General features: G+C 65.9%; 49 protein-coding genes and 1 pseudogene (2 of these 50 running past the window's edge). 34 read left to right on the plus strand and 16 right to left on the minus strand.

Features of this window, described 5'->3' with window-relative positions; all coding sequences use genetic code 11:
- Nucleotides 1–105, plus strand: the 3' portion of a protein-coding gene (locus tag AC1RQC_RS23400) for a CoA-acylating methylmalonate-semialdehyde dehydrogenase (protein ID WP_492375593.1). Its footprint begins 1,413 nt before the window's first position; the window shows 105 of its 1,518 coding nt (coding positions 1,414–1,518); the start codon falls outside the window, past its left edge; it ends in the stop codon at nt 103–105.
- 832 nt (nt 106–937) lie between these two features.
- Nucleotides 938–2,332: a branched-chain amino acid transporter BcaP gene (gene bcaP, locus AC1RQC_RS23405; RefSeq protein ID WP_492375594.1), complete on the plus strand. Its 1,395-nt coding sequence runs from the start codon at nt 938–940 to the stop codon at nt 2,330–2,332.
- Nucleotides 2,333–2,344: 12 nt separating this feature from the next.
- Here bcaP and AC1RQC_RS23410 read toward each other — a convergent pair whose 3' ends face one another.
- Complete coding sequence (locus AC1RQC_RS23410; protein WP_309405371.1) at nt 2,345–3,751, minus strand: aminotransferase-like domain-containing protein; 1,407 nt, start codon at nt 3,749–3,751, stop codon at nt 2,345–2,347.
- A 183-nt stretch (nt 3,752–3,934) separates the two neighbouring features.
- On the opposite strand from AC1RQC_RS23410, the gene AC1RQC_RS23415 reads away from it, so the two are divergent.
- From AC1RQC_RS23415 to AC1RQC_RS23435, 5 genes are all read left to right on the plus strand, one after another.
- Entirely contained in the window at nt 3,935–4,273 is a 339-nt protein-coding gene (locus AC1RQC_RS23415; protein WP_441632199.1) for a DUF2917 domain-containing protein, read from the plus strand.
- Between the two features lie 367 nt (nt 4,274–4,640).
- Complete coding sequence (gene icmF / locus AC1RQC_RS23420; protein ID WP_492884788.1) at nt 4,641–7,961, plus strand: fused isobutyryl-CoA mutase/GTPase IcmF; 3,321 nt, start codon at nt 4,641–4,643, stop codon at nt 7,959–7,961.
- 111 nt (nt 7,962–8,072) lie between these two features.
- Nucleotides 8,073–8,507, plus strand: a complete 435-nt coding sequence (locus AC1RQC_RS23425; RefSeq protein WP_492884831.1) for an HIT family protein — start codon at nt 8,073–8,075, stop codon at nt 8,505–8,507.
- Between the two features lie 72 nt (nt 8,508–8,579).
- A complete protein-coding gene (locus AC1RQC_RS23430; protein WP_492810422.1) occupies nt 8,580–9,434 on the plus strand; it encodes a 3-hydroxybutyryl-CoA dehydrogenase in 855 nt (284 codons plus the stop codon).
- Between the two features lie 456 nt (nt 9,435–9,890).
- Nucleotides 9,891–11,435, plus strand: coding sequence for a methyl-accepting chemotaxis protein (locus AC1RQC_RS23435; protein WP_492810424.1), 1,545 nt, complete (start codon nt 9,891–9,893; stop codon nt 11,433–11,435).
- Between the two features lie 58 nt (nt 11,436–11,493).
- Here the strand turns inward: AC1RQC_RS23435 and AC1RQC_RS23440 are convergent, their stop codons facing one another.
- Nucleotides 11,494–12,162 carry a Crp/Fnr family transcriptional regulator gene (locus tag AC1RQC_RS23440; protein WP_492375597.1) on the minus strand — a complete coding sequence of 223 codons (669 nt, stop codon included), beginning with the start codon at nt 12,160–12,162 and terminating at the stop codon, nt 11,494–11,496.
- A gap of 236 nt (nt 12,163–12,398) precedes the next feature.
- Between AC1RQC_RS23440 and AC1RQC_RS23445 the strand changes: the two genes are divergently transcribed.
- The 7 genes from AC1RQC_RS23445 (at nt 12,399) to AC1RQC_RS23475 (ending at nt 21,081) form a co-directional block, all read left to right on the plus strand.
- Entirely contained in the window at nt 12,399–14,369 is a 1,971-nt protein-coding gene (locus AC1RQC_RS23445) for an AMP-dependent synthetase/ligase (protein WP_492884790.1), read from the plus strand.
- Between the two features lie 14 nt (nt 14,370–14,383).
- The gene (locus AC1RQC_RS23450) at nt 14,384–15,295 is read left to right on the plus strand and encodes an ABC transporter ATP-binding protein (protein ID WP_150989595.1); all 912 of its coding nucleotides are present in this window, start codon (nt 14,384–14,386) and stop codon (nt 15,293–15,295) included.
- 24 nt (nt 15,296–15,319) lie between these two features.
- On the plus strand, nt 15,320–16,234 hold the full coding sequence (locus tag AC1RQC_RS23455) for a branched-chain amino acid ABC transporter permease (protein WP_150989598.1): 915 nt from the start codon (nt 15,320–15,322) through the stop codon (nt 16,232–16,234).
- A gap of 26 nt (nt 16,235–16,260) precedes the next feature.
- Entirely contained in the window at nt 16,261–17,337 is a 1,077-nt protein-coding gene (locus AC1RQC_RS23460; RefSeq protein WP_492810430.1) for a branched-chain amino acid ABC transporter permease, read from the plus strand.
- A gap of 87 nt (nt 17,338–17,424) precedes the next feature.
- A complete protein-coding gene (locus AC1RQC_RS23465; protein WP_253929709.1) occupies nt 17,425–18,759 on the plus strand; it encodes an ABC transporter substrate-binding protein in 1,335 nt (444 codons plus the stop codon).
- 102 nt (nt 18,760–18,861) lie between these two features.
- The gene (locus AC1RQC_RS23470; RefSeq protein ID WP_492375605.1) at nt 18,862–19,677 is read left to right on the plus strand and encodes an ABC transporter ATP-binding protein; all 816 of its coding nucleotides are present in this window, start codon (nt 18,862–18,864) and stop codon (nt 19,675–19,677) included.
- A 153-nt stretch (nt 19,678–19,830) separates the two neighbouring features.
- A complete protein-coding gene (locus tag AC1RQC_RS23475; protein WP_492810435.1) occupies nt 19,831–21,081 on the plus strand; it encodes a phenylacetate--CoA ligase family protein in 1,251 nt (416 codons plus the stop codon).
- On the opposite strand, the gene AC1RQC_RS23480 is transcribed toward AC1RQC_RS23475, so the two are convergent.
- Complete coding sequence (locus AC1RQC_RS23480) at nt 21,072–21,524, minus strand: YbaN family protein (RefSeq protein ID WP_492884792.1); 453 nt, start codon at nt 21,522–21,524, stop codon at nt 21,072–21,074. The two genes, AC1RQC_RS23475 and AC1RQC_RS23480, sit on opposite strands and share 10 nt — an antisense overlap.
- Before the next feature lie 5 nt (nt 21,525–21,529).
- The gene (locus tag AC1RQC_RS23485; protein ID WP_183032018.1) at nt 21,530–22,507 is read right to left on the minus strand and encodes an NAD(P)H-dependent flavin oxidoreductase; all 978 of its coding nucleotides are present in this window, start codon (nt 22,505–22,507) and stop codon (nt 21,530–21,532) included.
- Between the two features lie 290 nt (nt 22,508–22,797).
- Here AC1RQC_RS23485 and AC1RQC_RS23490 point away from each other — a divergent pair, with 290 nt between their 5' ends.
- A complete protein-coding gene (locus AC1RQC_RS23490) occupies nt 22,798–23,685 on the plus strand; it encodes an RNA polymerase sigma-70 factor (RefSeq protein WP_492375602.1) in 888 nt (295 codons plus the stop codon).
- A gap of 140 nt (nt 23,686–23,825) precedes the next feature.
- Complete coding sequence (locus tag AC1RQC_RS23495; protein ID WP_416050346.1) at nt 23,826–24,278, plus strand: carboxymuconolactone decarboxylase family protein; 453 nt, start codon at nt 23,826–23,828, stop codon at nt 24,276–24,278.
- A 325-nt stretch (nt 24,279–24,603) separates the two neighbouring features.
- Here the strand turns inward: AC1RQC_RS23495 and AC1RQC_RS23500 are convergent, their stop codons facing one another.
- From AC1RQC_RS23500 to AC1RQC_RS23520, 5 genes are all read right to left on the minus strand, one after another.
- Complete coding sequence (locus tag AC1RQC_RS23500) at nt 24,604–25,797, minus strand: class I SAM-dependent rRNA methyltransferase (protein ID WP_492375603.1); 1,194 nt, start codon at nt 25,795–25,797, stop codon at nt 24,604–24,606.
- A 257-nt stretch (nt 25,798–26,054) separates the two neighbouring features.
- Nucleotides 26,055–26,360 carry a YbeD family protein gene (locus AC1RQC_RS23505; RefSeq protein ID WP_183032022.1) on the minus strand — a complete coding sequence of 102 codons (306 nt, stop codon included), beginning with the start codon at nt 26,358–26,360 and terminating at the stop codon, nt 26,055–26,057.
- A gap of 13 nt (nt 26,361–26,373) precedes the next feature.
- Nucleotides 26,374–27,582 carry a D-alanyl-D-alanine carboxypeptidase family protein gene (locus AC1RQC_RS23510; RefSeq protein ID WP_492374386.1) on the minus strand — a complete coding sequence of 403 codons (1,209 nt, stop codon included), beginning with the start codon at nt 27,580–27,582 and terminating at the stop codon, nt 26,374–26,376.
- Between the two features lie 72 nt (nt 27,583–27,654).
- Complete coding sequence (locus AC1RQC_RS23515; RefSeq protein ID WP_441632226.1) at nt 27,655–28,299, minus strand: alpha/beta hydrolase; 645 nt, start codon at nt 28,297–28,299, stop codon at nt 27,655–27,657.
- A 98-nt stretch (nt 28,300–28,397) separates the two neighbouring features.
- Nucleotides 28,398–28,718 (minus strand): (2Fe-2S) ferredoxin domain-containing protein, encoded by a 321-nt coding sequence (locus AC1RQC_RS23520; RefSeq protein ID WP_267605322.1) that lies wholly within the window; start codon nt 28,716–28,718, stop codon nt 28,398–28,400.
- A gap of 420 nt (nt 28,719–29,138) precedes the next feature.
- On the opposite strand from AC1RQC_RS23520, the gene AC1RQC_RS23525 reads away from it, so the two are divergent.
- The 4 genes from AC1RQC_RS23525 to cmdF all read left to right on the plus strand — a co-directional run bounded on the left by AC1RQC_RS23525 (nt 29,139) and on the right by cmdF (nt 35,573).
- Nucleotides 29,139–30,440, plus strand: a complete 1,302-nt coding sequence (locus tag AC1RQC_RS23525) for a dicarboxylate/amino acid:cation symporter (RefSeq protein WP_492810542.1) — start codon at nt 29,139–29,141, stop codon at nt 30,438–30,440.
- A gap of 82 nt (nt 30,441–30,522) precedes the next feature.
- A complete protein-coding gene (locus AC1RQC_RS23530; RefSeq protein WP_492884794.1) occupies nt 30,523–32,508 on the plus strand; it encodes a sensor histidine kinase in 1,986 nt (661 codons plus the stop codon).
- A gap of 8 nt (nt 32,509–32,516) precedes the next feature.
- Nucleotides 32,517–33,833, plus strand: coding sequence for a sigma-54-dependent transcriptional regulator (locus AC1RQC_RS23535; RefSeq protein ID WP_043343292.1), 1,317 nt, complete (start codon nt 32,517–32,519; stop codon nt 33,831–33,833).
- Nucleotides 33,834–33,938: 105 nt separating this feature from the next.
- Complete coding sequence (cmdF, locus tag AC1RQC_RS23540) at nt 33,939–35,573, plus strand: tyrosine 2,3-aminomutase (protein WP_492884796.1); 1,635 nt, start codon at nt 33,939–33,941, stop codon at nt 35,571–35,573.
- Nucleotides 35,574–35,595: 22 nt separating this feature from the next.
- Here the strand turns inward: cmdF and AC1RQC_RS23545 are convergent, their stop codons facing one another.
- From AC1RQC_RS23545 to AC1RQC_RS23555, 3 genes are all read right to left on the minus strand, one after another.
- Complete coding sequence (locus tag AC1RQC_RS23545) at nt 35,596–37,665, minus strand: ATP-dependent helicase (RefSeq protein ID WP_193692154.1); 2,070 nt, start codon at nt 37,663–37,665, stop codon at nt 35,596–35,598.
- Nucleotides 37,666–37,930: 265 nt separating this feature from the next.
- The gene (locus AC1RQC_RS23550) at nt 37,931–38,485 is read right to left on the minus strand and encodes a TlpA disulfide reductase family protein (RefSeq protein ID WP_477132629.1); all 555 of its coding nucleotides are present in this window, start codon (nt 38,483–38,485) and stop codon (nt 37,931–37,933) included.
- A 123-nt stretch (nt 38,486–38,608) separates the two neighbouring features.
- A complete protein-coding gene (locus tag AC1RQC_RS23555) occupies nt 38,609–39,112 on the minus strand; it encodes a thioredoxin fold domain-containing protein (RefSeq protein ID WP_492374383.1) in 504 nt (167 codons plus the stop codon).
- Between the two features lie 102 nt (nt 39,113–39,214).
- Between AC1RQC_RS23555 and AC1RQC_RS23560 the strand changes: the two genes are divergently transcribed.
- Both AC1RQC_RS23560 and AC1RQC_RS23565 read left to right on the plus strand, forming a co-directional pair.
- Nucleotides 39,215–39,823, plus strand: coding sequence for a hypothetical protein (locus tag AC1RQC_RS23560; RefSeq protein ID WP_183032030.1), 609 nt, complete (start codon nt 39,215–39,217; stop codon nt 39,821–39,823).
- A gap of 67 nt (nt 39,824–39,890) precedes the next feature.
- The gene (locus AC1RQC_RS23565) at nt 39,891–40,541 is read left to right on the plus strand and encodes a LysE family transporter (RefSeq protein ID WP_492828774.1); all 651 of its coding nucleotides are present in this window, start codon (nt 39,891–39,893) and stop codon (nt 40,539–40,541) included.
- Between the two features lie 291 nt (nt 40,542–40,832).
- Here AC1RQC_RS23565 and AC1RQC_RS23570 read toward each other — a convergent pair whose 3' ends face one another.
- A complete protein-coding gene (locus tag AC1RQC_RS23570; protein ID WP_492374381.1) occupies nt 40,833–42,377 on the minus strand; it encodes a YifB family Mg chelatase-like AAA ATPase in 1,545 nt (514 codons plus the stop codon).
- 129 nt (nt 42,378–42,506) lie between these two features.
- Entirely contained in the window at nt 42,507–42,770 is a 264-nt protein-coding gene (locus AC1RQC_RS23575; protein WP_492374380.1) for an accessory factor UbiK family protein, read from the minus strand.
- Nucleotides 42,771–43,148: 378 nt separating this feature from the next.
- Between AC1RQC_RS23575 and AC1RQC_RS23580 the strand changes: the two genes are divergently transcribed.
- From AC1RQC_RS23580 to mnmH, 12 genes and pseudogenes are all read left to right on the plus strand, one after another.
- A complete protein-coding gene (locus AC1RQC_RS23580) occupies nt 43,149–43,958 on the plus strand; it encodes a TorF family putative porin (RefSeq protein WP_492810447.1) in 810 nt (269 codons plus the stop codon).
- Nucleotides 43,959–44,023: 65 nt separating this feature from the next.
- On the plus strand, nt 44,024–44,362 hold the full coding sequence (locus AC1RQC_RS23585) for a P-II family nitrogen regulator (RefSeq protein ID WP_006159494.1): 339 nt from the start codon (nt 44,024–44,026) through the stop codon (nt 44,360–44,362).
- A 31-nt stretch (nt 44,363–44,393) separates the two neighbouring features.
- Nucleotides 44,394–45,935, plus strand: a complete 1,542-nt coding sequence (locus tag AC1RQC_RS23590) for an ammonium transporter (RefSeq protein WP_492828770.1) — start codon at nt 44,394–44,396, stop codon at nt 45,933–45,935.
- 496 nt (nt 45,936–46,431) lie between these two features.
- A complete protein-coding gene (gene gshA / locus AC1RQC_RS23595) occupies nt 46,432–47,727 on the plus strand; it encodes a glutamate--cysteine ligase (RefSeq protein ID WP_492374377.1) in 1,296 nt (431 codons plus the stop codon).
- A 29-nt stretch (nt 47,728–47,756) separates the two neighbouring features.
- On the plus strand, nt 47,757–48,710 hold the full coding sequence (gene gshB / locus AC1RQC_RS23600; protein WP_492374376.1) for a glutathione synthase: 954 nt from the start codon (nt 47,757–47,759) through the stop codon (nt 48,708–48,710).
- 52 nt (nt 48,711–48,762) lie between these two features.
- On the plus strand, nt 48,763–49,218 hold the full coding sequence (locus tag AC1RQC_RS23605; protein ID WP_150989660.1) for a PTS sugar transporter subunit IIA: 456 nt from the start codon (nt 48,763–48,765) through the stop codon (nt 49,216–49,218).
- Nucleotides 49,187–49,456, plus strand: coding sequence for an HPr family phosphocarrier protein (locus tag AC1RQC_RS23610; protein ID WP_035861002.1), 270 nt, complete (start codon nt 49,187–49,189; stop codon nt 49,454–49,456). The genes AC1RQC_RS23605 and AC1RQC_RS23610 overlap by 32 nt, the downstream gene beginning before the upstream one ends.
- 139 nt (nt 49,457–49,595) lie before the next feature.
- Nucleotides 49,596–51,370, plus strand: a pseudogene (ptsP, locus tag AC1RQC_RS23615) (phosphoenolpyruvate--protein phosphotransferase).
- A gap of 234 nt (nt 51,371–51,604) precedes the next feature.
- Nucleotides 51,605–51,901: a (2Fe-2S)-binding protein gene (locus AC1RQC_RS23620; protein ID WP_492374374.1), complete on the plus strand. Its 297-nt coding sequence runs from the start codon at nt 51,605–51,607 to the stop codon at nt 51,899–51,901.
- Nucleotides 51,902–52,012: 111 nt separating this feature from the next.
- Nucleotides 52,013–52,492, plus strand: coding sequence for a bacterioferritin (gene bfr, locus AC1RQC_RS23625; protein WP_006159487.1), 480 nt, complete (start codon nt 52,013–52,015; stop codon nt 52,490–52,492).
- 260 nt (nt 52,493–52,752) lie between these two features.
- Complete coding sequence (selD, locus tag AC1RQC_RS23630; protein ID WP_492374373.1) at nt 52,753–53,820, plus strand: selenide, water dikinase SelD; 1,068 nt, start codon at nt 52,753–52,755, stop codon at nt 53,818–53,820.
- Nucleotides 53,820–54,944 (plus strand): tRNA 2-selenouridine(34) synthase MnmH, encoded by a 1,125-nt coding sequence (gene mnmH / locus AC1RQC_RS23635; protein WP_492884799.1) that lies wholly within the window; start codon nt 53,820–53,822, stop codon nt 54,942–54,944. The genes selD and mnmH overlap by 1 nt, the downstream gene beginning before the upstream one ends.
- A 15-nt stretch (nt 54,945–54,959) precedes the next feature.
- Here the strand turns inward: mnmH and AC1RQC_RS23640 are convergent, their stop codons facing one another.
- Together AC1RQC_RS23640 and AC1RQC_RS23645 are read right to left on the minus strand one after the other, a co-directional pair.
- On the minus strand, nt 54,960–55,727 hold the full coding sequence (locus tag AC1RQC_RS23640) for a HesA/MoeB/ThiF family protein (RefSeq protein ID WP_174426586.1): 768 nt from the start codon (nt 55,725–55,727) through the stop codon (nt 54,960–54,962).
- A gap of 62 nt (nt 55,728–55,789) precedes the next feature.
- On the minus strand, nt 55,790–56,806 hold the 3' portion of the coding sequence (locus AC1RQC_RS23645) for a S41 family peptidase (RefSeq protein WP_492374370.1). 573 nt of this gene lie beyond the right edge of the window; only the last 1,017 of its 1,590 coding nucleotides appear in the window; its start codon lies beyond the right edge, outside the window; the stop codon is at nt 55,790–55,792.

Raw genomic sequence — 56,806 nt, forward strand, 5'->3', positions numbered from 1 at the left:
GGCGAGGAAGGTATCCGCTTCTATACGCGCTACAAGAGCATCATGCAGCGTTGGCCGGACAGTATTGGGAAGGGGGCGGAGTTTACGATGCCGGTGGCTAAGTGAGGGGGGCGGTGTTTCTTTGAGCGGCGTTGGCCTTTGCACCCAACAGCCATACGACATCCCCCTGCGGGGGCTGCCGGTCACTCTTCTTTGCGTCGGTGGCAAAGAAGACTAACGAGAAAAAAGCCGACCCTGCCGGGCGCAGAGCAATCAGGCTTATGTGGGGCTGTGGTTGCGTCGTATGGCCCGGAGTGCCGGCGGGCATCTGCCGGTACCGGCTTGACCGGCCACGAACCTGCCAGTCTCCGGGATTCGTGGTGAGGCCCCCGGTAGCAGACATCACTTGCTTCAAGCCGTCTGTCGCTCGCGGCGTGCCCGGCCACGAAGTTGCAGGCGCACCGGTTCCGTCGTGGGCGCGGTGGCACCGGGTTGATATGCCCGAGACCTTGACCACCGCGCCCGCCCCACCACGAAACCACTGACGGGCGATGTGTCGTGGTGCTTCGCGCCGGTAACGGCAGATGTGGGAATGGTCACCGCACACGAGGTCAGGGGCCCCACAACGAAACCCATGTGCCATGCCATTGCGATGCCCTACAAACCGGTGCCGGCAGATGCCAGCAGAACTGTGGCCGCACGACGAAACCACAGCCCCACATAAGCCTGATTGCTCTGCGCCCGGCAGGGTCGGCTTTCTTCTCGTTAGTCTTCTTTGCCGACGCAAAGAAGAGTGACCGGCAGCCCCCGCAGGGGGATGTCGTATGGCTCTTGGGTGCAAGATGCCAACGCCGATCAAAGAAACACCGACCAACCCAAAAGTGACGAATCCGCCCACCCCATCACGCTAAAATACGCCGCTTTTCAAAGCCGCCCAGCGCGCCAGGAGTACCCACCGATGAGTCTGTTCCGCACCAAGAACATCGAGGCCATGCTGGCCGCCGCCCGCGATGATGGACTGAAAAAGGTGCTCGGTCCCGTCGACCTGATCCTGATGGGCATCGGCGCCATCATCGGCACCGGCATCTTCGTGCTGACGGGCACCGGCGCGCTCACGGCCGGCCCGGCGCTGACCGTCTCCTTCGTGATCGCCGCGCTCGCCTGCGGGTTTGCCGCGCTCTGCTACGCCGAGTTCGCGTCCGCTATCCCCGTCTCCGGCTCTATCTACACCTATAGCTACGCCACGCTCGGCGAGATCGTGGCGTGGATGATCGGCTGGGATCTGCTGCTTGAGTATGGTCTTGCGACCTCGGCGGTGTCGGTGGGCTGGTCGGGCTATTTCCAGTCGCTGATGGCGGGCTTCGGTATTCACCTGCCGGTCATGCTCACCGCCGCACCCGGTGCCGTGCCGGGCGTGCAGACACTGTTCAACCTGCCGGCTGCCGTGATCATGCTGCTGATCACCTGGGTCGTGTCCTACGGCGTGCGCGAGTCGGCGCGCTTGAACAACGTGATGGTGGCCATCAAGATTGCGGTGGTGCTGCTCTTTATCGGGGTGGGTGTGTGGCACGTCAAGCCGGCCAACTGGCATCCGTTCGCGCCGTTTGGGCTGGAAGGCGTCTTCAATGCGGCCGCGCTGGTGTTCTTCGCTTTTATCGGCTTCGACGCGGTGACATCGGCCGCCGAGGAAGTGCGCAACCCGCGCCGCGACCTGCCGATCGGCATCATCGGCTCGCTGGCGGTCTGCACCGTGCTGTACGTGACGGTGGCGGCCATCATGACCGGCATCGTGCCCTTCGCCAAGTTCGCGGGCATCGATCATCCGGTATCGCTGGCGCTGCAGTACGCGGGCGAGAACTGGGTGGCGGGATTCGTCGATCTCGGCGCCATCCTGGGCATGACCACGGTGATCCTGGTGATGACCTTCGGCCAGACCCGCATCATCTTTGCCATGTCGCGCGACGGGCTGCTGCCGGAGCGGCTGTCGAAGGTGCACCCGGTGCATGCCACGCCGTTCTTCGCCACGTGGACGGTGGGCATCGTGTTTGCCTTCATTGCGGCTTTCGTGCCGCTCAATGTGCTGGCGGAGCTGATCAATATCGGCACGCTGTCCGCCTTCACGCTGATCTCGGTGGCGGTGCTGGTGCTGCGCAAGACGCGGCCGGATCTGCCGCGCGCTTTCCGCTGCCCTGGTGTGCCAGTGGTGCCGCTGCTGTCGGTGGGCTTTTGCCTGTTCCTGATGGCCCACCTGCAGGCGCTGACTTGGGTGGCATTCCTGGCGTGGCTGGCGCTTGGCCTAGCGATCTACTTCCTCTACGCGCGCCGCAACGCGGTGCTGCACGGCGGCGCTTGACGCCGCCTGCGCTTACCGTTCGCGCGCTCCGGCTTCCTGCAGGAAGGCCAGCGCGCGCGGCTCCTCGACAAAGGCGGAGTTGATGCGGATCCAGGCCGAGCCCTCGCCGCCCGGCCGGAAGTAATTGCCGGGCGCCAGTGTCACCCCATGCTGCTCGGCCAAGGTCACCAGCTCGCGCGAATCCTCGATCCCACGCGTACGAGCCCACAGGAAGTTGCCGCCCGCCGGTTCGCAATACACTTCCCAGCCGGCGTCGCCCAGGTGCTGCACCGCGCGCGCGGTGGCCTGGCGCACCCGCAGCCGCAGCCGCTCCATGTATTTGCGGTAGGCGCCGCGCTCCAGCAGCGCCGCCGTCACGCTCTCCGCGAAATGCGAGCCCGCTACGCTGGTTAGCACCTTCACATCCACCAGGTCCTTCACCAGCGCCTTGTCGGCCACCAGGTAGCCGACGCGCAGCGAGGCCGACACCGTCTTGGAAAAGCCGCCGATGTAGATCACGTGCTCAAGCTGGTCCAGCGTGGCCAGCCGGTCGGTGTAGTTGGTCTGGAAGTCCGAGAAGATATCGTCCTCGACAAAACGGAAGCCGTGCCGGCGCGCCAGCTCCAGCAGGCGGAACGCCACCGGCGGCGAGAGGGTCGAGCCGGTCGGGTTCTGCAGCACGCTGTTGGTGAAGAACAGCTTGGGCTTGTGCTCGCGCAGCAGCGCTTCGGCGGCGTCCGGGTCCGGGCCGTTGCGGGTTTGCGGCACCCCCACCAGCCGCACCCCGTGCAGGCGCAGCAGGCCGAACAGGTTGTAGTAGCCAGGATCCTCCACGAACACCGTATCGCCTGGCTTGAGCAGGCGGCGCACCACCAGGTCCAGCGCCTGGCTGGCGCCCGTGGTGATCAGCACCTGCGGCAGCTCCGCCGCGATGCCGAGCTGCCGCACGCGGGTCAGCACGTGCTGGCGCAGCTCCGGGCTGCCCATCGGCGTGGCGTAGTGGATCACGCTGTTGATGTCGTTGCGCGAGACCTGGCGGATGGCCTGGGTCAGCCCTTCCACGTCGCGCCAGCTCTCGGGCACGAAGCCGCCCGCCAGCTTGAGCGTGGCGCTGGGATGGTTGAACTGCTCCAGGATATGGCCTGACAAATCCTCTGCCAGACGCGGGTCCGACCAGCCATTGGCGCCGCGCGCCAGCAGCGGGCTGTCGGCGACGAAGAAGCCCGACCCGTGGCGGGAATCGAGCAGGCCCTGCGATACCAGCCGGTCATAAGCCTCGATCACCGGGAAACGGCTGATGCCATGCTCCGCCGCGAGCTGCCGGATCGACGGCAGGCGCGCGCCCGGGCGCACCTCGCGCGCGCTGATCCAGGTCTTGACCTCGTTGACGATCTGGTCGGTCAGGGGCACGCCGGTGGCGGGAACGAGGGTCAGCTTCATCGGCAGGGTGCAGGGGAAAGTGTCAGGAAAAACTACTGAACAGTTCATGTCAAACTGTTCGCAACTGTTCATGGGATTGTAGTTTGCGCTGTGAATAATGGAAGGCATGCGGCGGAAGTGCCGGCACTGGCTGGGCCGGTGGGCACGAGAGACATGGCCGCCATGCAGAACAGGAGTGATGAAATGCGCGAACTAAGGATCTTCGAATTCGATGAACTGGGCCAGCCGGTGAGCTGGCGCGCCCGCGAAGGCCAGCGCGTGAAGGCGGTCGAAGGCCGCCTTTGGCTCACGGTGGAAGGCCACCACGCGGACATCTGGCTGCTGCCGGGAGCCGTCTTTGCGCTGCCTGCCGGCGCCCGGGTATGGTTGTCGGGCGAAAGCGAGGGCGCGCGCTTCACGCTGGCCGAGACGCCGGCCCCGTCGTCGTGGCGCTGGCTGGGCGGGCTGGCGAGTGCGCTGAAGCGCCGCTTTGGCGAGCGCCGTGGCTCCGGTGCCGGCCAGTGCCCGGAACCGGGCCTCTGAGAGGATCTCGGCCGGACCGCGCGCAGCGCGTGTCCGGTCATCCCGCTCCCATCCGTATTGGTGGAAGCCTGGCCAAGTGTCTGGTCGTGCGCTCTCCAAAATGCCGTTTGCCGGCGTCGAACTCCCCCGATGCCTCGCTCCCTCCCTCCACATCGTCGCGCCAACTATGCGAGGATGTTCATATGGCTGGCCGCGCCGCGCGGTATTCGGCGCTCCCGTGGATTGATTGCCGTTAACGTAAACGTCATATAATCAAGCCGTTGCGCCGGCACCAGCCAGACCGCTCGCGTGTCAGATCCGAGCCGCCTCCAGAGCGGCAGCCATGGACGTCATGCGATCAGCCAGAACACCGAACATGGTGGAGACAATGACCGATCTTTCCGATGTGCAGAAGGGCGCTCAACCCGGCGCTCAACCCGGCGCTCAACCGGGTGCTCCCCATCACGCGCAGGGACCGAAAGGGCCCGTCAACAAGGTGCGCTTCGTCACCGCGGCCTCGCTGTTCGACGGCCACGACGCTTCCATCAACATCATGCGGCGCATCCTGCAGTCCTCGGGCTGCGAGGTGATCCATCTGGGGCACAACCGCTCAGTGGAAGAGGTGGTCAGCGCGGCCTTGCAGGAAGACGTGCAGGGTATCGCCATCTCCAGTTACCAGGGCGGCCACGTCGAGTATTTCAAGTACATGGTGGACCTGCTGCGCCAGCGTGGCGGCGAGCACATCCAGTTGTTCGGCGGCGGCGGCGGCGTGATCGTGGCGGACGAGATCCGCGAGTTGCAAGCCTACGGCGTGGCACGGATCTTCAGCCCGGAGGACGGCCAGCGCCTGGGCCTGGCGGGCATGATCGCCGACATGGTGCAGCGCTGCGATATCGACCTGGCGCGCTATGCCCCCACCACGCTCGATGCGATGAAAGGCGGCGACCGCCGCGCGCTCGCGCAGCTGATCACGGCACTGGAAAACGGCAAGGCGGATCCCGCGCTGGCCGACGCCCTGCGCGCCGAGGCGGCCAAGGTGAAGACACCCGTGCTCGGCATCACCGGCACGGGCGGCGCGGGCAAATCCTCGCTGACCGATGAGCTGATCCGCCGCATCCGGCTGGACCAGCGCGATGCGCTATCCATCGCGGTGATCTCGATCGACCCGTCGCGCCGCAAGTCCGGCGGCGCGCTGCTGGGCGACCGCATCCGCATGAACGCGATCAACCATCCGCACATCTTCATGCGCTCGATGGCCACGCGCGAGGCCGGCTCGGAGATCTCGCGGGCGCTGCCCGATGTGCTGGCGGCCTGCAAGGTGGCCGGCTTCGACCTGATCATCGTCGAGACCTCGGGCATCGGGCAGGGAGACGCGGCCATCGTTGCGCACGTGGACCTGTCGCTCTACGTGATGACCCCGGAGTTTGGCGCGGCCAGCCAGCTCGAGAAGATCGACATGCTGGACTTCGCGGATTTTGTCGCCATCAACAAGTTCGACCGCAAGGGCGCGCAGGACGCGTGGCGCGACGTGGCCAAGCAGGTGCAGCGCAACCGCGAGCAGTGGCATGCCAAGCCCGAGGAGATGCCGGTGTACGGCACCCAGGCGTCGCGCTTTAACGACGACGGCGTGACCATGCTCTACCAGGGCCTGCGCGAAGCGCTGTGCGCGCGCGGCATGCGTGCGCCGGCCGGTGTGCTGCCGCAGTTGAGCGGACGTGTCTCCACCGGCCAGAACGTGATCGTCCCGCCGGCGCGCAGCCGCTATCTGGCCGAGATCGCCGACACGGTGCGCGCTTATCATCGCCGCGTGGACGCGCAGAGCCGGCTGGCGCGCGAGCGCCAGCAACTGCGCGAGGCGCGCCGCATGCTGCTGGCGGCCTCCGGTCAAGAGGGCCAGGGCGAAGCGCTGCAGGCTCTCGCCACCGAGCGCGACGCCGCGCTCGGCGCGCAGGAGCGCAAGCTGCTGGCGATGTGGCCGGAGATGCGCAAGGCCTACAGCGGCGACGAATACGTGGTGAAGATCCGCGACAAGGAAATCCGTACCGCGCTCACCACCACGACCCTGTCCGGCACCACGGTGCGCAAGGTGGTGCTGCCGCGCTTCGAGGACGATGGCGAAGTGCTCAAGTGGCTGCTGCGCGAGAACGTGCCGGGCAGCTTCCCCTACACCGCCGGTGTGTTCGCCTTCAAGCGCGAGAACGAAGACCCCACCCGCATGTTTGCCGGCGAGGGCGATGCCTTTCGCACCAACCGCCGCTTCAAGCTGGTCTCCGAGGGCCTGGATGCCAAGCGCCTGTCCACCGCCTTCGATTCGGTCACGCTGTACGGCGAGGATCCGCACACCCGCCCGGACATCTACGGCAAGGTCGGCAACTCGGGCGTGTCGATCGCCACGCTCGACGACATGAAGGTGCTGTACGACGGCTTCGACCTCACCAGCCCGTCGACCTCGGTGTCGATGACCATCAACGGGCCCGCGCCCACCATCCTGGCGATGTTCATGAACACCGCCATCGACCAGCAGCTCGACAAATTCCGCGCCGACAACAACCGCGAGCCCACCGCCGACGAGGAAGCCAAGATCCGCGCGTGGGTGCTGCAGAACGTGCGCGGCACGGTGCAGGCCGACATCCTCAAGGAAGACCAGGGCCAGAACACCTGCATCTTCTCGACCGAGTTCTCGCTCAAGGTGATGGGCGATATCCAGGCGTACTTCGTCCATCACCAGGTGCGCAATTTCTACTCGGTGTCGATTTCCGGCTATCACATTGCCGAGGCGGGAGCGAACCCGATCTCGCAACTGGCGTTCACGCTGTCCAACGGCTTCACCTATGTGGAGGCGTACCTGGCGCGCGGCATGCATATCGATGACTTCGCGCCCAACCTGTCGTTCTTCTTCTCCAACGGCATGGACCCGGAATACAGCGTGCTGGGCCGCGTGGCGCGCCGCATCTGGGCGGTGACGCTGCGCGACAAGTACGGCGCCAATGAACGCAGCCAGAAGCTCAAGTACCACATCCAGACTTCCGGGCGCTCGCTGCACGCGCAGGAGATCGACTTCAACGACATCCGCACCACGCTGCAGGCGCTGATCGCCATCTACGACAACTGCAATTCGCTGCACACCAACGCGTACGACGAAGCCATCACCACGCCCACCGGCGAGTCGGTGCGCCGCGCGCTGGCGATCCAGCTCATCATCAACCGCGAGTGGGGCGTGGCCAAATGCGAGAACCCCAACCAGGGCAGCTTCCTGATCGATGAGCTGACCGACCTGGTGGAAGACGCGGTGATGCAGGAGTTCGAGCGCATCGCCGAGCGCGGCGGTGTGCTCGGCGCGATGGAGACGGGCTACCAGCGAGGCAAGATCCAGGACGAGTCGCTGTACTACGAGCAACGCAAGCACGACGGCACGCTGCCCATCATCGGCGTCAATACGTTCCGCAATCCCAATGGCGACGCTACGCCGCAATCGCTCGAACTGGCGCGTTCCAGCGAAGAGGAGAAGCAGGGACAACTTGCGCGGCTGGCGGACTTCCACGCCCGTCATGCGGATGCGGCGCCGGCCATGCTGCAGCGGCTGCGCCAGGCTGTGATCGACAACGACAATGTGTTTGCGGTGCTGATGGATGCGGTGCGCGTGTGCTCGCTCGGGCAGGTCACGCATGCATTGTTTGAGGTAGGAGGCCAGTACCGCCGCAATATGTGATCCGTCCGCCAGGGGCTGTCTGGTGCGAGGCCCCTGCGTTAAACTTGACGTTTGCGCCAGCCGCGTCGCCTTGCGGGCAGCGAGCGCCAGCGAAGATCAAGACCAAGACCAATCAGGAGTACCGTGTACGATCCCAACAATATCTTCGCCCGCATCCTGCGTGGCGAATTGCCTTGCAACAGGGTGTATGAAGACGCCGACACCATGGCCTTCATGGACATCATGCCGCAGTCGGATGGCCACGTGCTGGTCGTGACCAAGGAACCCGCCGCCGAGTTGTTCGACCTTTCCGACGCCGGCGCCGAAGCCGCCATCCGCACCACCAAGCGCGTCGCCCGCGCGGTGCGCGCCGCCTTCTCGCCGGACGGCATCTCGATCGGCCAGTTCAACGGCGCCGCCGCGGGCCAGACCGTGCCGCACGTGCATTTCCACATCGTGCCGCGCTACGCCGAGCGCACCCTGCGCGGCCACGGCAGCGACATGCAGGATCCGGAAATCCTCAGCCAGCACGCCGAGCGCATCATTGCCGCGCTGCGCGAAGCCTGACCAGATACATCGGTGCGCCGTGACCGCAGCGCGCCACGCCAGAATCAAGCAACCAGCAACAAGGAAGACAAGATGGGAATCAGGACAGTGGGCATCGTAGGCGCCGGCACCATGGGCAACGGCATCGCGCAAGCGTGCGCCGTGGTGGGCCTGGACGTAGTGATGGTGGACATCAGCGACGCAGCGGTGAACAAGGGCATCGCCACCGTGGGCAGCAGCCTGGATCGCCTGATCAAGAAAGACAAGATCAGCGAAGCCGACAAGGACGCCGCACTCGCGCGCATCAAGGGCTCCACGTCCTATGACGCGCTCAAGGCCGCCGATATCGTGATCGAAGCCGCTACCGAGAACTTCGACCTCAAGGTCAAGATCCTCAAGCAGATCGACAGCATCGTCGGCGACAACGTGATCATCGCGTCCAACACCTCATCGATCTCGATCACCAAGCTGGCCGCCGTCACCAGCCGCCCGGGCAATTTCATCGGCATGCACTTCTTCAACCCCGTGCCGATGATGGCCCTGGTGGAGTTGATCCGCGGCCTGCAGACCAGCGATGCCACGCACGCGCTGGTGGAAGAACTGTCGAAGAACCTCGGCAAGTACCCGATCACCGTGAAGAACAATCCGGGTTTCGTGGTCAACCGGATTCTCTGCCCGATGATCAATGAGGCGTTCTGCGTACTGGGCGAAGGCCTGGCGTCGCCGGAAGAAATCGACGAAGGCATGAAGCTGGGTTGCAACCACCCGATCGGCCCGCTGGCGCTGGCTGACATGATCGGCCTGGATACGATGCTGGCGGTGATGGAGGTGCTGTACACCGAATTTGCCGACCCGAAATACCGTCCGGCCATGCTGATGCGCGAAATGGTGGCGGCGGGCTATCTCGGCCGCAAGACGGGCCGCGGTGTGTACGTCTACAGCAAGTGACATTGAAGCAGTAAAAGGCTGAAAGTCCCCCTTCCTCACAGGCGGGGGGAGCCAAGAAAGCTGGCAACGGAGCGATCCGTCGCCAGCTTTTTTTCGTTCGCGCAACGCCCCGGCCTGCGGGGTTCTCCAGCCTGTCGCGATCAATGAAAACTGCCTCTTGCAGCTCCTGGCTATTTGCTGTCTGCCTGGGTTTTTAAATAAGAATCGATATCAATTTATTCTTAATAGCACGATCGTATTAAAAAATATTGTCAAGCTTGTGGTGACGAAAAATCCGACAAATGCTAGGTGAAATCAATCTCGATCAAGGTAAAGCCAGATGAATGGCTTATTCATCCCTGATCGCTAAAGCTTTGTATAGACATATCCGTAAACGCTGAGATGCACTACGCGCCGCCGCAGTCGTGGCACAGCCTGTGCGCCGCGCGTGCTTTGGAAAACCGATGGGGAATCTTTATGCGCAACAACCAACCCGTCTCGCAGCGCGAATACGAACTGCCTGAGAATGCGACGCTGATGTCGACCACCGACACCGAGAGCCGTATTGCCTATGCCAACGCGGCCTTCGTCGATGTCAGTGGATTCACACGCGAGGAAATCCAGGGCCAGCCCCACAATATCGTGCGGCACCCGGATATGCCGGCCGAGGCCTTCGCCGATATGTGGGCCACGCTCAAGAGCGGCGAGCCCTGGACGGCGCTGGTGAAGAACCGGCGCAAGGACGGCGACCATTACTGGGTACGCGCCAACGCCATGCCGCTAGTGCGCAATGGCAAGCCGGTGGGGTACATGTCGGTGCGCACCAAGCCCTCGCGCGAGGAGATTGACGCCGCCGGGCGGCTCTACCAGGACTTTCGCGAGGGTAGTGCGGGCCAACGGCGTTTTCACAAGGGTCTGATCATTCAGGGCGGCTGGAAGCGGTGGGCGTCGGCCTTCAAGACCATGCCGGTGCGCTGGCGCATCCGCGGCGCCCTGGCAACCTTGCTGCCGGCCTCGGTCATTGGTGCCGCGGCGCTTGGCATGAGCGGGATGCCGCTGGCCGGCCTGGGCGGCATCGTCGCCGCCATGTTGCTGCTGGTCTCCGGCTGGCTGGAGGCGCAGATCTCGCGGCCATTGGAGCGGGTCATGGCACAGGCCCTGCGCGTGGCGTCCGGCGAAAGCCAGCAGGTCGAGCATCTGGACCGCGTGGACGAGATCGGCATGACGCTGCGCACGATCAGCCAGCTTGGCCTGATGTTTCGCTGGCTGATCGACGATGTGAGCGAGCAGGTGCTGAACGTGCAAGGCGCAAGCAGCGAGATCGCGCAGGGCAATGGCGACCTGAGCGTGCGTACCGAGCAGGCGGCATCCAACGTACAGGATACGGCGTCGTCGATGACGCAGATGACGGCCACGGTCAAGAGCAATGCCGAGACCGCGGCGCAGGCAAACGAGTTGTCCGGCTCCGCCAGTACCGAGGCGGCCAAGGGCGGCAAGGCGATGTCGCAGGTGGTGGCGACCATGGAGGAAATCAGCAGCAGCTCGAAGCGGATCGGCGACATCATCAGCGTGATCGACGGCATCGCCTTCCAGACCAATATCCTTGCGCTGAATGCCGCGGTGGAAGCCGCGCGGGCCGGGGAACAGGGCAGGGGCTTCGCGGTGGTGGCCGGCGAGGTGCGCGGGCTCGCGCAGCGCAGCGCCAGCGCGGCCAAGGAGATCAAGGCGCTGATCGGCGCCAGCGTGGAAAAGGTCGACTCGGGGGCGCAACTGGTCAACGACGCCGGCCAGACCATGGATAACATCGTGGCCCAGGTCCGGCGCGTCTCCGACCTGATCGCCGAGATCAGCCTGGCTACGTCCGAGCAGAGCGCGGGCATCAGCCAGGTTGGCGATGCCATCGGCGACCTCGACCGCATCACCCAGCAAAACGCGGCGCTGGTGGAGCAGAGCGCGGCCGCCGCACAGAGCCTGAAACAACAGGCCAACCGGCTGGTGGAAGCGGTCAGCGTATTCCGTTGACTGCGCGCCACGCCGCATCGGGCTATGCCGCAAGATAGCTGCGAGGGGCGTGGCGGCCCTACTCGCCGTACTGCCGCAGCCCTTCCAGGTCCAATACCTCGATCACGCCATAGTCGACCTTCACCAGTCCCTGCTGCTCCAGCACCTTCAGCGCCTGGTTGGCCCGCTGCCGCGATATGCCCGCCAGCAGTCCGATTTCTTCCTGCGAAATCTCCAGCGTGGTCCCCAGGCCAGGGTACAGGTGCTCATTGAACAGCGACGACACGGCGCGCGCCACACGCGAATCGATATCGAGCAGCCGCTCGTATTCCACGGCGGCAATGAACTGTCCCAGCCGCTCATTGAACTGCGTCAGCAGGAACCGCGTGAACGGCAAGCTGGTATCCAGCAACCACTGAAAAGTCTCGCGCGGCAGGAACGCAATGCGCGAGCGCCGCAGCGCCATCACGTCATACTTGCGGATTTCGCCCTTGAGCACGGCACCTTCGCCAAACCAGCCTCCCGTAGGCACGCCGGTGAATGTGACCGACTTGCCGGAAGGCGATACGGTAGTGATCTTGACGATCCCTTCCAGCACACCCAGCCAGTGTTCCGCCATATCGCCTTTATGGCAGACATAGTCGCCCTGGCTATATTCGCGCACGCACATGGCGCGGCGGACGATGTCGCGTTGTTCTTCGCTGAGGTCGGCTGCCCACACGCAGCGGTCGACGAAATCGTTGAGCATGGCCTGGGAACCTTCCCGTAGGGATTAACCCGGAATTGTCATCGGCGTGACAACCGGGGGAAATGGCATGGACTATCTTACGATCACCACGAACCGCGAATGCGCGCCAGGACAGGCGCGGCGGGCTTGTTGCGTCGCGGCACAAACACCGCCGGGCAAAACAGGCCAAGTATAACCAGCGGCAGCAGGCTTGGCACCGGTGGCGGACCCCCGCGCCGGAGGGACAGGAGATATCCATGCAGGAACCGTCGGCGACGACCTTCCCGCGCTTGTTGCTTGCGCATGCGCAGCAGCGGCCGGAAAGCCCGGCTTACCGTGAGAAGGATCTCGGGATCTGGCAAACCTATAGCTGGGCGCAGACCGCGCAGGAGGTGCGCGCGCTCGCGTGCGGCCTGGCTGCGCTGGGCTTTGCCCGCGGCATGAACGTGGCGGTGGTCGGCGACAACCGGCCGCGCCTGTACTGGGCCATGAGCGCGGCGCAGTCCATGGGCGGCGTGCCGGTGCCGCTTTACCAGGATGCCATTGCCGGCGAGATGATCTATGTGCTGAACGATGCCGAGATCGACTTCGCCATCGTGGAGGACCAGGAGCAGGTGGACAAGCTGCTGGAGGTGGAGGAGCAGCTTGCCGCGCAGGGCCGCAAGGTGCGCCACATCATCTATGAAGACCCACGCGGGCTGCGCGACTACGATCATCCGGCGTTGATGTCTTACCAGCGCCTGCAGGAGATCGGCCGCGAGTTCGATCGCGCCAATCCCGGCTACTTCGATGCGGCCGTTGCCGCGGGCGAGCCTGACGATACCGCCATCATCCTCTACACCTCCGGCACCACCGGCAAGCCCAAGGGTGTGTGCCACTCGCATCGCGGCCTGATCGGCGCGGCGCGCAACGGCTGCGCGTTCGATGGCCTGACCGCGAAGGACGATGTGCTGTCCTACCTGCCGATGGCATGGGTGGGCGACAACCTGTTCTCGTACGCGCAGGCCATGGTGGCGGGCTTTACCGTGAACTGCCCGGAGTCGCGCGAGACGGTGATGACCGACCTGCGCGAGATCGGTCCCACCTATTACTTCGCGCCACCGCGCATCTATGAAAACCTGCTCACGCAGGTGATGATCCGCATGGAAGATGCGGGCTGGATCAAGCGCAAGCTCTTTCACTGGGCCATGGGCGTGGCGCGCCGCTGCGGCACCGACATCCTCGACGGCAATCCGGTGCCGTTGGCCGACCGCCTGCGCTACGCGGCCGGCGAGGCGCTGATCTTCGGGCCGCTGCGCAATGTGCTCGGCATGAGCCGCATCCGCGTGGGCTACACGGCGGGCGAGGCGATTGGCCCGGACCTGTTCCGCTTCTATCGCTCCATCGGCGTCAACCTCAAGCAGTTCTACGGCCAGACTGAAACCTGCGCCTATGTCTGCCTGCAGCCGGACGGCAAGGTCAAGTTCGATTCGGTCGGGCCCGCCGCGCCGGGCATGGAGATCCGCATTGCCGAGAACGGCGAAGTGCTGGTGCGTGGCGTGGGCTTGTTGAAGGCCTACTACAAGCGCGAGGATGCCACCCGCGAGGCGATCAACGACCAAGGCTATTTCATGACCGGCGATGCTGGCGTGATCGACGCCGATGGCCACCTCAAGATCATCGATCGCGCGAAGGACGTGGGCAAGCTGTCCGACGGCGCCATGTTCGCGCCCAAGTACATCGAGAACAAGCTCAAGTTCTTTCCCTATATCAAGGAAGCGGTGGCGTTCGGCACCGGCCGCGACAGCGTCTGCGCGTTCATCAACATCGATTTCGATGCCGTGGGCAACTGGGCCGAGCGGCGCCACCTGGCCTATGCGGGCTACATCGACCTGGCGGCGCAGCCAGAGGTGATCGCCATGATCGGCGAGTGCGTCGAGCAGGTGAATGCCGACCTTGCCGCCGATGCCATGCTGGCTGGCTCGCAGGTTTCGCGCTTCCTGATCCTGCACAAGGAACTCGATCCGGACGACGATGAGCTCACCCGCACGCGCAAGGTGCGTCGTGGCTATATCGCCGAGAAATACGCGTCGCTGATCGAAGCGCTGTACGCCGGCAAGCCGGAGCAGTTCATCGAGACGCGCGTGAAGTTCGAGGACGGGCGTGAAGGCAGCGTCTCGGCCACGTTGAAGCTGGTCGATGTAAAGCGCTTCCCCCCGGCCACCGCCGGCGCGAAGCGCGCAGCATGAGCAGGGGCGAGAGGATGACGCAAATGGCATGGCAAGGCGTGGGGCGCGGCGGCGATGGCCAGCCGGCGTGGAGCGGCGCGTCCGCGGGGGCTGGGGCAACAGCAACGGCACAAGCGCTCGGCGGGGTTCAGATGGAGCATGCGCAGGTGCGCAAGGCCGGCGACGTGATACTCGACCTGCAGAATATTTCGTTGGCCTTCGGCGGTGTGAAGGCGTTGACCGATATCTCGTTTGACGTGCGCGAGCATGAGATCCGCGCCATCATCGGCCCCAACGGCGCGGGCAAGAGCTCGATGCTCAACGTGATCAACGGGGTCTACCACCCGCAGCAAGGGCGCATCGTGTTTCGTGGCGAGGAACGGCGCAAGATGCATCCCACCGCCGCGGCGCGCCAGGGCATCGCGCGCACTTTCCAGAATATCGCGCTGTTCAAGGGCATGACCGTGCTCGACAACATCATGACCGGGCGCAACACCAGGTTCCGCAGCGGCCTGCTGGCCAATGCGCTGTGGTGGGGCCCGGCGCGCAACGAGGAAATGCAGCACCGGCGCAAGGTCGAGGAGGTGATCGATTTCCTCGAGATCCAGGCGATTCGCAAGACGCCGGTGGGGCGCCTGCCCTACGGCTTGCAAAAGCGCGTGGAGCTGGCACGTGCGCTGGCGGCTGAGCCTTCGATGCTGCTGCTCGACGAGCCGATGGCCGGCATGAACGTGGAAGAGAAGCAGGACATGTGCCGCTTCATCCTGGACGTGAACCATCAGTTCGGTACCACCATCGTGCTGATCGAGCACGACATGGGCGTGGTGATGGACATCTCCGACCGTGTGGTGGTGCTGGACTACGGCAAGAAGATCGGCGACGGCACGCCGGAAGCGGTGAAGGCCAACCCGGATGTGATTCGCGCCTATCTGGGCGCTGGTCACTGATGCAGTTGCAAGACAAGGACAACCATGACGTTCTTCTTTGAAATCCTGATCGGCGGCTTATTGTCGGGGTTGATGTACTCGCTGGTGGCGCTCGGGTTCGTGCTGATCTACAAGGCATCGGGCGTGTTCAACTTCGCGCAGGGCGCGATGGTGTACTTTGCCGCGCTGGCGGTGGTGGGGCTGATGGACAAGGGCCTGCCAATGTGGGCGGCCGTGATCGGCGCGTTTGGCGTGATGGTGGTGGTCGGCATCAGCACCGAACGGCTTGTGCTGCGCAAGCTGGTGAACCAGCCACCCATCACGCTGTTCATGGCCACCATCGGGCTGTCCTTCTTTCTCGAGGGGTTGGGGCCGCTGTTGTTCGGCAATGAAGTGCGCCCGATCAACCTCGGCATCGTCGACGAGCCCATCGAAGCCATCCTGACGCGCTTCAATATCGTGGTATCCAAGTTCGACCTGGCGGCGGCGGGTATCGCCGCCGTCCTGGTGGGCACGCTGGCGCTGTTCTTCCAGTACACCAAGGTGGGCCGTGCATTGCGCGCGGTGGCGGACGATCACCAGGCCGCGCTGTCGCTGGGGATTCCGCTGCAGCATATCTGGGCCATTGTCTGGGGCGTGGCAGGCTTCGTGGCGCTGGTGGCGGGCATGCTGTGGGGCTCGCGCAATGGCGTGCAGTTTGCGCTGACGCTGACCGCGTTGAAGGCGTTGCCGGTGCTGATCCTGGGTGGCTTTACCTCGGTGCCTGGCGCCATCGTCGGCGGGCTGATCATCGGGGCATCGGAGAAGCTGGCCGAGATCTATATCCCGCCCGTGTTCCAGTCCGCGTTCGGCGGCAACTTCGGCGGCATCGAAGGCTGGTTCCCCTATGTGTTTGCGCTGTTGTTCCTGCTGGTGCGGCCCGAGGGGCTGTTCGGTGAGAAACACATCGATCGTGTCTGACCGGCCCGCGCCTCAGGAGAGAAAACATGTTCTACCGTGAATCCGGCCAGTTCAAGACCACCTACGTTGCCGACAGCCAGATCTTCCCCATCCGCCAGGACCGCATCGGCTTTGCGGTGCTGATGGCGGTGGCCTTCGTGGCGATCCCGCTGCTGGGTTCGGAGTACTGGTTCTCGGCCATCCTGATCCCGTTCCTGATCTTCGCGCTAGCCGCGCTCGGGCTCAATATCCTCACGGGCTACGCGGGGCAGCTCTCGCTTGGCACCGCGGCCTTCATGGCGGTGGGCGCTTACGCGGCCTACAACTTCCAGCTGCGCATCGAGGGCCTGCCGGTGCTGCTGACCTTTATCCTCGCCGGCTTATCGGCGGCGATGGTAGGCGTGGCGTTCGGCTTGCCGTCGCTGCGCATCAAGGGCTTCTACCTTGCGGTGGCGACGCTGGCGGCGCAGTTCTTCGTGGTGTGGGCGCTGACCAAGTTTCCCTGGTTCTCCAACAACAGCTCATCGGGCGTGATCACCGCGCAGCAGTTGAGCCTGTTCGGCATCGCCATCGATACACCGGTGAAGAAGTACCTCTTCGTGCTGATGCTGGTGACGGTGCTGGCCATCGTGGCCAAGAACCTGGTGCGCTCCTCCACCGGGCGTGCCTGGATGTCGGTGCGCGACATGGACGTGGCGGCGGAGGTGATCGGCATTCCGCTGATGCGCACCAAGCTGCTGGCCTTTGCCGTCAGCTCGTTCTACTGCGGCGTGGCGGGCGCGCTCTATGCGTTCTGCTACCTGGGCTCGGTCGAGCCGGACGGTTTCTCGCTCGACCTTTCCTTCCGCGTGCTGTTCATGATCATCATCGGCGGCGTGGGCAGCATCCTTGGCTCGTTCCTGGGCGCGGCCTTCATCCTGCTGCTGCCGATCTTCCTGGACATCGCGCTGCCGCCGCTGGCCGCGCTGCTGCACCTGCCCTTTACCAACGCCGCCGTGTCGCATATCCAGTTGATGGTGTTCGGCGGGCTGATCATCTTCTTCCTGGTGGTGGAGCCGCATGGCCTGGCACGGCTGTGGCAGATCGCGAAGGAGAAGCTGCGGCTCTGGCCATTCCCCCATTGAGTTTCATCGCATTGACGTTTTTTGGTTCGGAACAAGACAAACGGGTATTCCATAACAAACACACCTGCCAAGGTGAAGGAGACTGTCATGACCATCCTGATTCGCAATCTGCAGCGCATAGCCCTGGCGGTGGGGGCGTCGGCCGCGCTGCTGGCGCCGCTGGCGGTGCAGGCGCAAAGCGGCGAGCAGTTCGTCGCGCTGCCAAGCTATCGCGTCGGCCCGTATGGCGCCAACGGACAGTCCTTTTATGGCGGCTTCGTCGACTACCTGAACTACGTCAACCTCAAGGACGGGGGCGTGAACGGCGTCAAGCTGTCGTGGGAAGAGTGCGAGACGGAGTACAACAACGCCAAGGGCGTGGAGTGCTATGAGCGGCTCAAGGGCAAGAGCCCCGTCAGCAAGGGCACCGCGTACCACACCATGTCGACCGGCATCTCCTACGCGCTGGTGGACAAGACCGCGGCCGACAAGGTGCCGCTGGTGATGATGGGCTATGGCCGCACCGATGCGGTCGACGGTTCGGTCTTCCCCTACGCCTTCCCGCTGGTCACCACCTACCAGATGCAAGTCTCGGCCATCGTCAAGTTCCTGGCGGGCAAGAACGGCGGCTCGCTGGCCGGCAAGAAGATCGTCTACCTGTATCACGACTCCGCCTATGGCAAGGAGCCGATCGTGGCGCTGGAAGCCGAAGCCAAGCTCGGCAAGTTCAACCTGGTCGAGATCCCGGTGGCGCACCCCGGCAACGAGCAGGGCGCGCAGTGGCTGAAGATCCGCCAGGAGAATCCTGACTACGTGATCTTCTGGGGCTGGGGCGTGATGAACCAGACCGCGCTCAAGGCGGCGCAAAAGGTGGGCTTCGCACGCGACAAGATGATTGGCTCGTGGTGGGCAGGTTCGGAAGAAGACACCGTGCCCGCCGGCGATGCCGCCAAGGGCTATATGAGCGCAACCTGGAACGTGGCGGGCAAGGGCGTGCCGCTGATCGCCGATATCGACAAGGTGGTCTACGGCGCCGGCAAGGGCAATATGCAGGACCGCAACAAGGTTGGCTCGGTGCTCTACAACCGTGGCGTATCCGCGGCCGTGGTGACAGTGGAAGCGATCCGCGTGGCGCAGGCCAAGTATGGCAAGGGCAAGGTCATGAGCGGCGAAGACATGCGCTGGGCATTCGAGAACCTGAACGTGAACAATGCGCGCCTGCAGCAGCTGGGCGCCACGGGCTTGCTGCCGGAGATCAAGACCAGCTGCGACAACCACGAAGGCTCGGGCAAGGTGAAGATCCAGCAGTGGGATGGCACCAAGTGGGTGGTGGTGTCGGACTGGATCGAAGGCAACAAGAACCTGATCCATCCGCTGTTCAAGGCGAGTGCCGCGCAGTTCGCGAAAGAGAAGGGCATCTCGCCTGCGTGCATGAAGTCTTGATCCGGGCGCTGCAAGGCGTTTGTTGATTGTTGTCGACTCCGCTCGCCCGCATGCGGGCGAGCGCAGATGAAGCCAGCCAGGAACCACCAACCGAGCCGCACCATGAGCCTGTTGTCCGTCAACAATATCGAAGTCATCTACGACCACGTCATCCTGGTGCTCAAGGGCGTTTCCCTCGACGTGCCCGAGGGGCGGATCGTGGCGCTGCTGGGCGCAAACGGCGCGGGCAAGACCACCACGCTCAAGGCCATCTCCAACCTGCTGCATGCCGAGCGCGGCGATGTCACCAAGGGCTCGATCGAGTACCGCGGCAACCGGGTCGACCGGCTTACGCCCAACGAGCTGGTCAAGCGCGGGGTGATCCAGGTGATGGAGGGGCGGCATTGCTTCGCGCACCTGACGCTGGAGGAAAACCTGCTGACCGGCGCCTATACGCGCGGCTTGTCGCGCAGCGAAACACGCGATGCGCTGGAGCGCATCTACGATTACTTCCCACGCCTGAAGACGCGCCGCAAGTCGCAGGCGGGCTACACCTCGGGCGGCGAGCAGCAGATGTGCGCGATCGGCCGGGCCATGATGGCCAAGCCCAGCATGATCCTGCTCGATGAGCCATCGATGGGGCTGGCGCCACAGATCGTGGAGGAGATCTTCGAGATCGTGCGCGACCTGAACCAGCGCGAGAGGGTCAGCTTCCTGCTGGCCGAGCAGAACACCATGGTGGCGCTGCGCTATGCGGACTACGGCTACATCCTGGAGAACGGCCGCGTGGTGATGGATGGCGCGGCCGAGGCGCTGCGCACGAATGAGGATGTGAAGGAGTTCTACCTGGGCGTCGCCGCGAATGATGGAGAGGGCGGCGGGAGAAGCTCCTTCCGTGACGTAAAGAGCTATCGCCGGCGCAAGCGCTGGCTCGCCTGAGCAGCGCGAACAAGCCTGCTGCGCGACCCGTGCGCGCCAGCGCTCCGCCAATCCGCCACGGGCCGCTCGCCACGGCTTGTTCGCCCTTCTCGATGCGCATCCGGCTTTAAACAGTACGGTTCATCACGCGACTACCTACGCGAACTACGCACCATGCCTGAATACTTCGATTCGCTTGAAACGCGCGCCCCGGCCGTCCGCACGCTGGCCTTGCTGGACGCATTGTCGCGCCAGGTTGCACATGCCAAGGCGCATGCGCCTTATTTTGCGGAGGTGCTGCGCGACGTGGATCCGCGCGCGCTGGACTCGCGCGCCGCGCTGGCGGCGCTGCCAGTGACGCGCAAGTCCGAGCTGACGGCTCGGCAGAGGATCATGCCGCCGCTGGGCGGGCTGAATGCGACGCCGCTCGGCGGCCTGCGCCACATCTTCCAGTCGCCCGGCCCGATCCACGAACCCGACGGGCATGGCCCCGACTGGTGGCGGATCGCGCGTGCCATGTTCGCGGCGGGCTTCCGCTCGGGCGATCTCGTCTACAACACCTTCTCCTACCACTTCACGCCGGCCGGCATGATGATGGAAACCGGCGCCCATCGGCTGGGTTGCTGTGTGTTCCCGGCGGGCGTGGGACAGACCGAATCGCAGGTGCAGGCGATGGCGAGCCTGCAGCCGGCGGCCTACGCGGGCACGCCATCCTTTCTCAAGCTGCTGCTGGAGAAGGGCGACGAGCTCGGCTTGCCCTGCCAGGGCCTGACGAAGGCGCTGGTGTCTGGCGAGGCATTGCCGCCATCGCTGCGCGCCTGGTTCACCGAGCGCGGCATCCGCGTGCAGCAGATGTACGGCAGCGCCGACGTGGGCCTGATCGCCTACGAGACCCAGGGCGGCGACGGCTGGGTGGTGGACGAGAACGTGCTGGTGGAGATCGTCGAGCCGGGCGGCACGCAGCCCATGCCTGACGGCGAGACCGGCGAGGTGGTGGTCACGGTGCTGGGCAATGGCGACTATCCGCTGATTCGCTTCGGCACGGGGGACCTGTCGGCGTTCGTGGCCGGTTCGAACGAGCGCGCCAGCCCGTGCGGGCGCACCAACCAGCGGCTCAAGGGCTGGCTGGGACGCGCCGACCAGACCACCAAGGTCAAGGGCATGTTCGTGCATCCCGGACAGGTGGGCGAGGTGGTGCGGCGCCATCCCGAGGTGCGTGCCGCGCGCCTGGTGGTGACGGGCAGCGTGGGTGCCGACGTGATGACGCTGCATTGCGACGCCGCGCGCGACGATGCGGCACTGGCGCAGGCCATTGGCGAATCGCTGCGCGAGGTGATGCGCCTGCGCGGCGAGGTGCGCTTCGTGGCAGCGGGCTCGCTGCCGCAGGATGGCAAGGTGATCGAGGACGCGCGGCGTTACGACTGAGCGCGGTTGCGGCCCGGGGACGGTGCCGCATGGCCGCCGGTGGGGCGCGTCGGCAGCCACAGCAGCCACGCGCTGACGGCCGCGGCGATGGTGACCAGCGTCAGCGAAGCCAGCGCTCGCTCGCGCATCAGCCATGCGGTGGTGCCCATCGACAGCCACATCATGCTGATGGCCAACTGCTTGGCGCGCAAGGGAATGCTGCGGTGGGCCCGCCAGTCACGCACCAGCGGGCCGAAGCGCGGATGCGCAAGCAGCCGCGCATGGAAACGCTCCGAGCCACGCGCGAAACACGCGGCGGCCAGCAAGACGAAGGGCGTGGTCGGCAGCACTGGCAGGAAGATGCCGACGATGCCCAGCAGCAGGCTGAGCACGCCAAGCGCCACCCACAGCCCGCGCAGCGCGCGTTGCCTGCGGCTGCGCACGGCGGGTGGGGCGGCTGGCAACGCGCTCAGACCGCGAGCCCCAGGCGGGCGCGCGCGTCGTTGTACTCGGCCTTCATGCGCGCCACGATTTCGCCAGCGGTGGGGATGTCGTGGATCTGGCCCACGCCCTGGCCGGCGCCCCAGACGTCCTTCCATGCCTTGGCCTTGGAGGCGCCGCTGGAAAAATCCATCTTGGTCTTGTCCGCCTGCGGCAGGTTGGCGGGATCCAGCCCCGAGGCCTCGATGCTCTCGCGGATGTAGTTGCCGTGCACGCCGGTAAACAGGTTGGTGTAGATGATGTCGGCCGCGGCGGAAGTGGTGATCGACTGCTTGTAGGACTCGCTGGCATGGGCTTCCTGCGAGGCAATGAAGCGGGTGCCGACGTAAGCGAAGTCCGCGCCCATGGCCTGCGCGGCCAGCACGGATTCGCCGGTGGCAATCGAGCCCGACAGTGCGATCACGCCGTCGAAGATCTTGCGCACTTCGCCCACCAGCGCGAACGGCGACAGCGTGCCGGCATGGCCGCCGGCGCCAGCCGCCACCAGGATCAGCCCGTCCACGCCGGCCTCGATAGCCTTCTCGGCGTGGCGGATGCTGATCACATCGTGCAGCACGATGCCGCCATAGCTGTGCACGGCGTCGATCATCTCCTTGGGCGGCGCGCGCAGCGAGGTGATGAAGATGGGCACCTTGTGGTCCACGCACACCTTGATGTCGTGCTCCAGGCGCACATTGGAGGTGTGCACGATCTGGTTGACGGCGATCGGCCCGACCGGCTTGCCCGGGTTGGCGGCGCGGAAGGCGGCGAGATCGTCTTCCATCTGGGTGAGCCAGTCGCCCAGCATCTCGGCAGGGCGCGCGTTCAGCGCGGGGAAGGAGCCGACGATGCCGGCCTTGCACTGCGCCAGCACCAGCTCGGGGTAGCTGACGATGAACATCGGCGAGGAAATCACGGGCAGCGCCAGGTTTTGCAGGACCTGGGGCAATTGTTTGGCGGCGGGCATGGCGTCTCCTGGACCACGAACGGGCGCCGGTGGCGCCCTGGATATGAACGATCGTTCGATTATAGGGAGTTTCGGCTGGCGGGCGTTAGACGGGCGTTAGAAGGGGCTGTCTACCGGGGGCCATCCACCGAGGCAAGCTGCGGGGACAGTCCTTGGGCCGAGTCTGCGCCGGAACCCGCACCGGCAGCAAGTAACATGGCGGCATGCATTTCGTGGCCGGCGCTGTCACAAAACGGCTGGCCGCCGCGTCTTGTATCCATATCAACCACCGGACCATTATTGCCCCGATCATGCGTTCCAGCGCCTTGCCCGCCGACCCTGAGGTGTTCGCCACATTGCGTCCGCGCCTGTTTTCCATCGCTTACCGCATGCTCGGCACCCGGGCGGACGCGGAGGACGTGCTCCAGGATGCCTGGCTGCGCTGGGACCGAGCGGACCACGCCGCGCTGGCGTCGGCCGAGGCCTGGCTGGTCACGGTGGTCACGCGGCTGGCCATCGACCGCCTGCGCGCGGCCAAGGCCGAGCGCGAGGCCTATGTAGGGTGGTGGCTGCCCGAGCCGCTGGTGGAACTGGACGAGCGCACACCGGAGGCCGCGGCCGAGATGGCGAGTGAGCTGTCGGTGGCCTTCCTGTGGGTGCTGGAGCGCTTGTCCGCCGACGAACGCGCGGCCTTCCTGCTGCGGCAGGTGTTCGATCACGACTATGCCGAGATCGCGGCGCTGCTCGGCAAGAGCGAGGCTGCCTGCCGGCAGATGGTGCACCGGGCCTCAGAGCGCGTGCAGCAACAGCGCCCGCGCTTCGACGTGCCCAAAGACACCCATCGGCGCTTGCTGGAAACCTTCATGCAGGCCGCGCGCAGCGGCGAGATGGACGCCATCAAGGCGGTGCTTGCCGATGACGTGCAGATCATCGGCGATGGCGGCGGCAAGGTGACTTCGTTCGTCAAGGTGGTGCATGGCGCGGACAACATTGCCCGGCTGTACCGGCATATGGCTCAGCGTCATGGCGACGCGCAGGTCTACCGCTTCGCCTGGATCAACGGCGAGCCGGGATTGCTGCGCTATGTGGACGGGCAGCTTGAGTCCGCGCAGGCTTTCCTGATCGACGGCGAGCGCATTGCCGCGATCTACTCGGTGCGCAATCCGGACAAGCTGGCGGGCGTTCCTCCACTTTCTTGAGGTGCGCTGTCACAAATGCCTGGGCCCCCGCGTCTTGACTGCATGGGGGCCGCAAGGGGCGGCCTTCGCAACGCAAGCGGTCCCACGAGATCTCGCCGGATTTCACCGGATCTCACGAGCCCGCGCCAAAAGGCCAAGCCATGACCCACACCATCCGTCTCCCGTACTTCCAGCGCGCTCCCAAATCCTTCAAGGCACTGCTTGACCTGTCCGCCATCATCCAGAATGGCTTGCTCGGCAAGCGCCTTGTCGACCTGGTATTCCTGCGCGTGTCGCAAATCAACGGCTGCGGCTTCTGCATCGACATGCACTGGCGCGACCTGATCCGCCAGGAGGTGGATCCGCGCCATCTCAACGCCGTTGCCGGCTGGCGCGAAGCGCCGTTCTTCAGCGAGCGCGAGCGCGCGGCATTGCGCTGGGCGGAGATCGTCACCGCCACGCCGCACAGCGACGCGAGCGACGAGGAGTTTGCCGCTTTGCGCGCGCACTTTTCCGATGAAGAGATCGCCGAGCTTGGCTTTGCCATTGTCACGATCAACGCGTGGAATCTGCTCAATGTGAGCTTTCGCAACCCGATCCCGGAAAAGGCATGACGCGCAAAAAGGCATAGCGCCAGCCCGCAGCTCGCGCGTGTCGTCCTTGCCTTCACCGCGTACGCTGTAGCCCTCCCCGGGCGGAACGGCGAACAAAAAAAACCCCGCTACGCCGCGGGGCAACTACCACGAAGACTGATAGGAAGAGGCGGGAGGGCACCTGCCAATGCCGCATCCGCACAGCGGACTATAGGCGGCGTTTATGACGGACTGAAGGCGCTCGCGTGAAGACGGGATGACGGCCGCAAGCGCGGCGTGCCCATGAAAAAACGGCGCCCCGGGGCGCCGTCTCTTCCTGGCCTGTCGCTTCGGGTTCAGACCCGTTTCAGATCTTTTCCAGCAACAGGCCCTTGAGGTACTCGCCTTCGGGGAAGGCTGCCAGCATCGGGTGATCGGTGCCGGCCGAGAGGCGTCGCAGGATGCGCGCATCGGCGCGGGCATCGGTCGCCGCGCCCGCCACGATCTTCTGGAACAGCTCCATGCTGATCGCGCCGGAACATGAGTAGGTGAACAGCAGGCCACCCGGGCGCAGCAACTGCAGGCCGACCAGGTTGATCTCCTTGTAGGCGCGCGCGGCGCGGTCGATGTGCTGGGCCGACGGCGCGAACTTGGGCGGGTCCAGCACGATCAGGTCGAACTGGCGGCCGTCGGCGCGGAACTGGCGCAGCGACTTGAACACATCGGCGTCGAGCCAGGCCGCACGCTCGGGGTCGAAGCCGTTGAGGGCGACGTTGCCCGCGGCGGTCTTGAGCGCCTCGCCGGAGGAGTCGATCGAGGTCACCGACGTGGCGCCGCCGCGCAGCGCCGCCAGCGAGAAGCCGCCGGTGTAGCAGAAGCAGTTGAGCACTTCGCGGCCATTGGCCAGATCGCCTACCAGCTTGCGGTTGTCGCGCTGGTCGACATAGAAGCCGGTCTTGTGGCCGCTCTTCACGTCCACGTAATAGCGCACGCCGTGCTCGGTCACGCTGAGTTCGGGGTCAGGCTCGGCGCCGGCCAGCACGCCGGTCACCAGCGGCAAGCCTTCGCGCTCGCGCACGGCGGCGTCGGAGCGCTCGTACACGTTCGGGCAGCCGGTTTCCTTGACCAGCGCCTGCACCAGCGCGTCCTTCCAGGCTTCGACCCCGGCCGCGTTGAACTGGCACACCAGCTGGCCGTTGGCGCCGCTACCGTAGTAGTCGACGATCAGGCCCGGCAGGCGGTCGGATTCACCGAAGATCAGGCGCACGGCGTCGCTGTCTTTCACCCACTGCTTGCGATGCGCGAGGGCGGCGGACACGCGCCGCTTGAACATGGCGTGATCGACCGGCTCGTTCTCGTCGAAGCTCCACACCCGCACGCGAATCTGGGAAGAGGGGCTGTACGCCCCGCGCGCCAGGAAGCGGCCGTCGGCGGCGCGCACGATCACGGTGCTGCCGGGCTCGCAGCGGCCTTCGACGGTATCCACGCCGGTGGCGTAGACCCAGGGGTGGCGGCGCAGCAAGGATTTTTCCTTGCCGGGCTTGAGGGTGATGGTGTTCATGATTTGTTGTATTAGGCGCCAGACGAAGCCGAGCGAACAGGCCAGCCCGGTCCGAAGTGCCTGATTGTTGTTACTCCCTCTCCCCTCGGGGGGAGAGGGGCGGGGAGAGGGGTGGCTTAGCTAGGAGCCACAACAAGCGGAGCCAGTGTTTTTGTCCAGCACGCTCGCCCTCTTCCGCCACGCGGGAGAGGGGAGCCACGCAGTGCATGGCGGGAGGATGACGGCAAGCTCGCCGGCCCCCTACACCGCTTAACCGGCTACAGCACCACCTTCACCATCGGGTGCGACGTCAGCGCGCGGTACAGCTCGTCGAGCTGTTCGCGGCTGGTGACCCAGACCGTGACGGTCAGGCCGAGGTAGTTGCCCTTGGCTGAAGGGCGCATCTCCATCTTGCCGGCGTGGAAGTCGGGATCGAAGCCTTGCACCAGCGTCACGATGGCTTCGGCAAAGCCATCCTGCATGCTGCCCATCACCTTGATGGGGAAATGGCTGGGGTACTCGATCAGCGACTCGGCCGGCGGGATGTCGCCCGGCTTGCCCTGGTCGGAATTGTCGGCGCTCATTTCAATGCCCTCCTTACTTGCGCTTGAACCACAAGCGGATGGTATCCCACAGGCGGCCGAAGAAGCCGGCCTCGGGCACGTCTTCCAGCGCTACCACCGGGAACTCGGCCACCTTGGTGGCGCCGTCCATCAGCTTGACCGTGCCGACCTGCTGGCCGGCGGTGAGCGGCGCCACCAGCAGTTCCTGGCGCTCCAGCACCGGCTTGATGCGCCCGCCCGTGCCCTTGGGCACGGTGATGTAGGTCTCGTCCTTGACGCCGATCTTGACGGTGGGTGCCTTGCCCTTGTAGATGTCCGGCGTGGCCAGCACCTGGCCGCGGTCGTACAGGCGCAGCGTGTCGAAGAACTGGAAGCCGTAGTTCAGGATCTTCAGGCTTTCCTGCGTGCGGACCGCTTCGGTGGTGGTGCCGATCACGATCGAGACCAGCCGGCGCGAGCCGTTAGGCACATTGGCCAGCGGACGCTTGGCCGAGGAGATCAGGCAATAGCCGGCCGACTTGGTGTGGCCGGTCTTGAGGCCGTCCACGGTGGGGTCGATGTAGAGCAGGCGGTTGCGGTTGGGCTGGCGGATCTTGTTGTAGGTGAATTCCTTCTGCGAGTACATGCTGTAGTACTCGGGGAAGTCCTTGATGATCCGCGTGGTCAGCGTGGCCAGGTCCATGGCCGTGGTGTAGTGGTTCGGGTCGGGGATGCCGTCGGTGTTGCTGAAGTGGGTGTTCTTCATGCCCATGCGCTGGGCCTCGCGATTCATCATCGCCACGAAGCCCTCTTCCGAGCCGCCCACGGCTTCGGCCAGCGCCAGCGCCGCGTCATTGCCCGATTGCACGATCAGGCCCAGCAGCAGGTCCTGCACGCTGACCGGCTTGTTGGCTTCCAGGAACATGCGGGATTCGTCGCTCTTGACCTTCTGCACGATCGTGGTCGGCACCACGGTCTGGTCCAGCGTGAGGCGCTTTTCCTTGAGTGCCGAGAAAGCCAGGTAGGCGGTCATCAGCTTGGTCAGCGAAGCCGGCTCGATGCGCACATCGGCGTTCTGCGAAGCCAGGGCCTGGCCGCTGGTGACGTCAAACAGCATCCAGGACTTGGCCGCCACCTGCGGCATCGGCACGCCCTGGGCGCGCACGGGAGCCGGGGCAAGCACGACGGCGGCGCCGACGATGGCTGCTGTGACCAGGGCGGATGTGTTGGCGGACGCGAAAAGCGGCGTGGCTCTATTCAACATGTTTCAGTTTCCGGCAAAAAAAAGGGGCGGGGAGTGCATCCGGTGACATGGCGGGGCGGCGCGCCGCCCCCGTCACTGGTCCCACGCATTGACGACGAGCTGCTTGATCAGGTGCAGCTTGCGATGAAAGAAGTGGTCGGCGCCGGGGATCACGATCACCGGCAGTTCCTGCGGACGGGCCCAGTCGAACACGCTCGCCAGCGGCACGGTATCGTCCTGCTCGCCGTGGATGACGATGGTGTCGGCCGGCACGTGGGCGACTTCCCAGCGGCTGGCGGCGGTGCCCACCATGGCCAGGCGCTGCACCGGCGTGCCTGCCTCGGCCAGGCGCCTGGCGACGTGGCTGGCCACGAAGCTGCCAAACGAGAAGCCGGCCAGCGCCAGCGGCAGCGTGGCGGCATCCGGCGACCACGCGGACTGGGTGCGCATCCAGTCGATGACAGCCAGCAGGTCGTCCTGCTCGCCCACGCCGTTGTCGTGGCTGCCGGCGGTGCCGCCGACGCCGCGGAAGTTCGGGCGCACGGTGGCGTAGCCAAGCTGCACGAAACTGCGTGCCAGCGTCTGCGCTACCTTGTTGTCCTTGGTGCCGCCGAACAGCGGATGCGGGTGGGCCACCAGCGCGAGCCCGCGCGGGGCGCCGGCCTGGGGCAGGTCGACTGAAACGTCGATGGCGCCGACGGGGCCGGCGACGGTAAGTACCTGGGTATGCGCGTTCATGGAAACAGGAAGCAGGGTGGCTGGCTCTGGCGCCGTGGCGCCCGGGTTTCAGTGATTCAGCGTTTCAGCGTCTCGGCCGAGGCCGGGGCTGAGGTCAATCAGTGATCGACCATCAGGCGTTCGACCGGCTTGCCGCCCACCAGATGGCTCTCGATGATCTCGTCGATGTCCTGCTCGTCGACGAAGGTGTACCAGACGGCCTCGGGATAGACCACCAGCACCGGCCCGAGTTCACAGCGGTTCAGGCAGCCAGCCTTGTTGATGCGCACGCGGCCTTCGCCGCCGGAGATGCCAAGCGCCTTGCAGCGCTTCTTGGCGTATTCCTGCATGGCCTGGGCGTTATGCGCGCCGCAGCAGGCGCCGCCGTCCTCGCGCTGGTTGAGGCAGAAGAAAACGTGGTGCTGGTAGTGGCTGCGCATGCGTGGTGGGCGTATCGGCGGCGGCAACACAGCAGGCAAAGAGTGCCCGGGGCGCGCGCCGGCCGCCAGGAATGGGTGGAAGGGCTGAATTATACGGCGTCATGGGGGGCGGTTCGACGCTTTGGGGACCCACTTCGATGCCGCGCGTGTGCCGCGCGTACTGCGCCGCGGCCACGGGTGGCGTCGCGCGCACCCGCACCGGCCGGATCGTCCGGATCTCCGGACGGCCGGATTCCGGAATTCCGGAAAATCGGAGTGAGGCGTCGTCCGCTTTGCCAGCTTCCTTTTGAAATCAGTCACTTGGCGACACCGGCCGGCCTGGCACGGCGGTTGCGATGCTTAAGGCAGACGCGCTCCATTTGCAGGGCGCGCGAACCTGCCGCTGTGCGGCGGCGGGCACGGTCAAATACCGAGGACGACATCATGAGGAAACCCTTTTACAAGATCCTGTACGTGCAGGTGCTGTTCGCCATCGCGGTGGGCATCGTGCTCGGGCATTTCTGGCCCGCTACGGGCGTAGCCATGAAGCCGCTGGGGGATGGCTTCATCAAGCTGATCAAGATGATCATCGGTCCGATCATCTTCTGTACCGTGGTGTCCGGCATCGCCGGCATGCGCGACATGAAGAAGGTGGGCCGGGTCGGCGGCAAGGCGCTGCTGTACTTCGAGGTGATCTCCACCTTCGCGCTGCTGATCGGCCTGCTGTCCGCGCACCTGCTCAAGCCGGGCGTGGGATTCAACATCGATCCGGCCACGCTCGACACCAAGGCGATCTCGCAGTACGTGACGCAGGCGCATGGCCAGAGCACGGTCGAGTTCTTCATGCACATCATCCCGGACACGATGGTCAGCGCGTTCGCCAATGGCGACATCCTGCAGATCCTGCTGATTTCCCTGTTCTTCGGCTCGGCGCTGGCGGCCATGGGTGACCGCTCGAAGATCGTGTTCGACTTCGTCGAGCAGGTCTCCAAGGTGTTCTTCCACATCGTTCACGTGATTACCAAGGTGGCCCCGCTGGGCGCGTTCGGCGCGATGGCCTTTACCATCGGCAAGTACGGCCTGGGCTCGCTGGTGCCGCTGCTCAAGCTGATCGGCACCTTCTACTTCACCGCGATCGTCTTCGTGGTGGTGGTGCTGGGCACGGTTGCGCGCCTGACGGGCTTCAACATCTTCCGTTTCATCTCCTACATCAAGGAGGAACTGCTGATCGTGCTGGGCACCAGCTCGTCGGAGGCGGCGCTGCCGCACCTGATGGAAAAGCTGGAAAAGCTGGGCTGCTCCAAATCGGTGGTGGGGCTGGTGGTGCCCACGGGTTACTCCTTCAACCTGGATGGCACCAACATCTACATGACCATGGCGGTGCTCTTCATCGCCCAGGCCACCGGCATCGAACTCACGTTGCTGCAGCAGCTCACCGTCCTGGGCGTGGCCATGATCACCTCCAAGGGCGCCAGCGGCGTGACCGGCTCCGGCTTCATCACGCTGGCCGCCACGCTGGCGGTGGTGCCGGACATTCCGGTGGCGGGCATGGTGCTGATCCTCGGTATCGACCGCTTCATGAGCGAATGCCGCGCGCTGACCAATATCATCGGCAATGGCGTGGCGACGGTGGTGATGTCGGCGTGGGAGCACGAACTCGACCGCGCGCAGCTTGACCGCATGCTGCGCCATGGCGGCGATGAAACGGCCGAACTTGCCGAAGCCGGCCCCGGCGTCCGCTGAGGTCCCGGCCTCCGGAGCGGCGGCGCCAGCCGGCGCCGCTCGCCAGCGGGTATCATCGGCGCGTGTCCCTTCGCATGCGCCGATGCCACATTCCGACGATTTCCTCGCCGTGCATGATCCCGCTTCCGCCCGCCTGGTGCATGCGCCAGGCGATGGCGGCGGAACCTGGCGGGGCTTTGCCGCGGCGCTCGCCGTCGGCCTGGTCGTCCTGTGCTCGCTGACCTGGCTGGTTTCGATGCAGCGCGGCATCGACGGGCTGCAGCAAGCCACGGCCACCCGCGCCGATCGTTACGCGGCCACGCTGGAAAGCACGCTCGACCGCTACGAGTTCCTCCCCGCGCTGGTCTCGCTCCATCCCTTTGTCCATGACCTGCTGGCCGCGCCAGGCGATCCCGTGCGCGTGGCGGCGGCCAACCGCTACCTGTCCGAAGTCAACCGTCGCGCGCGGGCTTCGGCCACCTATGTCATTGCCGCCAACGGCCTCGCGCTGGCCGCCAGCAACCATGACGAGCCGGGCAGCTTTGTCGGCACCGATTACCGCTTCCGGCCTTACTTCCAGAGCGCATCGCGCGGGGAGATCGGGCGGTTCTACGCCATCGGCATCACCAGCGATGAGCCCGGCTACTATATTGCGCAGCCCGTGAAGGTGGCGGGGCGCGTGGTGGGCGTGACCGTGGTCAAGCTCAACCTGGAGTGGTTCCAGCGCGCTGGCGCCGGCGGCGCCGAGCCGGTGATGGTGAGCGACGAGCATGGCGTGATCTTCCTTTCCTCGGTGCCCGCCTGGCAGTACCGCACCTTGCAGCCGCTGCCAAGCGAGCTGCAAACCGAGCTGGACCGCACGCGCCAGTACCATGACCAGGAGGTCAGGCCGCTGCCGCTGGAGGCGCTGCAATCCCCCGTTACGCAATGGCTCGGCCGGACCGTGCTGGGCGAGGGCGCGCGGCTGGTGCGCATCGGTACCGGCAGCAACGCCGAGCGCTACCTCGAGATCAGCCGCAAGGTGGGCCCGGCCGACTGGACCATGCAGGTGATGGCCGCGCTGGACCCGGTGCTGGCCAGCGCGCGCAATGCCACCGTCGGGGCGGCGCTGGCCTATGCCTGCATGTGCCTGCTGCTGTTCAACTGGCGCCAGCGCCGGCAGCGCGCGCGCGATATCGAATACGGCAGGCGCCTGCTCGAAGCCGCCTACGACGAGCTGGAGCGGCGGGTGGAGGCGCGCACCGCCGACCTGATGGCCATCAACGAGCAGCTGGAAGCCGAGGTGGCGGAGCGCACCCGCGCCGAGAGCGAGCTGCGCGCGGCGCAGGATGAACTGGTGCAGGCCAGCAAGCTGGCGGCGCTGGGCCAGATGGCCGCGGGCATCACGCATGAGCTGAACCAGCCGCTGGCGGCCTTGCGCACGTTCTCCGACAACACCCGCGTGCTGCTTGAGCGCGGGCAGCTCGATGCGGCCGCCGGCAACCTCGTCGCCATCGCCGACCTCACCACCCGCATGGGCAAGATTACCGGGCAGCTCAAGCTGTTCGCCGGCAAGGCGCGCCAGCGACGGCACGCGGTGCATGTGCGCGCCGCGCTGGACCACGTGCTGGCGCTGATGGCGCCGCGCCTGGCCCATGTCGCGCTGAAGGTGGAGGGCTTGTCCCAGCCGCCCGGGCCGGCGGTGTGGGCCGATGAGCTCAAGCTCGAGCAGGTGCTGCTCAACCTGATCGGCAATGCACTCGATGCGCTGGCCACCGCGGCGCCGCACGCGCCCTGCGTGGAAGTGGCGGTGAGCGAGCACGGCGGCACGGTCAGCATCGCGGTGCGCGACAATGGCACCGGCATCGCGGCCGACGCCTTGCCACGACTGTTCGAACCCTTCTTCACCACCAAGGAGATCGGCCAGGGACTCGGCCTGGGACTGGCCATTTCGTCGTCCATCGTGCGCGAGTTCGGCGGGCAGCTGAGCGCGGCCGAGCGGCCCGGCGGCGGCGCGGAATTCGTGGTGATGCTGCGGCGCGCGCCCGCGCCCGAAGGCGCCGCGCCCCGCGACGCCGCCACTTCCATCTCTCCCACCCATACTGAGTGAGCATTGCCATGCAAGACGGATTGCGTGTCCTGTTCGTCGAAGACGAACCCCTGGTACGCCAGGCCACCGCGCAGAGCCTGGAGCTGGCTGGCTTCTCCGTGCTGGCGCTGCCCTCGGCCGAGGCCGCCATGCCGCACCTGTCGCCGGAGTTTCCCGGCGTGCTGGTGACGGACGTGCGCCTCACCGGCGCCAGCGGGCTGGACCTGCTGCAGCACTGCCGCAACGCGGCGCCGGGCGTGCCGGTGATCCTGGTCACCGGCCACGGCGATATCACCATGGCGGTACAGGCCATGCGCGAAGGCGCCTACGACTTTATCGAGAAGCCCTTTGGCGCCGACCGCCTGACCGAAACCGTGCGCCGTGCGCTGGAGCGGCGCGCGCTGGAGCTGGAGAACCGCGCGTTGCGGCGCGAGCTGGCCGGCCCGGCCGCGGGCACGCGCATCATCGGGCGCTCGCCGGCCATCGAGCAGGTGCGCACGCTGGTGGCCAACGTGGCCGCCACGGATGTCCCCGTGATGATCAACGGCGAGACCGGCACCGGCAAGGAGCTGGTGGCGCGCAGCCTGCATGCTCTGTCGCCGCGCCACCAAGCGCCCTTTGTCGCGCTGAACTGCGGCGCGGTGCCCGAGGCCATCTTCGAGAGCGAGATGTTTGGCCACGAGGCCGGCGCGTTTACCGGCGCCGGCAAGCGCCGCGTGGGCAAGCTCGAGCACGCCTCGGGCGGCACGCTGTTCCTCGACGAGATCGAGAGCATGCCGCTGGCGCTGCAGGTCAAGCTGCTGCGCGTGCTGCAGGAGGGCACGCTGGAGCGGCTCGGCTCCAATGCCTCCATCGCCATCGACGTGCGCATCGTGGCCGCGGCCAAGGGCGATATGGAGACGCTGGTGGCGCAAGGCACGTTCCGCGAGGATTTGTACTACCGGCTCAACGTGGTCACCATCCCGTTGCCCCCGCTGCGCGAGCGGCGCGAGGACATCGTTGCGCTGTTCGAGCATTTCATGCTGGTGGCGGCGGTGCGCTACCAGCGCCCCGTGCCCATCCTCTCCGAGCTGCAGCGCCAGGCGCTGATGCAGCGCGCATGGCCCGGCAACGTGCGCGAGCTGCGCAACGCCGCCGACCGCCTGGTGCTGGGCGTGCCCGAGGGCGGCACGCGCGCCGATGCGCTCGACGACTCCACGCCGCTCAAGGAGCGCATGGAGCACTACGAGCGTGCCGTCATCGCCGATACGCTGGCGCGCACCGGCGGCGCGGTCAGCCAGGCGGCGGATCTGCTGCAGGTGGGCAAGGCCACGCTGTACGACAAGATCAAGCGCTACGGGCTGTAGCGCTTCCAGCGTTTCCTGCGTTTCCGGGCGAACCGGCCGATGTGCGCTTCGAGTCAACATCTCTTGATACACTCGCGGGCCCGAACAGCTCACCCGGAACACGCAATGAACGAGGTATCCAGCCAGCACGCATCCAGCCGCCTGGGCGGCACGGCCGTCGAGGTCGATGGCCAGCAACTCACCGCCGCGGCGCTGGCGCAGGTGGCGCGAGGCCGTCGCCCGGCCAGCCTGGACCCGGCTGCGCGTGCCCATGTGGCGGATGCGCGTGCGCGTTTCGAGGAACTTGCCTCGTCCAATATCCCCATCTATGGCGTGTCCACCGGCTTTGGCGAGCTGGTGCATAACTGGGTGGATATCGAGCATGCCGGCGCCCTGCAGGAGAACCTGTTGCGCAGCCACTGCGCCGGCGTGGGCCCGTTGTTCGGGCGCGAAGAGGTGCGCGCGATGATGGTTGCGCGCGCCAATGCGCTGGCGCGGGGCTATTCGGCGGTACGCCCGCTGGTGATCGAGCAATTGCTGCGTTATGTCGAGGCGGGCGTCACGCCCGCCGTGCCGCAGGTGGGCTCGCTCGGCGCCAGCGGCGACCTCGCGCCGCTGTCGCATATCGCCATCACGCTGATCGGCGAAGGCAAGGTGCTGCTGGCCGACGGCACCACCGCGCCCACCGCGCAGGTGTTGCGCGAGCATGGCATCGAGCCGATCAAGCTGTCCCACAAGGAAGGGCTGGCCCTGATCAACGGCACCTCGGCCATGACCGGCATGGCGTGCCTGCTGCTGGAAACCATGCGCGCCCAGGTGACGCAGGCCGAGATCATCGCGGCGCTGGCGCTGGAAGGGCTCAACGCCTCGGCCGACGCCTTCATGACCCACGGCCACGACATTGCCAAGCCGCATCCGGGCCAGGTGCAATCAGCGGCCAACCTGCGCGCGCTGCTGGCGGGTTCCACGCGCCTCTCAGGGCATGGCCAGCTGGCGGGGGAAATGAAGACCCGCGCCGGCGACGAGAAGAACACCGGCACCGGTGTGTTTATCCAAAAGGCCTACACGCTGCGCTGCATCCCGCAGGTGCTGGGCGCGGTGCGCGACACGCTGGGGCACTGCGCCACCGTGGTCGAGCGCGAGCTGAATTCGTCCAACGACAATCCGCTGTTCTTCGACGACGGCGAGCTGTTCCACGGCGGCAATTTCCACGGCCAGCAAGTCGCGTTCGCCATGGACTTCCTCGCCATCGCGGCCACGCAGCTTGGCGTGGTGTCGGAGCGCCGCCTCAACCGCCTGCTCAGCCCGCACCTGAATAACGGCTTGCCGGCTTTCCTGGCGGCCGCCAACGAGGGCCTGAGCTGCGGGTTTGCCGGCGCGCAGTATCCGGCCACCGCGCTGATCGCCGAGAACCGCACCATCTGCAGCCCGGCCAGCATCCAGAGCGTGCCGTCCAACGGCGACAACCAGGACGTGGTGAGCATGGGCCTGATCGGCGCGCGCAATGCGCGCCGCATCATCGACAACAACCAGTACATCCTCGCCGTGGAACTGCTCGCAGCCTGCCAGGCCGCCGAGCTGGCCGGCGCGGTGGAAAGCCTGTCGCCGGCGGGCCGCGCGGTCTTTGCCTTCGTGCGCGAATGCGTGCCGTTCCTGGCGATGGATCGCTACATGACCGACGACATCGAAGTCATTGCCGCGCAACTGCGCGCCGGCGCGCTGGTGGAGGTGGTGCGCACGGCTGGCGCGGCGGTCAACTGACACGCGCCTTGGCCGCGCAGCCTCATTTCCACATATCGCGCATGCGCCCGGCCAGGTCGAGCCTGGGCAGCGGCGCCTTGGCCGGCGCGTCCGCCACCGGCGGGGGCGGCGGCCAGGACCGGCTGTGGAACAGCGGCATCACGCGGTTAGGCAGAAAGCGCGTGCGCGAGGCGTAGACATGGCGGTCGCCATAGGCGGTCTGCTGGTGCACATAGAACCGCTGCGGCACCACGATGTCGAGGTGGTCGCGGGCGCGGGTCATGGCGACATATAGCAGCCGGCGCTCTTCCTCGATTTCCTCGGTGGTGCCGGTGGCCAGGTCCGAAGGCATGCAGCCGTCGACGGCATTGAGCACATAGACGGCCTTCCATTCCTGGCCCTTGGCCGAGTGGATGGTGGACAGGATCAGGTAATCCTCGTCGCGCAGCGGCACGCCGGATTCGTCGCTCGATGCGTCCGGCGGGTCGAGCGTGAGTTCCGTCAGGAAGCGCTCGCGCGACGCGTAGGTGGCGGCGATACGCTCCAGTTGCTGCAGGTCCGCAGCGCGCGCGGGCGCGTCGTCGTGCAGGCGCTCAAGGTGCGGCTGGTACCACGCCACCACCTGCTCGAAGGCGGAGGGCCACGGCGCAGCCGGGGCCATCAGGCTGCGCGCCAGCGCCAGCAGGTCGGGCCAGGCCTCGGCGGCGGCTGGCGGCGCCTCAAAGGACTCCAGGGCAAATAGCGGCTCGGTGGCGATTTCCACCGCATCGAGCACGCGAGCGGCAGTCTTGGGCCCCACGCCCGGCAATAGCTGCAGGCTGCGGAAGCCTGCCATGCGGTCGCGCGGATTTTCCAGCCAGCGCACCACCGCCAGCACATCCTTCACGTGCGTGGATTCCAGGAACTTCAAGCCGCCGAATTTCACGAACGGGATATTGCGCCGGACCAGCTCGATCTCCAGCTGCGCGCTGTGGTCGGCGGCGCGGAACAGCACCGCCTGCGACAGCAGCGCCAGCCCGGCCTCGCGCCGCGAGAGGATCTGCTCGACCACATAGCGGGCCTGGTCCGCCTCGTCGTTGACCACCACGATCTCCGGCTTCTCGGCCGAGCCGCGCTCCGACCACAGGTCCTTGGTATAGCGCTCGGCCGCCAGCCCGATCACCGCGTTGGCGGCGGCCAGGATGGGCTGGGTGGAGCGGTAGTTCTGCGACAGCGTGACCATGTCCGCGGCCGGCGTGAACTGCGCGGGAAAATCGAGGATATTGCGCACCGTGGCGCCACGGAAGGCGTAGATCGACTGGGCATCGTCGCCCACTACCGTCAGGCCGCGCCCGTCGGGCTTGAGCGCGAGCAGGATGGCAGCCTGCAGCGCATTGGTGTCCTGGTATTCGTCCACCAGCACGTGGTCGAAGCGCGCGCCCATGTCCTGCGCCAGCGCGGGCTCGGCCAGTGCCTGCGCCCAGTAGAGCAGCAGGTCGTCGTAGTCGAGCACCTGCTGCTTTTGCTTGGCTTGCACATAGCCGGCAAATAGTCCGCGCAGCGCATCCGTCCACATGGCATAGCGTGGGAACCATTGCTTGAGCACGTCTTCGAGCGGCGCCTGCGTGTTGACCACGCGCGAGTAGATCGACAGGCAGGTTTCCTTGCGCGGGAACCGCGAAGCCTGGGCCGACAGGCCCAGGTCGTGCCGCACCACGTTCATCAGGTCGGCGGCGTCGCCGCGATCGCAGATGGTGAAGCTGGGCGACAGGCCAAGCGTTTCCGCGTACTCGCGCAGCAGGCGCGCGCCGATGGCGTGGAAGGTGCCGGACCATGTGAGTGCCGCGCGCCCCGCCCCGCAGGCTTGCATGCCCAGCGCCTGGTCGACGATGCGCTCGACCCGCCGCCCCATCTCCGACGCCGCGCGGCGCGAGAACGTCAGCAGCAGGATGCGGCGCGGGTCTGCGCCGCCCAGCACCAGATGGGCAACGCGGTGCGCCAGCGTGTTGGTCTTGCCCGAGCCGGCACCGGCGATGATCAGCAGCGGCGCGGCGGGCTCGTGCGTCACGGCCGCGCGCTGTTCCGGGTTCAGGGTGGACAGGTAGGCCGGCGTGTCGGGGGCGGCGGCATCCACGGTATCGGGCTGCTTGACGGCGGGTGCGTCGCAAAGCACGGCGCTGGGATCGGGATCGAGTAACACGGAGCGGGGGCCTTAGGGGATGCCGGGCGCAAGTGCGCTGGCCGGCATGGGCGGGGAAAGCTGCTGGCAACTGTATATCCATACAGCCGTGCTGCGCAAGCCGGGCATTGCGCGACGGCGCCCGGCAATAAAAAAAGGTGCCATGGAAGGCACCTTTCTGGGCGGAGGCGGCGGGCCAGTCAGTGGGCCAGTCAGTGGCTCAGGCCGCCTTGGCGAGCGCGCCGTCGAGCAGCTTGTGCAGCGCGTCCCACTCGGGCTCGCCCACATAGCGCTTGAGGATATGGCCGTCCTTGTCGATCACGAAGGTGGTCGGGGTCAGCTGCACTTCGCCGAATGCCTTGGCGGCCGCGCCGTCGGAATCCATTGCCACCTTGAACGGCAGCTTGCGCGTTTGCGCATAATTCATCACGTACATGGGCGGGTCATAGCTCATTGCCACGGCGACGAACTCCAGGCCCTTGTCCTTGAACTTGTCATAGGTGCGGACCATGTCCGGCATTTCCTTGACGCAGGTGACGCAGCTGGTGGCCCAGAAGTTGACCAGGTAGACCTTGCCCTTGAGATCGGCGGTGCTGACTTTTTCGCCGGACAGCAGCGTGAACGTGGCGGGCGGCGCCGCATTGGCGGGGGCGATGGCACGATAGCCGAACCAGCCCAGCACGGCAACCAGCAGCACGGCGGCGATCACAGGCCACAGCTTGCGCGAGGCGGTGCTTGCCGGGGTGGGTGCGGTGGGGGAAGCGGAGGTCGTCATGATGCTCGCCGACAGGTCAGACAAGCCACTATTCTACTGCCGCTGCCGAGGCGCTGCCGGCTGCATTCACCGAGCCGCCGCGGATGCGACGATTGGCCGCAGTCGGGTGCGCCATTGTGCGCCTCAATGCGCCTTGCTTGCCAAGGCCGAGCGGGCTTGGTCCAGCGCCTGCTCAAGGTAGGCGCCATAGAAATCGGGCTGCATGCCGCGCAGCGGCGTGGCCAGGGAGCGGCCGCGCGCGTCGAGGAAGAGCACCGTGGGCGCTACCGCCACATTGCGGCTGCGGGCCCATTCCCGCGCGGTGGTCATGCTGCCATCGGTGTTGCGCAGCGGCGTGTCGGCGGTCATGTCGAGCTCGCGCGCCTCGATTTCTCCCGCCGCGGCTTGCGGGCCGAGATAGTTGCGGCGCACCGTTTCGCAGTACACGCAGCCCGGCAGTGTCACCAGCACCACCAGGGGCTCGCCCCGGCTGGCCGCAGCGGAGGCCTGGGCGGCGAGATCGTTGACGGGGGGCAGGTGGGCCGTGGCGGCCAGGGCGCTCGTGCTTGCCGCGACCAGCATGGCGCCGAGCATCGCCGCGCCGGTACGGCGTGCGGTGCCAAAGACACCCCGGGGGGATGGCTGCATTGGCTGGATCGATGGCTGGGTTTGCATTGGCGGGCAATGTGGATGAGCGCTGGCACGCGGGTTCTACGATAATAGCGGCTTATTTCCGCATTCGCCGCCCTGATGCCCCACGCCTGGTTTCCACGGTTCTTCCGCTTGCCGCAGTCCCTGCTTGCCAAAGCCATCGTCCTGGGCGCGCTCGGCGCCGGGCTGATCGCCTGTTCACCCCGCTATGACTGGCGCACCATCCAGTCCAACGAAGGCGCCTACGCGGCGCTCTATCCCGGCAAGCCATCCGGCGCTGCGCGCGAGGTGGCGATTGCCGGGCGCAAGCTGCCCATGACGATGGACGCGGCCCGGGTCGACGAGACCTTGTTCGCCGTGGGCGTGGTGACCTTGCCCGCCGATGACGCCGAGTTGCGGCAGGCGGCGCTGGATTCCATGCAGAAGGGCTTGCTCGGCAACCTCGGGCCGCATCCCGCCGAAGCGGTCAAGACCCGCAAGGTAACGGTGATGTCGGCCGCATCGCCGGCCGTGGCGCTCGAGGGCGTGGAGGTGCAGGTAGCCGCGGTATCGCCGCAGGACCAGTCGCCACGCAGGCTGACGGCGCGGCTGGTGGCGTCGGGCGTGCACGTCTACCAGGCGGTCGTGCTGGAGGCGGGAGAGGCCGCGCGCGACCAGCGCCAGGCGGAACAGATAGACCAGTTCCTGACGGGCTTCCATCCGTTCTGACCTGGGCGCTCCAGGCTTCCAGGCTTCCAGGCAGATTCAAGACAGTTTATTTTCAAGGAGTAACGCAATGCGTTGGGATGTTTGGCTGGCCTATTTCGCGGCCTGTTGGGTGATTGCCGTGTCGCCGGGATCCGGCGCGGTGCTGTCGATGAGCCATGGCCTGTCCTATGGCCTGCGCAAGACCACCACCACGATCTTTGGCTTGCAGACCGGGCTGGTCATCATCCTGCTGGTGGCTGGCGGTGGCCTGGGCGCGCTGCTGGTGGCCTCCGAGCACGCCTTTGCCGTGGTCAAGACGATCGGTGCGCTCTACCTGATCTATATCGGCGTGCAGCAATGGCGCGCGCGGGTGGACGGCGGCCAGGACGATGCCGTGCCGGGTACGGAAGCGCCGCGCGTCGCCGCGCTGAGTCCGCGCCGGCGTTTTGCCACGGGCTTGCTAACCAATGTGACCAACCCCAAGGGCATCATCTTCATGGTGGCGGTGTTGCCGCAGTTCATCGATCCGGCCCATGCGCTCGGGCCCCAGCTTGCCATCCTGGCCGCGACCATGTGCGGCGTGGACCTGGTGGTGATGCACGGCTACGCGCTGCTGGCCTCGCGCATGCGCGGCCTGTTCCGCAATGCGCGCGCGGTGCGCTGGCAGAACCGGATCTTCGGCAGCGTGCTGGTGGCCGTGGGCGCGGCGTTGTTCTTCGTCAGGCGCCATCCGGCTTGAGGACTTGGGGCCGGCTCCGCGCCGTCCCGATCCGTCCATATGTCTATCTATCGCTGGCTTCCAACGAGTGCGTTTGCTTCAATAAGGTAAGACGAAGACGACCCAAGCGGAGGCAAGCAATGCGAAGCTCTTCCCCCCAGCAGGCTCCATTGCAAGCGCAGCCGGCCCACACCGTGCCGCCGGCCGAAGATCCGCTGCCGCCGGGCGTGCCGCCAGACCTTCCTCCGATCGAGGAGCCCCCGCCGCCGTCGGAACCTCCTGTGGCCGTGCCGCCGCGCCGGGCGTGAATGGCTACGGTGTGCGCAAGGCGCGCCGGTACTGGATAGCCTCGCCCACATGGCTTGGCTGCAATTGCTCGGCGCCCGCAAGGTCGGCAATGGTGCGGGCGATCTTCAATACGCGGAAATAGGCGCGCGCCGACCAGGCTAGTTTGGCCATGGCGCCGCGCAGCAATGCCTGCGCCTCGGGCGCGAGCGGGCAGTGTTCGTCGATCTCGCGACCGGACAGGGCGGCATTGGGCTTGCCCTGCCGGGCCTGCTGCACGGCCCGGGCGGCCAGCACGCGCTGGCGCACGTCGGCGCTGGGCTCTCCGGGCGGGCCGTCGAGCATTTCCTGATGATCCTGCGCCGGCACTTCCACCTGCAGGTCGATCCGGTCGAGCAATGGTCCCGACAGCCTGGACTGGTAGCGCAGCACCTGGTCAGGCGTGCAACGGCAAGGACGGGAAGGGTGCCCCTGATAGCCGCAAGGACAGGGGTTCATCGCGGCGATGAACTGGAAGCGCGCCGGGAAGTCGGCCTGCCGCATGGCGCGCGAGATGGTGACGCGGCCCGATTCCAGGGGTTCGCGCAGCACTTCCAGCACCTTGCGGTCAAATTCAGGCAACTCATCCAGGAACAACACACCTTGGTGGGCCAGCGAGATCTCGCCCGGCCGGGGATTGCTGCCACCGCCCACCAGCGCCGCCGCCGACGCGGTGTGGTGCGGCGAGCGGTAGGGCCGCTCACGCCAGCGGGCGGGATGGAAGCCGGCGGCGGTCAGGCTCTGCACCGCGGCGGATTCTAGCGCTTCGTCCAGCGTCATGGGTGGCAGCAGGCCGGCAAAGCGCTGGGCCAGCATGGACTTGCCGGTGCCGGGCGGACCGACGAGCAATGCCGAATGCTGGCCCGCCGCCGCGATCTCCATGGCGCGGCGCGCTTGCGCCTGGCCCCGCACGTCACGCATGTCCGGGCCGGCCGGGTCTCCTGCCGCGATCTCCACCAGCGGCTCCGCGCGTGCCAGGCGGTCCGTGGGCAGGGGGCCAAGGTGAGCACAGACTTCCAGCAGGGAGCGCGCCGCATATACCGTGACGCCGTCAATCAGGGCCGCCTCGGGCGCGTTTTCCGCCGCCACCACGAAGCTGCGCGCCGGGCCTTCGCCAGCGGCTTGCCGTGCCGCGTTGTCGCGCCCCAGGCCCATGGCCATGGCCAGTGCCCCGCGCACGGGGCGCAATTCGCCGGACAGCGACAGCTCGCCGGCGAACTCGCTGGCATCCAGGCCATCCAGCGGGACTTGCCCGCTTGCGGCCAGGATGCCGAGCGCGATCGGCAGGTCAAAGCGCCCGGACTCCTTGGGCAGGTCGGCTGGCGCCAGATTCACCGTAATGCGCCGGCTGGGAAACTCGAGTTGGCTGTTGAGGATCGCCGCGCGCACCCGCTCGCGGCTCTCGCGCACTTCGGTATCGGCCAACCCGACGATATTGAAGGCGGGCAGGCCGTTGGCCAGGTGCACCTCGACCGACACCAGCGGTGCCTCGAGTCCGGTCAGCGCCCGGCTACGCAGGAGGGCGAGGCTCATCTCACTCCGAAAAGCATCAAGGAAGTGTTAACGAGAATGGCCGCCGGAATACGGCGGCCATTCTGGCGGTCGAGGGCTGCGCCCGGGGTCATCGGGCCCCTGGAGCAAACACGGGACGCGGCAAGGGCTTCAGCCCGAAACAGGCGTGTCGGAGCCGCCTGTCGAGCGGCTTTCCAGCGCCTGCACGCGGGCTTCCAGTTCCTCCAGGCGCGCGCGGGTGCGCGCCAGCACCTGCGACTGGACGTCGAATTCCTCGCGGGTGACCAGGTCGAGCTTGGAAAACCCCTGCGTCATCATGCTGCGAACGTTTTTTTCGATGTCCTTGGCCGGCGAATTGCGCAGGGCTTCGCTGATCTTGGCCTGGAAATCGTTGAAGAGATCGGTGGGTTTCATACTGGTTCTCCTTTTGCACCGCCTTGGTGCGGATAACTGGGTGGGCGGGATTCGGCGTGCTGCATCGCGGTGCACCGAAACGGGGTGTGGGCAAACGCGGTGCGTGCACGGCACTTGCCGCCAGCATGGGCCGATTATCACGCTTCAAGCGTCCCCGGGAAAGCGCCAGCGCGGGCTGGTAACACCTTTTAACGTCAGTAAGTTCGCTGGGAGACAGTCGGCCTCGTCCAATTTGATGTCTTTTTGCGCACAAAATGACGCTTTCACGCCACGGTTCCCTCCTGGCACGGCAGTTGCAGTAATGGTGGCAGGAGCCTCGTTTTACAAACTACTTTCAAACACACGAGTACCGAGCCAGAGGAAAAGGAGAACAAACCCATGAAGAAGTTGGCCCTTGCAGTCAGCGCCAGTGCAGTTGTGCTTTGCGGGCTCGCCCCCGCCGCCTTCGCCCAGAGCAGTGCGCAGGAGGGCGGTGCACCTACCGACGCCGCCGCCGCCGCCGAGGCTTCGCCGCACACCTTCACCGCCAACGTGACCCTGGCCAGTGAGTATCGCTATCGCGGTTTGATGCAGACCAACCGCCGCCCGGCCATCCAGGGCGGTTTCGACTACTCGCATTCGAGCGGCTTCTATGTGGGTAACTGGAACTCGAGCATCAGCTGGCTCGGCGACAGCAATCCGAAAGTCTCGGCACCGATCGAGATGGACTTCTACGGCGGCTTCAAGAACACGGTGACGCTGGCCGGCCTGGAGTGGAACTATGACGCTGGCGTGCTGCAGTACTACTACCCGGGCGATTACCCGAACGGCTTCACCCGCCCGTACACCACGGAACTGTATGTCGGCGCCGGCGCTGGCCCGGTGTTCTTCAAGTACTCGCAGGCGCTGACCAACCTGTTCGGCTTCGCTGACAGCAAGTACAGCTACTACGCCGACCTGTCGGCCAATGTGCCGCTGAACTTCTGGGACCTGACGCTCAATGCCCACGTCGGCTACCAGAACGTGAAGCACGTGAACAGCGCCTCATACACCGACTGGAAGCTCGGGCTGACCAAGGACCTGGGCAAGGGCTTCGCACTGGCGATCGCCTATATCGACACCAATGCGCACAAATCGGCCTATACCAATGTACCGGGCCGCTACGTCGGCAAGGCTACAGCCTGGGCTTCGATCACCAAGACTTTCTAAACACGCATCAGGTCGAGCGGGCGCCGGACGCGAGGCCGGGCCGTCCCGCTCAGAGGAGAAATCGGATGAAACTGATCATCGCCGTCATCAAGCCGTTCAAGCTCGACGAGGTGCGCGAAGCGCTCTCGGACGTGGGCGTGTCCGGCATCACCGTGACTGAAGTCAAGGGCTTCGGCCGCCAGAAGGGCCATACCGAGCTGTATCGGGGCGCGGAGTACATCGTGGATTTCCTGCCCAAGGTGAAGATCGAAGTGGCCGTCCCGGACGACGTGGTCGACCGGGCCATCGAGGCGATCGAGAAATCGGCGCGCACCGGCAAGATTGGCGACGGCAAGATCTTCGTCGCACCGATCGAGCAGGTCATCCGCATCCGCACCGGCGAGACCGGCGGCGACGCGCTGTGACGCACAGCCCAACGATAAGAGGTTAATCACAATGAAATCCTGGTTCAAGCGCATCCTGACAACCGGCGCCATGGCGCTGGCCTTGGGCACGGCCGGCATCGGCCTGTCCACCCACGCCATGGCGCAGGACAAGCCCGCGGCCGAAGCCTCCGCGCCGGCCGCCGCCGCCACGGCCGCACCTGCAGCTGCCTCCGCTCCCGCGGCAGCGGCGGCGGCAGCTGCGCCAGCAGAGGCTGCCGCCCCTGCCGCAGCACCGGCACCGGTGCCCAACAAGGGCGATACCGCGTGGCTGCTGGTCTCCACGGCCTTCGTGATCCTGATGACGCTGCCTGGCCTGGCGCTGTTCTACGGTGGCCTGGTCCGCTCGAAGAACATGCTGTCGGTGCTGATGCAGTGCCTGGTGATCTTCTCGCTGGTGTCGCTGTTGTGGGCCATCTACGGCTACAGCTTCGCCTTCACCGAGGGTAACGCCTTCTTTGGCGGCACCGACCGGCTCTTCATGAAGGGGCTCAATGTCGATGCCGTGGCTGCCACCTTCTCCAAGGGCGTGGTGGTACCGGAACTGGCTTACTTCGCCTTCCAGTGCGCCTTCGCAGCCATTACCTGCGGCCTGATCATCGGCGCTTTCGCCGAACGCGCCAAGTTCTCGGCGGTGCTGGTCTTCGTGGTCCTGTGGTTCACCTTCTCGTACATCCCGATGGCCCACATGGTCTGGTTCTGGCCTGGTCCTGACCTGTACACCGACGCGGCAGCCGGCGCGGCAGCCACGGCCAAGGGTGGCTGGCTGTTCCAGAAGGGCGCGCTCGACTTCGCTGGCGGCACGGTGGTGCACATCAATGCAGCCGTGGCTGGCCTGGTGGGTGCCTTCATGTTCGGCAAGCGGATCGGCTTTGGCCGTGAGGCCCTGCGTCCGCACAGCCTGACCTTCACCATGGTGGGCGCCTCGCTGCTGTGGTTCGGCTGGTTCGGCTTCAACGCCGGCTCGGCGCTGGAAGCCAACGGCTCGGCCGCACTGGCTTTCGTCAACACTCTGCTGGCGACCTGCGCCGCCGTGCTGTCCTGGACCTTCGGCGAATGGATCAGCAAGGGCAAGCCCTCGATGCTGGGTGGCGCTTCGGGCGCAGTGGCTGGCCTGGTGGCCATCACCCCGGCGGCCGGCTTCGTCGGCCCGATGGGCTCGATCGTGATCGGCATCGCCGCCGGCCTGCTGTGCCTGTGGGGCGTGACCGGCCTGAAGAAGCTGCTGGGCATGGACGACTCGCTCGACGTCTTCGGCGTGCACGGCGTGGGCGGCATCCTGGGTGCGCTGCTGACCGGCGTGTTCGCCGCGCCGAGCCTGGGCGGCACGGGTGTCTATGACTACGTGGCCAACAAGGTCTCGGACGATTATTCGATCGCGGGCCAGGTGTGGATCCAGTTCGAAGGCGTGCTCACCACCATCGTGTGGTCGGGTGTGGTGGCCTTCGTCGCCTTCAAGCTGGTGGATATGCTGATCGGCCTGCGGGTGCCGGAAGAAGAAGAACGCGAGGGCCTGGACATCACCTCGCACGGCGAGACCGCGTATGAAGCCTGATCGTAAAGGTGTTGTGCTGGAGAGCTGATTGGGAATCTTCTCTCAGGAGTTTCGCCCGGCCTTGTGCCGGGCTTTTTTCATTTCAGGCGTCCGCCGCGGGCGGCCGGGCCAGGCGGAAAGCGGAGCCGGCGGCTTTTTCGCAAAGTGCTTAAATCCGATCTTAAAAAGCTTCAATTGTTTTTGAGGGGGGGCGCACATACAGTGCCAGTGAGGCAGTTTCCTCCACCTGCAGAACGCTCCCCGTATCTGTCAGGCCATTTGAAAGCGCGGCTCCGGTCGCGCTTTTTTTTGCCTCCCGGCCTTGCTGGCAGGCCGCCCGGAAGTGCTTCGGATTCCTCTTAGGGCCTCCCCCTTTTATTCCGGGCCCCCATCCCCATATCCGTATCCCTTATCCCTTATGCCGGCGCTCGCATATGCTTATTCAGGCGGCGCCAGCAGCCAATTGGCCGTTCCTCTACAATCTGGGCGAACGATAAAGACGATCAATAGGATGTTTATGGTCCCGCATCTCATCACCGCGCTGAACGGTCCACTGCTCGAGCTGGAAAAAAAGATCCTGGATGCGACGCCGTCCATCGAGCGCTGGTTCAGGCTGGAATGGCAGGAACATACGCCTCCGTTCTACTGTTCGGTCGACCTGCGCAACGCCGGCTTCAAGCTGGCCCCGGTCGATACCAACCTGTTCCCGGGCGGGTTCAACAACCTGGCGCCTGAAATGCTGCCGCTGGCAGTCCAGGCGGCGATGGCGGCGATCGAGAAGATCTGCCCCGACGCCAAGAACCTGCTGCTGATCCCCGAGCGCCACACCCGCAACATGTTCTACCTGCAGAACGTGGCGCGGCTGTCGCTGATCATGCGCCAGGCCGGCCTTAACGTCCGCCTGGGCTCGCTGTCCGAAGACATCACCGAACCCACGCCGATCGAGCTTCCCGATGGCCAGACGCTGGTGGTGGAGCCGCTGGCCCGCCTTGGCGCGCGTGGCCGCCGCCTGGGCCTGAAGGACTTCGATCCCTGCTCGATCCTGCTCAACAACGATCTCTCCGCCGGCATTCCCCCGATCCTGGAGAACATCAACGAGCAATACCTGCTGCCGCCGCTGCACGCGGGCTGGTCCACGCGCCGCAAGTCGAGCCATTTCTCGGCCTATGACGAAGTCGCCAAGAAGTTCGCCAAGCTGATCGACGTGGATCCGTGGATGGTCAACCCGTACTTCGCCAAGTGCGGGGGCATCGATTTCCATGAGCGCATTGGCGAGGAAGCGCTGGCCGACTCGGTCGAAGGCGTGCTCAAGAAGATCGCCAAGAAGTACCGCGAGTACGGCATCAAGGAAACGCCGTATGTCGTGGTCAAGGCCGATGCCGGCACCTATGGCATGGGCATCATGACCATCAAGGATGCGTCCGAGATCAAGGGGCTGAACCGCAAGGAACGCAACAAGATGAGCGTCGTCAAGGAAGGCCTTGAGGTCAACGACGTCATCATCCAGGAAGGCGTGCACACCTTCGAGAAGGTCAACGAGGCGGTGGCCGAGCCGGTGGTATACATGATCGACCGCTATGTGGTCGGTGGCTTCTACCGCGTCCATACCGGCCGCGGCAACGACGAGAACCTGAATGCGCCGGGCGCGCATTTCGTGCCGCTGGCGTTCGCGCCCAACGGCATTCCGGACAGCCATGCCAAACCGGGCGCGGCCGTGCCGAACCGCTTCTATATGTATGGTGTGGTGGCGCGGCTGGCTTTGCTGGCGGCGTCGCTGGAACTCGAGAAGACCGACCCCAATCCGATTCTCTGAGACAAACGCTGCGACCGGGACGAGCCAACATGCGCATTCTGTTTATTACCGACCCGCTGGACACCTTCAAGACCTACAAGGACTCGACCTACGCCATGATGGTGGAGGCGGTCGAGCGCGGCCATGAGCTGTTTGCCTGCCTGCAGTCGCAACTGTCGCTGTCGGCCCATCAGGTCGAGGCGGTGGTGCGCCCGCTGCAGCTAACGGGCGACGCCCATGACTGGTACCGCGCGGGTGAGCCGGGCCTGCAGCCACTGACCGGCTTCGATGCGATCGTGATGCGCAAGGATCCGCCCTTCGACATGGAATATGTGACCAGCACCTGGCTGCTGGAGCTGGCCGAGTCGCAGGGCGCCAATGTGTTCAACAAGCCGCAGGCGATCCGCGACCATTCCGAAAAGCTGGCGATAGCCCGCTATCCCGAATACATCACGCCGACCCTGGTCACCCGTGACGCGGATCGTATTCGCGCGTTCCACGCGGAGCATCGCGATGTGATTTTAAAGCCGCTTGATGGCATGGGCGGGATGGGCATCTTCCGGGTTGGCGCGGATGGCCTGAATCTTGGCGCCATCATCGAGACGCTGGGGGAGAACGGTGCGCGCACCCTGATGGTGCAACGTTATATTCCCGAGATCAAGGACGGCGACAAGCGCATCCTGCTGATCGGCGGCGTGCCCGTGCCGTACTCGCTGGCGCGTATTCCCAAGGACGGCGAAGTGCGCGGCAACCTGGCGGCGGGCGGCACCGGCCGTGCCCAGGAGCTCTCGGCACGCGATCGCGAGATCGCCGAGGCGCTGGCCCCGGGCCTGTGGGAACAAGGCCTGCTGCTGGTTGGGCTGGACGTGATCGGCGACTACCTGACCGAAGTCAATGTGACCAGCCCGACGTGCTTCCAGGAAATCACGCAGCAGACCGGGTTCCAGGTGGCTGCCATGTTCATCGACGCCCTCGAGCACGCGGTACAGGCGCGTTCGCGCTGAATCACGGGCGGGCTGCCTGCTACAATCGCGTCAATCCAACGGATTCACCACCATGGCAGGCATCCTGATCATCGCGCACGCCCCGCTGGCTTCGGCATTGCGCGAGTGCGCCGCCCACGTCTATTGCGGCCAGCCCCAACGGCTCGAGGCGATCGACGTCATGCCGGACGCGGAGCCCGCCGCCGTGCTGGCCGAGGCCCGGCGCCGCCTGGCCGAAGTCTGCGAAGACAACGGCGCACTGGTGTTGACCGATATCTTTGGCGCCACGCCGGCCAACATTGCCGCGCGCCTCGCCGAGCCGGGTCGCGTCAAGGTGCTTGCCGGCGTCAACCTTCCCATGCTGGTGCGCGCCATCTGCTACCGTGCCGAGAAACTCGACCAGCTTGCCCTCAAGGCGCTGGCGGGGGGCTCGCAGGGTGTGCTGCAGGTAGGCTCCACCACCGTCCAGAACCAGATCGCAAATCATCCCGACAAATATGCTGCAGAGGGACACCAACATAATCAATAAGCTTGGGCTGCATGCCCGTGCTTCCGCCAAGCTGACGCAACTGGCGGGCAACTTCGTCAGTCAGGTCAAGATGTCGCGCAATGGTCGGCAGGTCGACGCCAAAAGCATCATGGGTGTCATGATGCTGGCCGCCGGCATCGGCTCCACCGTGACCATCGAGACCGACGGACCCGATGAGCAAGAGGCCATGGACGCGTTGCTGGCGCTCATCGCCAATCGCTTCGGCGAAGGGGAGTAGGAGGCCGGGTACGGGATGAAAGGCGGCAATGCCGAGCGTGGCGGCGGGCCTGGCCGGGGTCGCTTCGCCGCATCCTGAAGCCGTTTCCAAGGTGGCTGGCCCTGGCCAGATTTTTTAAACGTTCCTGACGGAGCGGTACATGCCATTTGCCCTGCACGGCATCCCGGTTTCGCGCGGCGTCGCCATCGGGCGCGCGCATTTGCTGGCGCCTGCCGCGCTTGATGTCTCCCATTACCTGGTCGACGAAGACCGGCTTGATGCCGAGGTCGAGCGCCTGCGTTCGGCGCGCGCGGCGGTGCGGGCCGAGCTGGTCACGCTCAAGCGGGATCTGCCGCGCGAGGCGCCGGAAGAACTGGGCGCCTTCCTCGACGTGCATGCCATGATCCTGGATGACGAGGCGCTGGCGCGCGAGCCCGAGGCGCTGATCCGCAACCGGCGCTACAACGCCGAATGGGCGCTGACCACGCGGCTCGAAGAGCTGATGCGCCAGTTCGACGAAATCGAGGACGAATACCTGCGCGAACGCAAGGCGGACATCCGCCAGGTGGTCGAGCGCATCCTCAAGGTGCTGGCCGGCGCGGCTGTGCTGGCCCCGGCCCCGGTGCCACCTTCCTCCCTGGCTCCTGACGGCGAGCCCGCGCCCGGCGTGATCGTGGTCGCCCACGACATCTCGCCGGCGGACATGCTGCAGTTCCGCCATACCGTGTTCCACGGCTTCGTGACCGACCTTGGCGGGCGCACTTCCCATACCGCCATCGTGGCGCGCAGCCTCGATATTCCCGCCGCCGTAGGCGTGCAGAGCGCCAGTGAGCTGATCCGCCAGGACGATTGGGTCATCATCGACGGCGATGCGGGCCTGGTCATCGTGGATCCTTCAGCGATCATCCTCGAAGAGTACCGCCACCGGCAGAGCGAGCGCGCGCTGGAAAAGAAGCGCCTGCAGCGCCTGCGCCATACGCCTGCGGTGACGCTGGACGGGCTCGAGATCGACCTGCTGGCCAACATCGAGATGGCGGAAGATGCCACCGCGGCGCTGACCGCGGGTGCGGTTGGCGTGGGCCTGTTCCGCTCCGAGTTCCTGTTCATGAACCGGCGCGGCGAGCTGCCCGACGAGGAGGAGCAATTCGAGGCGTACCGCGGCGCCGTGGACGCCATGCACGGGCTGCCCGTCACGATCCGCACCATCGACATCGGTGCCGACAAGCCACTGGATGGCCGCGACGGCCGGGATGGCCGCGGCGACGATTTCGAGACGGCCCTCAATCCGGCGCTGGGCTTGCGCGCGATCCGCTGGTCGCTGTCCGAGCCGGCCATGTTCCTGACCCAGTTGCGCGCGCTGCTGCGTGCCTCGGCCTTTGGCCCGGTGCGGCTCCTGATCCCGATGCTGGCCCATGCCCGCGAGATCGACCAGACCCTGGACCTGATCGCGCAGGCCAAGCGCCAGCTCGACGCGCGCGGCCAAGCGTTCGACCCCAACATCAAGGTCGGGGCGATGATCGAGATCCCGGCCGCCGTGCTGATGCTGCCGCTGTTCCTGCGGCGCATGGATTTTCTCTCCATCGGCACCAATGACCTGATCCATACACGCTGGCCATCGACCGCGCCGACAATGCCGTGGCGCATCTCTACGACCCGCTGCACCCGGCGGTGCTGCAACTGATCGCCCGCACCATCCGCGAGGCCAACCACGCTGGCGTGCCGGTGGCTGTGTGCGGCGAGATGGCCGGGGATCCCGCCATGACGCGCCTGCTGCTGGGCATGGGGCTGCGCGAGTTCTCGATGCATCCCTCGCAGTTGCTGCGGGTCAAGCAGGAAGTCCTGCATGCCGACTGCGAGAGGCTGGAGCGGCTGGTGGAGCAGGTGCTGACCGCTTACGAGCCGGAGGAGCTCGCTTGCGCGTTGAAACTGCTCTGACAACCCTGATTCCGTTAAGGTTTTTACGAAAATCCAACGCTGTGAAGATGTATTTTAAGGCGCTTTTCTGCAGGTTGTGACGTTCCCTGTCTTTGCAATATCCGGGCTAAGTGCCGCGCTCTTGGCATGTACCTTTTGTAGCTTAATGGGAATTGTTATCATTTTCGATCTCTGATATTCTGGCGTACATCGCGGGTGACATGCCGGTGTCACCCCTCTCCCAAGGAGGGATTTGTGTACGTTTGCATCTGCAATCAGGTTACCGACCGAGAAATTCATGGTGCTGTGCATCTAGGCGTGTCCACGCTCGACGAGCTGGCTGAAACGCTAGGTGTTGGCACCTGCTGTGGCCGCTGCCGCGAATGCGCCCAACAGGTGCTTTGCGAAGGCGTCGCGGCGGTACGCAACGTCAAGGTCTCCACCATCCAGGTCGTGCCCATTTCTTCCTGTTCGTCGTCGGGCCCACGTGCCATAATGGACACTCGGGACCCGGCAGTCGCGAACGACCGGCGCACTGAGCTGGTTGCTTAAACTCGCTGCAACTTTCAGGTTGCGGCGCGTGTTCGCTTGTTTTGACTGCCTGCGGCGCGCCTTGCGCCGCTTCGCGTTTTTGCGGGGGCCCGTTGCAACAAGGAGCCTCCAATGAAAGGTGACAAGAAGGTCATCCAGCATCTGAACGCGCAGCTGAAGAACGAGCTGACCGCGATCAACCAATACTTCCTGCACGCTCGCATGTACCGCCACTGGGGCCTGAAGAAGCTCGGCGATATCGAGTACAAGGAATCCATTGGCGAGATGAAGCATGCTGATCGCCTGATCGATCGCATCCTGATGCTTGACGGCCTGCCCAATCTGCAGGACCTCAACAAGTTGCTGCTGGGCGAAGACACCCCGGAAATGCTCAAGTGCGACCTGAAGCTCGAGCAAGGCGCGCATGCCACCGTCAAGGAAGGCATTACGTATTGCGAATCGGTGGGCGACTACGTCAGCCGCGAGATCCTGGTCGAGATCCTGACCGATACCGAAGAGCACATCGAATTCCTCGAGACGCAGCTCGACCTGATCGACAAGGTTGGCCTGCCGAACTATCTGCAATCGCAGATGGAGCCGGGCGAGCAATAATCCGCCCAGCAGCCGGCCGCAGGTTCGCAAGAACCCAGTGGCCGCAACCGCGCGGCGCCACTCGGTGCTGCCGGTTCCGCCCGCATCCTGGCGGTAACCCTTATCATTCAGATTCCCATTCTTCACCCAGCCTGACCGCCCTTGCCAGGGCCGGTGTTCGCGCCAGCTTGAGCGCGATCCGCCTATGCTGCGCAGAAGGGGGCCGAATCGGCATCGCACCACACCACACCAGACCAAACCAAACGACAGGAGCCAGCATCATGGCAGACCCGATCCGCCTGACGCAGTACAGCCATGGTGCCGGCTGCGGATGCAAGATTTCGCCGCAGGTGCTCGACGTGATTCTTGCCGGCAGCGGCAACCAGCATCTCGATCCGCGCCTGTGGGTCGGCAATGCCTCGCGCGACGATGCGGCGGTTTATGCGCTGGATGGGCTGGAGGAGGGCCGTGGCGTGGTCTCCACCACCGATTTCTTCATGCCGATCGTCGATGACCCGTTCGACTTCGGACGCATCGCTGCCACCAACGCCATCAGCGACATTTACGCCATGGGAGGCGATCCGCTGCTGGCCATCGCCATCCTCGGCTGGCCGGTCAAGCTGCTGCCGCCCGAGGTGGCGCGTGAGGTGGTGGCGGGTGGGCGCCGTGCCTGCGAGGAAGCGGGCATCCCGCTTGCCGGCGGGCATTCCATCGATGCTCCGGAGCCCATCTTCGGGCTTGCGGTGACGGGCGTGGTCGACCGCGCGCACCTGAAACGCAACGACACCGCGACCGCCGGCTGCCGTCTGTACCTGACCAAGCCGCTGGGCATCGGCGTGCTGACCACTGCCGAGAAGCAGGGTAAGCTGCGCGCCGAGGATATCCACCTGGCTCGCGACTGGATGTGCGTGCTCAATCGTCCGGGCAGCCGCTTCGGCAAGCTGGCCGGCGTGCGGGCCATGACGGATGTGACCGGCTTTGGCCTGCTCGGGCACCTTGTCGAGATGGCAGACGGCAGCCGCCTCACAGCGCGTCTTGACCACGCCGCCGTGCCGTTGCTGCCGGAAGTGCTGCGCTACGTCGAGGCCGGTTGCGTGCCCGGCGGCACCCAGCGCAACTTCGATAGCTACGGCGCACGGATCGGCGCCGGGATCGACAACCGGGGCGGCGCGTTGAGCGAGGTGCAGCGCGCCTTGCTGTGCGATCCGCAGACCAGCGGAGGCTTGCTGGTGGCGGTCGAGCCTGCCGGCGAGGCCGGTTTCCATGCTGCCTGCGCGGAGTTTGGCCTGGCACTGGCGCCGGTCGGCGAGTTCGTCGAGCAGGGCCGGTACGCCGTCGAGGTGATCTGATGCGCGAGGATACGGCCGACTTTCGCCAGCTCTTTCTTTCCGGCGCGCCGCTGCTCGATGCGCGCGCGCCGGTGGAGTTCGCGCGCGGCGCGTTTCCGGGCGCGGTCAACCTGCCGCTGATGGACGATGCCGAGCGGCACCAGGTTGGCTTGTGCTATGAGGAACAAGGGCCGCAGGCCGCGCTCGCGCTGGGCCACCAGTTGGTGACCGGCGAAATCCGCGCGGCGCGAACCGCGGGCTGGGCGGCCTTTGCGCGGGCGCATCCCGACGGCTACCTGTATTGCTTCCGCGGCGGCCTGCGCTCGCAGATCGTGCAGCAATGGCTGCGCGAGGACGCCGGCATCGCTTATCCGCGTGTGACGGGCGGCTACAAGGCGATGCGCGGCTTCCTGATCGAGACCCTGGATGCGGCCGCCGCCGAATGCAGCCTGCTGGTGCTGGGCGGCATGACCGGGAGCGGCAAGACCGAGCTGATCGCTGACCTGGTCACGGGCTCGAGCGGCAGCCGGGACGCCGCCATCGACCTGGAGGGCCAGGCTCGCCACCGCGGGTCCAGCTTTGGCCGGCGCACGGTGGCGCAGCCCACGCAGATCGATTTCGAGAATGGCCTGGCGATTTCGCTGCTGCGCCATCGCGCGGCCGGGCTGCCGGCGCTGGTGGTCGAGGACGAGGGGCGCTTCATCGGCGCGCGCAACCTGCCGCAGGCCTTCTATCAGGCGATTCAGGTAGCGCCGCTGGTCTGGCTGGAGGAGTCCTTCGAGGCGCGCGTGCGCCGCGTGCTGGAAGACTACGTGCTCGGTCTGTCGGGGGAGTTCATGGCGGCACTGGGTGAGCAGGCAGGTTTCGCCGCTTACGCGGCGCGCCTGCGCGATGCCATGGCGGCCATTGCCAAGCGGCTCGGCGGCACGCGCTACGAGCGGCTCTCGGACTTGCTGGACCAAGCGCTGGCGCGCCAGGAGGAAACGGGCGAGACCGACCTGCATCTGGGCTGGATCGCCTTGCTGCTGCAGCAATACTACGACCCGATGTACGCCTACCAGCGCGAACAGCGCGAGGCCAGGATCGTGTTCCGCGGCGAGCGCGCCGCGGTGCTGGCTTTCCTGCGTGAGCGCACCCGCGCCTGAACGCGCGCAGGCCGCCTAGGGGGCGGCCTGCGCGTGCGCGCCACCGCAGACTTCGCAATCGGCCACGCGCGCGAGGCGCATCGTGGTCCATTCCATGCCAAGCGCATCGACCATCAACAGGCGGCCGGCCAGGGTGGTGCCGACGCCCATCAGCAGCTTGAGGGCCTCCGCCGCCTGCACCGTGCCCACCATTCCCACCAGCGGCGCGAACACGCCCATGGTGGCGCAAGCCACTTCCTGCGCCGGCTGCGAGGGCGGGAACAGGCAGGCATAGCAGGGCGCGCCCGGCTGGCGGTGGTCAAACACGCTGATCTGCCCGTCGAAGCGCAGGGCCGCGCCGGACACCAGGGGCACGCTGTGCTGGACGCAGGCGCGGTTGACGGCCTGGCGCGTGTCGAAGTTGTCGCAGCAATCGAGCACCACGTCGGCATCGGCCACCAGGCGCGCTAACTCTGCGGCGCCCACGCGCGCCTGTACCAGGCGCACGTCGATGCCCGGGTTGATGCGCAGCATGCCCTCCCGCGCCGATTCCACCTTGGGGCGTCCGACATTGGCGGTGGTGTGGATCACCTGGCGCTGCAGGTTGGTCAGATCGACCACGTCGTCATCGACCACGGTGATGGTGCCCACGCCGGCCGAGGCCAGGTAGGGCAGGGCGGCAGCGCCCAGGCCGCCCGCGCCGATCACCAGCGCGTGGCTGGCGAGCAACCGGCTCTGGCCCTCGATGCCGAGTTCGTCGAGCAGGATATGCCGCGAATAGCGCAGCAGTTGATCGTCGTTCATGCGTCGTTCATGGCGTGCAATGCAAAAGCGGCCCCGCGGGGCCGCTGTTATTCATCAGGATTTCAGGGGGCCTTGCCGGTCGGCGTGCCCAGCGGCGTGCCCATCGGGGCGCTGGCCGGCGGCGCGCCGGCTGGTGCCTTGCTGGCCGGCTTGGCCGGGGTAGCCGCCTTGGTTGCCGCAGGCTTGGACGGCTTGTCCGACGTGGCCACGGCTTCAAGCTTGGACTTGGAGCGCTTGACCGGCTGGCCTTCGAGCTGGGCAATGGCTTGCTGCAGCATGAAGTCCTCGGCCGAGCCGAACTCGATCGGCTTCTTCTTGCGTTCCTTGTCGCGTTCTTCCGGCGTTTTCTTGGCGTTTTCTTCCTCGAGGCGGCGCAGTTCCTCGACGCGGCGCTGCTCGCGCTCGTTCATCTCGGGCTCTTCCGATTCCTGCTTGTTGTGCAGGTGGCGCTCGGTGTCGATCTCGCGGGTGATCAGCGCGTCGTCAGGATCGCCTTCCGGGTTCTGGTCGACCGGGATGTCCGGGCGGATGCCCTTGGCCTGGATCGACTTGCCCGTCGGCGTGTAGTAGTACGCGATGGTCAGCTTGATGCCGGTGTCGTTGGTGAGCGGGCGCACGGTCTGCACGGAGCCCTTGCCGAACGTGGTCTTGCCCATGATCAGCGCGCGCTTGTGGTCTTGCAGCGCGCCGGCAACGATTTCGGACGCCGACGCCGAGTAGGCGTTGGTCAACACCACCATCGGGATCTTTTTATACAGCGCCGGCAGGTCCTTGAGCGGATCGTCCTCGAGCGAGGACAGCCGGTAGTTGTTGAACGTGGTCTTGTAGACACGCTTGGCATCGGGCACCTGGCCATTGGTCGAGACCACGGTCACGTCGTCGGGCAGGAAGGCTGCCGCCACGCCGACCGCGCCTTGCAGCACGCCGCCGCCGTTGTTGCGCAGGTCCAGGATCACGCCCTTCAGGTTGGGGTTCTTCTGGGCCAGTTCGTCCAGTTTCTTGCCCAGGTCGGCCACCGTGCGTTCCTGGAAGCTGGTCAGGCGGACCCAGGCGAGGCGGTCATTGTCGATCAGCTTGGC

Source organism: Cupriavidus sp. GW822-FHT03E04 (genome assembly GCF_058801495.1).

Excerpts from the sequence above, each read along its gene's own strand:
- AC1RQC_RS23415 (WP_441632199.1), top strand. The coding sequence starts at position 3,935 with ATGCGCGAACTAAGGATCTTCGAATTCGATGAACTGGGCCAGCCGGTG.
- AC1RQC_RS23440 (WP_492375597.1), bottom strand. The coding sequence starts at position 12,162 with ATGCTCAACGATTTCGTCGACCGCTGCGTGTGGGCAGCCGACCTCAGC.
- AC1RQC_RS23640 (WP_174426586.1), bottom strand. The coding sequence starts at position 55,727 with ATGAACGACGATCAACTGCTGCGCTATTCGCGGCATATCCTGCTCGAC.
- AC1RQC_RS23585 (WP_006159494.1), top strand. The coding sequence starts at position 44,024 with ATGAAACTGATCATCGCCGTCATCAAGCCGTTCAAGCTCGACGAGGTG.
- AC1RQC_RS23410 (WP_309405371.1), bottom strand. The coding sequence starts at position 3,751 with ATGAAGCTGACCCTCGTTCCCGCCACCGGCGTGCCCCTGACCGACCAG.
- AC1RQC_RS23510 (WP_492374386.1), bottom strand. The coding sequence starts at position 27,582 with ATGTTGAATAGAGCCACGCCGCTTTTCGCGTCCGCCAACACATCCGCC.
- AC1RQC_RS23515 (WP_441632226.1), bottom strand. The coding sequence starts at position 28,299 with ATGAACGCGCATACCCAGGTACTTACCGTCGCCGGCCCCGTCGGCGCC.
- AC1RQC_RS23575 (WP_492374380.1), bottom strand. The coding sequence starts at position 42,770 with ATGAAACCCACCGATCTCTTCAACGATTTCCAGGCCAAGATCAGCGAA.
- cmdF (WP_492884796.1), top strand. The coding sequence starts at position 33,939 with ATGAACGAGGTATCCAGCCAGCACGCATCCAGCCGCCTGGGCGGCACG.
- AC1RQC_RS23430 (WP_492810422.1), top strand. The coding sequence starts at position 8,580 with ATGGGAATCAGGACAGTGGGCATCGTAGGCGCCGGCACCATGGGCAAC.
- AC1RQC_RS23590 (WP_492828770.1), top strand. The coding sequence starts at position 44,394 with ATGAAATCCTGGTTCAAGCGCATCCTGACAACCGGCGCCATGGCGCTG.
- AC1RQC_RS23565 (WP_492828774.1), top strand. The coding sequence starts at position 39,891 with ATGCGTTGGGATGTTTGGCTGGCCTATTTCGCGGCCTGTTGGGTGATT.
- AC1RQC_RS23530 (WP_492884794.1), top strand. The coding sequence starts at position 30,523 with ATGCCACATTCCGACGATTTCCTCGCCGTGCATGATCCCGCTTCCGCC.
- AC1RQC_RS23505 (WP_183032022.1), bottom strand. The coding sequence starts at position 26,360 with ATGAGCGCCGACAATTCCGACCAGGGCAAGCCGGGCGACATCCCGCCG.
- AC1RQC_RS23450 (WP_150989595.1), top strand. The coding sequence starts at position 14,384 with ATGACGCAAATGGCATGGCAAGGCGTGGGGCGCGGCGGCGATGGCCAG.
- bfr (WP_006159487.1), top strand. The coding sequence starts at position 52,013 with ATGAAAGGTGACAAGAAGGTCATCCAGCATCTGAACGCGCAGCTGAAG.
- gshA (WP_492374377.1), top strand. The coding sequence starts at position 46,432 with ATGGTCCCGCATCTCATCACCGCGCTGAACGGTCCACTGCTCGAGCTG.
- mnmH (WP_492884799.1), top strand. The coding sequence starts at position 53,820 with ATGCGCGAGGATACGGCCGACTTTCGCCAGCTCTTTCTTTCCGGCGCG.
- AC1RQC_RS23460 (WP_492810430.1), top strand. The coding sequence starts at position 16,261 with ATGTTCTACCGTGAATCCGGCCAGTTCAAGACCACCTACGTTGCCGAC.
- AC1RQC_RS23475 (WP_492810435.1), top strand. The coding sequence starts at position 19,831 with ATGCCTGAATACTTCGATTCGCTTGAAACGCGCGCCCCGGCCGTCCGC.
- AC1RQC_RS23490 (WP_492375602.1), top strand. The coding sequence starts at position 22,798 with ATGCGTTCCAGCGCCTTGCCCGCCGACCCTGAGGTGTTCGCCACATTG.
- AC1RQC_RS23470 (WP_492375605.1), top strand. The coding sequence starts at position 18,862 with ATGAGCCTGTTGTCCGTCAACAATATCGAAGTCATCTACGACCACGTC.
- selD (WP_492374373.1), top strand. The coding sequence starts at position 52,753 with ATGGCAGACCCGATCCGCCTGACGCAGTACAGCCATGGTGCCGGCTGC.
- gshB (WP_492374376.1), top strand. The coding sequence starts at position 47,757 with ATGCGCATTCTGTTTATTACCGACCCGCTGGACACCTTCAAGACCTAC.
- AC1RQC_RS23520 (WP_267605322.1), bottom strand. The coding sequence starts at position 28,718 with ATGCGCAGCCACTACCAGCACCACGTTTTCTTCTGCCTCAACCAGCGC.
- AC1RQC_RS23445 (WP_492884790.1), top strand. The coding sequence starts at position 12,399 with ATGCAGGAACCGTCGGCGACGACCTTCCCGCGCTTGTTGCTTGCGCAT.
- AC1RQC_RS23570 (WP_492374381.1), bottom strand. The coding sequence starts at position 42,377 with ATGAGCCTCGCCCTCCTGCGTAGCCGGGCGCTGACCGGACTCGAGGCA.
- AC1RQC_RS23485 (WP_183032018.1), bottom strand. The coding sequence starts at position 22,507 with ATGCCCGCCGCCAAACAATTGCCCCAGGTCCTGCAAAACCTGGCGCTG.
- bcaP (WP_492375594.1), top strand. The coding sequence starts at position 938 with ATGAGTCTGTTCCGCACCAAGAACATCGAGGCCATGCTGGCCGCCGCC.
- AC1RQC_RS23500 (WP_492375603.1), bottom strand. The coding sequence starts at position 25,797 with ATGAACACCATCACCCTCAAGCCCGGCAAGGAAAAATCCTTGCTGCGC.
- AC1RQC_RS23455 (WP_150989598.1), top strand. The coding sequence starts at position 15,320 with ATGACGTTCTTCTTTGAAATCCTGATCGGCGGCTTATTGTCGGGGTTG.
- AC1RQC_RS23555 (WP_492374383.1), bottom strand. The coding sequence starts at position 39,112 with ATGCAGCCATCCCCCCGGGGTGTCTTTGGCACCGCACGCCGTACCGGC.
- AC1RQC_RS23605 (WP_150989660.1), top strand. The coding sequence starts at position 48,763 with ATGGCAGGCATCCTGATCATCGCGCACGCCCCGCTGGCTTCGGCATTG.
- AC1RQC_RS23560 (WP_183032030.1), top strand. The coding sequence starts at position 39,215 with ATGCCCCACGCCTGGTTTCCACGGTTCTTCCGCTTGCCGCAGTCCCTG.
- AC1RQC_RS23535 (WP_043343292.1), top strand. The coding sequence starts at position 32,517 with ATGCAAGACGGATTGCGTGTCCTGTTCGTCGAAGACGAACCCCTGGTA.
- AC1RQC_RS23465 (WP_253929709.1), top strand. The coding sequence starts at position 17,425 with ATGACCATCCTGATTCGCAATCTGCAGCGCATAGCCCTGGCGGTGGGG.
- AC1RQC_RS23495 (WP_416050346.1), top strand. The coding sequence starts at position 23,826 with ATGACCCACACCATCCGTCTCCCGTACTTCCAGCGCGCTCCCAAATCC.
- icmF (WP_492884788.1), top strand. The coding sequence starts at position 4,641 with ATGACCGATCTTTCCGATGTGCAGAAGGGCGCTCAACCCGGCGCTCAA.
- AC1RQC_RS23435 (WP_492810424.1), top strand. The coding sequence starts at position 9,891 with ATGCGCAACAACCAACCCGTCTCGCAGCGCGAATACGAACTGCCTGAG.
- AC1RQC_RS23580 (WP_492810447.1), top strand. The coding sequence starts at position 43,149 with ATGAAGAAGTTGGCCCTTGCAGTCAGCGCCAGTGCAGTTGTGCTTTGC.
- AC1RQC_RS23610 (WP_035861002.1), top strand. The coding sequence starts at position 49,187 with ATGCTGCAGAGGGACACCAACATAATCAATAAGCTTGGGCTGCATGCC.
- AC1RQC_RS23550 (WP_477132629.1), bottom strand. The coding sequence starts at position 38,485 with ATGACGACCTCCGCTTCCCCCACCGCACCCACCCCGGCAAGCACCGCC.